51 protein-coding genes (1 of these 51 only partly in view) are annotated in these 57,671 nt (G+C 44.6%); 27 read left to right on the forward strand and 24 right to left on the reverse strand.

The window, feature by feature from the left end; translation table 11 throughout:
* Window positions 1–289 precede the first annotated feature (289 nt).
* Entirely contained in the window at window positions 290–2,146 is a 1,857-nt protein-coding gene (gene argS / locus J7I42_RS15755) for an arginine--tRNA ligase (RefSeq protein ID WP_209139789.1), read from the reverse strand.
* 730 nt (window positions 2,147–2,876) lie between these two features.
* On the opposite strand from argS, the gene J7I42_RS15760 reads away from it, so the two are divergent.
* Window positions 2,877–3,437 carry a GtrA family protein gene (locus tag J7I42_RS15760; RefSeq protein WP_209139790.1) on the forward strand — a complete coding sequence of 187 codons (561 nt, stop codon included), beginning with the start codon at window positions 2,877–2,879 and terminating at the stop codon, window positions 3,435–3,437.
* Window positions 3,438–3,588: 151 nt separating this feature from the next.
* On the opposite strand, the gene J7I42_RS15765 is transcribed toward J7I42_RS15760, so the two are convergent.
* Window positions 3,589–4,002 carry a VOC family protein gene (locus tag J7I42_RS15765; RefSeq protein WP_209139791.1) on the reverse strand — a complete coding sequence of 138 codons (414 nt, stop codon included), beginning with the start codon at window positions 4,000–4,002 and terminating at the stop codon, window positions 3,589–3,591.
* Window positions 4,003–4,008: 6 nt separating this feature from the next.
* Entirely contained in the window at window positions 4,009–4,176 is a 168-nt protein-coding gene (locus tag J7I42_RS15770; protein WP_209139792.1) for a hypothetical protein, read from the reverse strand.
* Window positions 4,177–4,282: 106 nt separating this feature from the next.
* Between J7I42_RS15770 and J7I42_RS15775 the strand changes: the two genes are divergently transcribed.
* The 3 genes from J7I42_RS15775 to J7I42_RS15785 are packed head-to-tail and all read left to right on the forward strand — an operon-like array spanning window position 4,283 to window position 5,657.
* Window positions 4,283–4,627 carry a hypothetical protein gene (locus J7I42_RS15775; RefSeq protein WP_209139793.1) on the forward strand — a complete coding sequence of 115 codons (345 nt, stop codon included), beginning with the start codon at window positions 4,283–4,285 and terminating at the stop codon, window positions 4,625–4,627.
* 20 nt (window positions 4,628–4,647) lie between these two features.
* Entirely contained in the window at window positions 4,648–5,121 is a 474-nt protein-coding gene (locus tag J7I42_RS15780) for a redoxin domain-containing protein (protein WP_209139794.1), read from the forward strand.
* Complete coding sequence (locus J7I42_RS15785; RefSeq protein ID WP_209139795.1) at window positions 5,121–5,657, forward strand: DsbA family protein; 537 nt, start codon at window positions 5,121–5,123, stop codon at window positions 5,655–5,657. The genes J7I42_RS15780 and J7I42_RS15785 overlap by 1 nt, the downstream gene beginning before the upstream one ends.
* Window positions 5,658–5,661: 4 nt before the next feature.
* On the opposite strand, the gene J7I42_RS15790 is transcribed toward J7I42_RS15785, so the two are convergent.
* The 4 genes from J7I42_RS15790 to J7I42_RS15805 form a co-directional block, all read right to left on the reverse strand.
* A complete protein-coding gene (locus J7I42_RS15790; RefSeq protein WP_209139796.1) occupies window positions 5,662–6,078 on the reverse strand; it encodes a helix-turn-helix domain-containing protein in 417 nt (138 codons plus the stop codon).
* 435 nt (window positions 6,079–6,513) lie between these two features.
* The gene (locus J7I42_RS15795; RefSeq protein ID WP_209139797.1) at window positions 6,514–7,575 is read right to left on the reverse strand and encodes a DUF2235 domain-containing protein; all 1,062 of its coding nucleotides are present in this window, start codon (window positions 7,573–7,575) and stop codon (window positions 6,514–6,516) included.
* Window positions 7,576–8,042: 467 nt separating this feature from the next.
* Window positions 8,043–8,780 (reverse strand): N-acetylmuramoyl-L-alanine amidase, encoded by a 738-nt coding sequence (locus J7I42_RS15800; RefSeq protein ID WP_209139798.1) that lies wholly within the window; start codon window positions 8,778–8,780, stop codon window positions 8,043–8,045.
* 9 nt (window positions 8,781–8,789) lie between these two features.
* Complete coding sequence (locus J7I42_RS15805) at window positions 8,790–9,467, reverse strand: hypothetical protein (RefSeq protein ID WP_209139799.1); 678 nt, start codon at window positions 9,465–9,467, stop codon at window positions 8,790–8,792.
* Between the two features lie 753 nt (window positions 9,468–10,220).
* Here J7I42_RS15805 and dnaK point away from each other — a divergent pair.
* The 4 genes from dnaK to J7I42_RS15825 all read left to right on the forward strand — a co-directional run bounded on the left by dnaK (window position 10,221) and on the right by J7I42_RS15825 (window position 14,850).
* The gene (gene dnaK, locus J7I42_RS15810; protein WP_209139800.1) at window positions 10,221–12,134 is read left to right on the forward strand and encodes a molecular chaperone DnaK; all 1,914 of its coding nucleotides are present in this window, start codon (window positions 10,221–10,223) and stop codon (window positions 12,132–12,134) included.
* Between the two features lie 285 nt (window positions 12,135–12,419).
* Complete coding sequence (locus J7I42_RS15815) at window positions 12,420–13,232, forward strand: hypothetical protein (RefSeq protein WP_209139801.1); 813 nt, start codon at window positions 12,420–12,422, stop codon at window positions 13,230–13,232.
* Window positions 13,233–13,417: 185 nt separating this feature from the next.
* Complete coding sequence (locus tag J7I42_RS15820) at window positions 13,418–13,909, forward strand: DinB family protein (RefSeq protein WP_209139802.1); 492 nt, start codon at window positions 13,418–13,420, stop codon at window positions 13,907–13,909.
* 35 nt (window positions 13,910–13,944) lie between these two features.
* Complete coding sequence (locus J7I42_RS15825; protein WP_209139803.1) at window positions 13,945–14,850, forward strand: hypothetical protein; 906 nt, start codon at window positions 13,945–13,947, stop codon at window positions 14,848–14,850.
* A gap of 184 nt (window positions 14,851–15,034) precedes the next feature.
* Here the strand turns inward: J7I42_RS15825 and J7I42_RS15830 are convergent, their stop codons facing one another.
* Entirely contained in the window at window positions 15,035–16,816 is a 1,782-nt protein-coding gene (locus J7I42_RS15830) for a MutS-related protein (RefSeq protein ID WP_209139804.1), read from the reverse strand.
* Between the two features lie 279 nt (window positions 16,817–17,095).
* Between J7I42_RS15830 and J7I42_RS15835 the strand changes: the two genes are divergently transcribed.
* Window positions 17,096–18,511: an MBL fold metallo-hydrolase gene (locus tag J7I42_RS15835; protein WP_209139805.1), complete on the forward strand. Its 1,416-nt coding sequence runs from the start codon at window positions 17,096–17,098 to the stop codon at window positions 18,509–18,511.
* Window positions 18,512–18,610: 99 nt separating this feature from the next.
* Here the strand turns inward: J7I42_RS15835 and J7I42_RS15840 are convergent, their stop codons facing one another.
* Window positions 18,611–19,879 carry an aspartate kinase gene (locus J7I42_RS15840; RefSeq protein WP_209139806.1) on the reverse strand — a complete coding sequence of 423 codons (1,269 nt, stop codon included), beginning with the start codon at window positions 19,877–19,879 and terminating at the stop codon, window positions 18,611–18,613.
* A gap of 292 nt (window positions 19,880–20,171) precedes the next feature.
* Between J7I42_RS15840 and fbp the strand changes: the two genes are divergently transcribed.
* From fbp to J7I42_RS15870, 6 genes are all read left to right on the forward strand, one after another.
* Window positions 20,172–21,197, forward strand: coding sequence for a class 1 fructose-bisphosphatase (gene fbp / locus J7I42_RS15845; protein WP_209139807.1), 1,026 nt, complete (start codon window positions 20,172–20,174; stop codon window positions 21,195–21,197).
* Window positions 21,198–21,272: 75 nt separating this feature from the next.
* Complete coding sequence (locus J7I42_RS15850) at window positions 21,273–21,479, forward strand: hypothetical protein (RefSeq protein ID WP_209139808.1); 207 nt, start codon at window positions 21,273–21,275, stop codon at window positions 21,477–21,479.
* 474 nt (window positions 21,480–21,953) lie between these two features.
* The gene (locus J7I42_RS15855) at window positions 21,954–22,568 is read left to right on the forward strand and encodes a CAP domain-containing protein (protein ID WP_209139809.1); all 615 of its coding nucleotides are present in this window, start codon (window positions 21,954–21,956) and stop codon (window positions 22,566–22,568) included.
* 226 nt (window positions 22,569–22,794) lie between these two features.
* Entirely contained in the window at window positions 22,795–23,559 is a 765-nt protein-coding gene (locus J7I42_RS15860) for an ABC transporter ATP-binding protein (RefSeq protein WP_209139810.1), read from the forward strand.
* An 88-nt stretch (window positions 23,560–23,647) separates the two neighbouring features.
* A complete protein-coding gene (locus J7I42_RS15865; RefSeq protein WP_209139811.1) occupies window positions 23,648–24,169 on the forward strand; it encodes a YfiT family bacillithiol transferase in 522 nt (173 codons plus the stop codon).
* A 217-nt stretch (window positions 24,170–24,386) separates the two neighbouring features.
* A complete protein-coding gene (locus J7I42_RS15870; protein ID WP_209139812.1) occupies window positions 24,387–24,944 on the forward strand; it encodes an NUDIX hydrolase in 558 nt (185 codons plus the stop codon).
* 150 nt (window positions 24,945–25,094) lie between these two features.
* Here J7I42_RS15870 and J7I42_RS15875 read toward each other — a convergent pair whose 3' ends face one another.
* The 4 genes from J7I42_RS15875 to J7I42_RS15890 form a co-directional block, all read right to left on the reverse strand.
* The gene (locus J7I42_RS15875; RefSeq protein WP_209139813.1) at window positions 25,095–26,384 is read right to left on the reverse strand and encodes a bifunctional folylpolyglutamate synthase/dihydrofolate synthase; all 1,290 of its coding nucleotides are present in this window, start codon (window positions 26,382–26,384) and stop codon (window positions 25,095–25,097) included.
* Window positions 26,385–26,522: 138 nt separating this feature from the next.
* Window positions 26,523–27,419, reverse strand: coding sequence for a hypothetical protein (locus tag J7I42_RS15880; RefSeq protein ID WP_209139814.1), 897 nt, complete (start codon window positions 27,417–27,419; stop codon window positions 26,523–26,525).
* Window positions 27,420–27,605: 186 nt separating this feature from the next.
* Entirely contained in the window at window positions 27,606–28,370 is a 765-nt protein-coding gene (locus J7I42_RS15885) for a sulfite exporter TauE/SafE family protein (protein ID WP_209139815.1), read from the reverse strand.
* A 106-nt stretch (window positions 28,371–28,476) separates the two neighbouring features.
* On the reverse strand, window positions 28,477–29,004 hold the full coding sequence (locus J7I42_RS15890; RefSeq protein ID WP_209139816.1) for a DinB family protein: 528 nt from the start codon (window positions 29,002–29,004) through the stop codon (window positions 28,477–28,479).
* A 281-nt stretch (window positions 29,005–29,285) separates the two neighbouring features.
* On the opposite strand from J7I42_RS15890, the gene J7I42_RS15895 reads away from it, so the two are divergent.
* Window positions 29,286–29,696, forward strand: a complete 411-nt coding sequence (locus tag J7I42_RS15895) for a hypothetical protein (protein ID WP_209139817.1) — start codon at window positions 29,286–29,288, stop codon at window positions 29,694–29,696.
* Between the two features lie 102 nt (window positions 29,697–29,798).
* Here J7I42_RS15895 and J7I42_RS15900 read toward each other — a convergent pair whose 3' ends face one another.
* The 3 genes from J7I42_RS15900 to J7I42_RS15910 form a co-directional block, all read right to left on the reverse strand.
* Window positions 29,799–31,103 (reverse strand): radical SAM protein, encoded by a 1,305-nt coding sequence (locus tag J7I42_RS15900; RefSeq protein WP_209139818.1) that lies wholly within the window; start codon window positions 31,101–31,103, stop codon window positions 29,799–29,801.
* A 59-nt stretch (window positions 31,104–31,162) separates the two neighbouring features.
* The gene (locus tag J7I42_RS15905) at window positions 31,163–31,786 is read right to left on the reverse strand and encodes a hypothetical protein (RefSeq protein ID WP_209139819.1); all 624 of its coding nucleotides are present in this window, start codon (window positions 31,784–31,786) and stop codon (window positions 31,163–31,165) included.
* Window positions 31,787–31,885: 99 nt separating this feature from the next.
* Window positions 31,886–32,758: a hypothetical protein gene (locus J7I42_RS15910; protein WP_209139820.1), complete on the reverse strand. Its 873-nt coding sequence runs from the start codon at window positions 32,756–32,758 to the stop codon at window positions 31,886–31,888.
* Between the two features lie 228 nt (window positions 32,759–32,986).
* Here J7I42_RS15910 and J7I42_RS15915 point away from each other — a divergent pair, with 228 nt between their 5' ends.
* The 3 genes from J7I42_RS15915 (at window position 32,987) to J7I42_RS15925 (ending at window position 35,713) form a co-directional block, all read left to right on the forward strand.
* The gene (locus tag J7I42_RS15915) at window positions 32,987–33,679 is read left to right on the forward strand and encodes a sulfite oxidase-like oxidoreductase (RefSeq protein ID WP_209139821.1); all 693 of its coding nucleotides are present in this window, start codon (window positions 32,987–32,989) and stop codon (window positions 33,677–33,679) included.
* Between the two features lie 93 nt (window positions 33,680–33,772).
* A complete protein-coding gene (locus J7I42_RS15920) occupies window positions 33,773–35,161 on the forward strand; it encodes a Gfo/Idh/MocA family protein (RefSeq protein ID WP_209139822.1) in 1,389 nt (462 codons plus the stop codon).
* Window positions 35,162–35,305: 144 nt separating this feature from the next.
* Window positions 35,306–35,713: a hypothetical protein gene (locus J7I42_RS15925; protein WP_209139823.1), complete on the forward strand. Its 408-nt coding sequence runs from the start codon at window positions 35,306–35,308 to the stop codon at window positions 35,711–35,713.
* Between the two features lie 5 nt (window positions 35,714–35,718).
* Here the strand turns inward: J7I42_RS15925 and J7I42_RS15930 are convergent, their stop codons facing one another.
* Window positions 35,719–38,664: a glycoside hydrolase family 2 protein gene (locus J7I42_RS15930; RefSeq protein WP_209139824.1), complete on the reverse strand. Its 2,946-nt coding sequence runs from the start codon at window positions 38,662–38,664 to the stop codon at window positions 35,719–35,721.
* A 154-nt stretch (window positions 38,665–38,818) separates the two neighbouring features.
* Between J7I42_RS15930 and J7I42_RS15935 the strand changes: the two genes are divergently transcribed.
* Window positions 38,819–39,217 carry a VOC family protein gene (locus J7I42_RS15935; RefSeq protein ID WP_209139825.1) on the forward strand — a complete coding sequence of 133 codons (399 nt, stop codon included), beginning with the start codon at window positions 38,819–38,821 and terminating at the stop codon, window positions 39,215–39,217.
* Window positions 39,218–39,524: 307 nt separating this feature from the next.
* The gene (locus J7I42_RS15940) at window positions 39,525–40,241 is read left to right on the forward strand and encodes a YqjF family protein (RefSeq protein WP_209139826.1); all 717 of its coding nucleotides are present in this window, start codon (window positions 39,525–39,527) and stop codon (window positions 40,239–40,241) included.
* A 246-nt stretch (window positions 40,242–40,487) separates the two neighbouring features.
* On the opposite strand, the gene J7I42_RS15945 is transcribed toward J7I42_RS15940, so the two are convergent.
* Complete coding sequence (locus J7I42_RS15945) at window positions 40,488–40,997, reverse strand: hypothetical protein (protein ID WP_209139827.1); 510 nt, start codon at window positions 40,995–40,997, stop codon at window positions 40,488–40,490.
* 34 nt (window positions 40,998–41,031) lie between these two features.
* On the opposite strand from J7I42_RS15945, the gene J7I42_RS15950 reads away from it, so the two are divergent.
* Window positions 41,032–41,937 carry an SAM hydrolase/SAM-dependent halogenase family protein gene (locus J7I42_RS15950; protein ID WP_209139828.1) on the forward strand — a complete coding sequence of 302 codons (906 nt, stop codon included), beginning with the start codon at window positions 41,032–41,034 and terminating at the stop codon, window positions 41,935–41,937.
* A gap of 702 nt (window positions 41,938–42,639) precedes the next feature.
* On the opposite strand, the gene J7I42_RS15955 is transcribed toward J7I42_RS15950, so the two are convergent.
* Window positions 42,640–43,872, reverse strand: coding sequence for a serine hydrolase domain-containing protein (locus tag J7I42_RS15955; RefSeq protein ID WP_209139829.1), 1,233 nt, complete (start codon window positions 43,870–43,872; stop codon window positions 42,640–42,642).
* 113 nt (window positions 43,873–43,985) lie between these two features.
* On the opposite strand from J7I42_RS15955, the gene glk reads away from it, so the two are divergent.
* On the forward strand, window positions 43,986–45,026 hold the full coding sequence (gene glk, locus J7I42_RS15960) for a glucokinase (protein ID WP_209139830.1): 1,041 nt from the start codon (window positions 43,986–43,988) through the stop codon (window positions 45,024–45,026).
* 53 nt (window positions 45,027–45,079) lie between these two features.
* Here glk and J7I42_RS15965 read toward each other — a convergent pair whose 3' ends face one another.
* Window positions 45,080–45,286, reverse strand: a complete 207-nt coding sequence (locus tag J7I42_RS15965; protein WP_209139831.1) for a hypothetical protein — start codon at window positions 45,284–45,286, stop codon at window positions 45,080–45,082.
* Between the two features lie 398 nt (window positions 45,287–45,684).
* Between J7I42_RS15965 and J7I42_RS15970 the strand changes: the two genes are divergently transcribed.
* Together J7I42_RS15970 and J7I42_RS15975 are read left to right on the forward strand one after the other, a co-directional pair.
* Entirely contained in the window at window positions 45,685–47,514 is a 1,830-nt protein-coding gene (locus J7I42_RS15970; protein ID WP_209139832.1) for an ABC transporter ATP-binding protein, read from the forward strand.
* Window positions 47,515–48,021: 507 nt separating this feature from the next.
* On the forward strand, window positions 48,022–50,553 hold the full coding sequence (locus J7I42_RS15975; protein WP_209139833.1) for an outer membrane beta-barrel protein: 2,532 nt from the start codon (window positions 48,022–48,024) through the stop codon (window positions 50,551–50,553).
* 65 nt (window positions 50,554–50,618) lie between these two features.
* Here the strand turns inward: J7I42_RS15975 and J7I42_RS15980 are convergent, their stop codons facing one another.
* Window positions 50,619–51,938 (reverse strand): pepsin/retropepsin-like aspartic protease family protein, encoded by a 1,320-nt coding sequence (locus tag J7I42_RS15980; protein ID WP_209139834.1) that lies wholly within the window; start codon window positions 51,936–51,938, stop codon window positions 50,619–50,621.
* 36 nt (window positions 51,939–51,974) lie between these two features.
* Here J7I42_RS15980 and J7I42_RS15985 point away from each other — a divergent pair, with 36 nt between their 5' ends.
* On the forward strand, window positions 51,975–52,556 hold the full coding sequence (locus J7I42_RS15985; RefSeq protein WP_209139835.1) for a nitroreductase family protein: 582 nt from the start codon (window positions 51,975–51,977) through the stop codon (window positions 52,554–52,556).
* Between the two features lie 635 nt (window positions 52,557–53,191).
* Here the strand turns inward: J7I42_RS15985 and J7I42_RS15990 are convergent.
* A complete protein-coding gene (locus J7I42_RS15990) occupies window positions 53,192–53,512 on the reverse strand; it encodes a hypothetical protein (RefSeq protein WP_209139836.1) in 321 nt (106 codons plus the stop codon).
* A gap of 229 nt (window positions 53,513–53,741) precedes the next feature.
* Here J7I42_RS15990 and J7I42_RS15995 point away from each other — a divergent pair, with 229 nt between their 5' ends.
* Window positions 53,742–54,239 (forward strand): DUF6496 domain-containing protein, encoded by a 498-nt coding sequence (locus J7I42_RS15995; protein WP_209139837.1) that lies wholly within the window; start codon window positions 53,742–53,744, stop codon window positions 54,237–54,239.
* Between the two features lie 258 nt (window positions 54,240–54,497).
* Here J7I42_RS15995 and J7I42_RS16000 read toward each other — a convergent pair whose 3' ends face one another.
* Together J7I42_RS16000 and gyrA are read right to left on the reverse strand one after the other, a co-directional pair.
* A complete protein-coding gene (locus J7I42_RS16000; RefSeq protein WP_209139838.1) occupies window positions 54,498–55,877 on the reverse strand; it encodes a hypothetical protein in 1,380 nt (459 codons plus the stop codon).
* Between the two features lie 37 nt (window positions 55,878–55,914).
* Window positions 55,915–57,671: the 3' portion of a DNA gyrase subunit A gene (gyrA, locus tag J7I42_RS16005; RefSeq protein WP_209139839.1), read on the reverse strand. 880 nt of this gene lie beyond the right edge of the window; the window shows 1,757 of its 2,637 coding nt (coding positions 881–2,637); its start codon lies beyond the right edge, outside the window; its stop codon occupies window positions 55,915–55,917.

The raw sequence follows: 57,671 nt of genomic DNA on the forward strand, positions 1-57,671 counted from the left end.
TCTGCCTTCTTCCTACATCCTATCCGGTACTCGAATCCCCGGAATCTAAAAGGTAGAAGGCAGAGATTTGAATGCAAGTAATTTTACAATAAAAAATCCCCGGTCACGTGTACCGGGGATTTTTTTATTATATCATTTGCTTTTTCAAACATTCTTTGTCTTTCTCTCTGCCGTCTGCCGATACAGACGGGGTTCCGCAATAAGGACTTTCATCTCTGCCTTCTGCCCTCTGCCTTCTGCCGTCTGCCGTCTGCCTTCTGCCGTCTGCCGTCTGCCGTCTGCCTTCTTCCTACATCCTATCCGGTACTCGAATCCCCAACAGTGCCAGACCCGATTTAAGCACATGGGCTACCAGTTGGTTGATCTGTAAACGCAACTCTTTTTTAGCAGGTGTTTCAGCTGTTATGATCTTATGCTTCGCAAAAAAGCTGTTGTACAACTGCGCCACGTTGAACACATAGCTGGCAATAGCACTTGGGTTCATTTCTTCACCAGCCTGTTTAATAACCTCGGGATATCTTTCCAGCGACAGGATCAATTCTTTTTCAAGAGGTAACAGGTCTGTACCAATATCAGAACCCGTATATAACTCTTTTCTAAAGACCGATTGCGTACGCGCGTAAGCGTATTGAATGAAAGTAGCCGTAAAACCATGCAGGTCTATCGACTCTTCGGGATTAAAGATCATCCGCTTTTGGGGATCAACCCGCACCAGGAAGAATTTTAAACCACCGGCGCCCACTATTTCATCCAACTCATTTAGTGCTGAAGCGCTCAGTTCCTCCGTTTTATGCTGGCCTTTTTCTTTTTGCTCTTCTTCTCTTTCCGTTCTTTTGCGTGCTGCCTCCCGGATCATTTCATCCAGGATATCGTCGGCATCAACCACGGTACCTTCACGCGTTTTCATTCTACCGGTAGGCAATTCCACCATACCATAGCTTAAATGGAAAATACCATCGGCGCCGGAAATGCCCAGCTTTTGGCAAATAAGCTTTAATACCTTGAAGTGATAGTTCTGTTCATCACCCACCACATACACGCTCAGATCGCAATTGAATTCGTTTTGTTTTACTTCAGCCAGGCCAATGTCCTGCGTAATGTAAACAGCCGTGCCATCACGACGACGAACGATCTTTTCATCCAAACCGTCTTTGGTCAAATCAACCCAGGCGCTGCCATCATCTTTCAGGAAGAACACTTTTTTACGTAAGCCTTCTTCTACCAGGTCTTTCCCCAGCAGATAGGTCTCGCTTTCGTAATATATTTTATTGAAATCGCTGCCAATGCGTTTATAGGTCTCATCAAAGCCTTTGTACACCCAGCTGTTCATGGTGCGCCACAGTTCAACCACATCGGGTTTACCCGCTTCCCAGTCAACCAGCATTTGCTGAGCGGCTTGCATAATGGGCGCATCTTTTTCCAGCTCCTGTTTGGTGTCCTCCATTATTTTCTCCGCCTGCTCTTGCGTTTTTCCGGCAGCCAGTAATTCCGCCAGTTTCTTTTCCTTGATGGGCACCATTTGTTTCTTTAGTTCGGTCCCAAACAGTACATAATAATCGCCCACCAGGTGGTCGCCTTTTATACCGGTACTATCAGGAGTGGCGCCATTGCCAAATTGTTGCCAGGCGATCATGCTTTTGCAAATGTGAATACCGCGGTCGTTGGCAATACAGGTTTTTATCACCTCATAGCCATTGGCCTTATAAATTTCAGCTACGCTCCAGCCGAGGAAATTATTTCTTAAATGCCCCAGGTGCAGGGGTTTATTGGTGTTGGGTGAAGAATATTCGATCATTACCCGTTTGCCGTTGTGTGGCTGACGGCCATAGGCGGGTTCGTTGTAATTTTCTTTTAGGAAGTTCAGCCAGAAACTGTCGCTGATGGCGAGGTTTAAAAACCCTTTGATCACATTAAAAGCGCCGAAAAGGGTGGCATTGTCCGTCAGCAGGGCCTGCCCCAGCTCATTGCCCAATTCTTCCGGCTTCTTTTTCAGGGTTTTTAACAGGGCAAACAACACCACGGTATAATCCCCTTCAAATTCGGGTTTGGTCTCACTGACCGTAATGGAAGAGGGGGCTATGTCTACCTGGTACAACTTATTGAGCTGTTCGCTTACTGCCTGCTGAATAACGGGAACTATTGCCATGCGTTGATTTTGTTGAAACAGCAAATTTAAGATAATGTGATGAGTTAATGGCGAATAGGTGGGAAGAAGGGGAGGGCAATCATTGTCATTTAGTAAATGCTTGTATTAAGAAGTCCCCTCCTGGGAGAGCCTGTCCCGCTTTGCGGGAGGCAGGGTGTTAAGAAATCCCCTCCTGGGAGGGGTAGGGGTGGGTTCTCTGTGTTTCATTCCGGGTTAATCAAATCAATGCCCACCCCTATCATCAGTGTTTATGTGTGCACACTGCAGCCCTTCCGGTAGCAGTGATTTAGCTCTCCTTTTCGCTTGACTAAACGACATTGAATAGGGCAATGGGCAGTGGGCAATGGGGAATACACCTCAGCGCGGAAAAGGCAGATGGCAGACGGCAAACGGTAATACACCTGAGCGCGGCGGAATATATTATTCCCTGGCGAGGGCCATTTCCCATTTCCCAAAAAAAGAGCCATCCGCGGGGGCGAACAGCTCTAAAAGGTGCTTAGGGGTTAAACAAGCTTCAAATATGCTCGTTTTTAGCATATTAATAACAAATGTTAAATTTTATTGATCCAGGTCAATTATACAATTAAAAATAGGCGGGCGGGAACCGCTATTTAAAAAATGATTTGCCGTCTAAACAGGCAATCCGGTGCGGGAAAATATGCACCATTTGCAGATCGTGACCCGTAATTATTGATATTCAATTAACTTTGTACCGTACAAAACACCAGTCGTGAAGAACCTGATTAATGCCGTCATAAACTTTTTTTATCCTTTGTTTCGCCCTTTCATGCCTTTACAAACCTTTAGGTATGCAGCCTGCGGTGGGGGAAATACATTGCTCGATATTTCACTTTTCTATATCAGCTTTCATTTTTTATTTAAGGAACAAATGGTCCATACACCTATTGTAACCCTTAGGCCATATGTGGCCGCCTTCCTCGTTTCGTTCTCCATAACTTTTCCCTTGGGTTTTTATATGAGCCGCACCATTGTTTTTCCGGGTTCCACGTTGCGTGGACGCATTCAGCTGTTGCGCTATTTTATGATGGTATTGATTTGTCTGGGGCTGAACTATATTTTTATAAAGCTGTTTGTTGAACAATGCCATTTATATCCTACCGTAGCTAAGATATTGACCACATTTATTGTAGTGGCATTTAGTTTTATTACCCAGAAAAATTTCACCTTCAAGGTAGAAACGCCTGAAGAAGAAGCGTTGCTGGAAGCAGAAACAATAGTAGAAGCGGAAGCATTGGAAGAAGAAAGAAGTACAGTGGGCAATAGGCAATAGGCAATGGGCAATGGATAGAATTCAAACAATCTTTTGTTTCAATAGAAGATCCCCGGTCATTACTGACTGGGGATTTTTGTGAATGGTGAGTTGTCAGTTGTGAGTGGGCAATTGCCTTCCTCTATCAACTGGTCAACTGGTCAACTCGCCCTTACTTAGGCTGCGTCATACTAAACCAATTCCCACACCCATCGGTAATAATGGCCTCAATACCATAAAACTGTTCCTTAGGTTCCCCCTTGAATTGAACGCCCTTGGCTTTTAACTCTTCATAGGTAGCGCGGCAATCGGGCGTATAAAATGCACCAGCACCCATTACTCCTTTATCGAGCAACAATTTCAGGGCATTGCGTACTTCCTCATCATATCCGTTCATCGTACTGGTGGCCGGAAATAAAATAACTTCCAATTCGGGTTGCTCGGGTGGGGTAACGGTCAACCACCTGAAACCATTATCCATGGTAGCATCTGTATGAACTTTGAACCCCAGTTTATTTACATAAAAATCATAGGCTTTCTCCTGATCGCTAACAAAAAAACTGGCATGTGATAATTTCGTGATCATATGTTATTAGTTTTGAACAAAGCTATTGATCAGGTCAACAAGTGTCTTATTGATTATTGCTTTTTCCTTCGCCCGCCGAAGCGCAGTGGCGGAGAAGGCCGCCCGTTTGCCGTCTGCCGTTTGCCGTTTGCCGTCTGCCCTCCTTTTATTTAGTGATCCAATTCGTGTTTTCACGAAATACAGTGAAAAAAGAGTCGCAACATTTTTATTAGTCCATTGGCTGCCAGGTTGTTAACCAATTGGCATTTCGTTGGTTATTATTATAGCAAACCTATATGATATGAAAAGTTATGGTTCGCTCACCGATGCGCTGTCTGACCTCAGAACAAGAGGTTACCATGCTGATTTTGCTACGGAAACAGTATGCCTTTATTGTGGTGACCTTGACCTTCGACTGGATCCCGAAGATTTTCACGTAGATGAAATACACCGGTTTGAAGGCAATTGCAAACCGGAAGACAATACCGTACTGTATGCCATTACCTCTTCAACAGGCGTAAAAGGAACCCTGGTAGATCCGTATGGCGCGCGTGGTGGCGATTCGGGTTGTGAATTAGGCAACACCAACCTGCTTACCATGTTAGAAGGCGCCCGAAACTGGAATCAAACAGCCAAACAATTATAGTCACTACAAAAACAAACGCTATGTTACCAACAGGCACACCTGCACCCGATTTTGAATTACATTCTACCCCCGACCAGCTTTTAAAATTAAGCGAGCTGAGAAACAAAAAGGTGATCCTTGCATTTTATCCCGCAGACTGGAGCCCAGTTTGCGACGACCAAATGACATTGTACAATGAAATGGGTAAATATTTTGCCAAACACAATGCGCAGTTAATAGGGATTTCGGTTGATAGCAAATGGTGTCACCTGGCGTTTAGCGAAGACCACAAATTTCATTTCCCCCTGCTGGCCGATTTTGAACCAAAAGGTGAGGTAGCAAAATTGTATGGGGTATTTAATGAAAAAACAGGTGAGTGCCAACGTGCCTTGTATGTGATAGATGAAGAAGGGATCATTCGCTGGAGTTATTTGTCGCCCGTTGGGATAAACCCCGGCGCCGATGGCATTTTGAATGCACTGGAAGAATTAGATAACGTAAAATCAACAAACTAATGACACAGCTAAGAACACCCGTAAACAGCAACGATCATATTTTTGGAAATGAGAACGCCCCGCTTGAATTGGTAAAATATGGCGATTATGAGTGCCCGTATTGCGGCCGTGCATATCCCATTGTAAAAGATATTATTCAGCAATTGGGCGACAATTTAAAATTCGTGTTCCGGAATTTTCCGCTTTCAAACGTACACCCACATGCCGTATCGGCTGCCGTAGCCACAGAAGCAGCCGCTTTACAGGGCAAGTTTTGGGAAATGCACGATATTATTTTTGAGAACCAAAAGACATTGGAAGTGGAGCACCTGTTTCTTTTTGCCCATAAGATAGGGCTTGACCTGGAACGCTTCAAAAACGATATTCAGGACCAGGCGTTGACCGATAAAGTAGAAAAAGATTTTTATGGTGGACTTAGAAGCGGTGTAAACAAAACCCCCACATTTTTTATTAACGGCGAGAAATATGAAGGCGACTGGAGCGGCACGCATTTACTGGAGTATTTGCAAAACGTATTGACCAAAGTATCAGCGTAAACAACTACTTCTCCAACTGGTACCCTTCAATAAAACAATGGGGAATAAACTTTTTAGGTTGTTCCTTTAGCTGTTGTTGTTTTAGCCAGGCCATGTTGCGGTAATAAGTGGGTGCAAATCCAATTTCTTTTTTAAAAAGCATACTAAACGAACTGATGCTTTCAAACCCAACCTCATTGCACACTTCGGTAATGGTGAGGTTTTCTCCGTTTAACAGGTCCCTGGCTTTGTCGATCCTTTTTTGTGTGAGGTATTGATGCGGGGTGATCTTATACACCTTAGTGAACAGGCGGTGAAAATGAAACATTGACAAACATGCTTTCCCGGCAATTTTGTCAAGGTCAATCGCCTCCCGAAAATTATCATCAATATAAACTTTGGCAGTAACAATGCGCTGGTATAAGTCGGAGGCGATGGGCATAATTAGTTTATTGAAACCTAATTTACGTCTTTTCGAAGCAACATGCGCTGCCTTCTGCCGTCTGCCGCGCTGAGGTGGGATTCTCCCGATGCATCGGGAGGCCGCGACAGGTAGCATATAAACACTGACTGACAGGGGTGTTTTTTTTGATTGACGTCGAATGAAACACATCCCCCCAACCTCCCACAAAGCGGGACTGGCTCTCCCACAAGAGGGGATTTTAATAAACAAGCTTAAATCAAACGACATTGTCTGCCGTTTGCCGTCTGCCTTCTGCCGTTTGCCGTTTGCCGTCTGCCTTCTGCTCTCGGCTGAGCCGAGACCGTCTGCCTTCTGCCGTTTGCTCTCGGCTGAGCCGAGACCGTCTGCCGTCTGCCGTCTGCCTTCTGCCGCGCTGAGGTGTATTACCCATTGCCCATTGCCCATTCCCCATCACTACCCATTGCCTTCTTCCTTAACATGCTTCCTTAAATTCTTCGGCCGGTACTGATACATTTCACGAAAGCGGTGCAACACACTTTCATCAATGGCCTGACGGCTGTCGTCGTGCAAGGTGATAGAACGCCATCTGGGTAACCAAAACCAAAAAGCCGGAGCATAAGAATTACGCAGTTCTCCCCAGGGATTGCCTTTTATGGTTTGGAATTCTTTATCGTCGTAACACAGTCCAATGTTGTTGGCCTGCATCCCCAGCCATTTCAACGCCAGATCACTTAACCCGGTATCGGCATAACCGCCACCGATGTTTTTATGTACACCGGCAAACCAGCGCTGCTCAACCTGCTGCGGATGGTGCGGATTGTTTTTAACCGTATCGCTCAGCTCCCACAAAGCAGGAGAAAACATTTTTCTTCTTTCATCGATGGCCAATGCCTGAAAGGCGTTTTCGACAGAACTACTCAGGGTAACATCGTGAAACTGGTATTTTTTCATATTCCAGACACGGTACCAGGGCAGGGGAATACCCAGACTGCCCACTGTATCCCATACGCCAATAAATTTTATAGGCGTTACATCTTCACGGGCATATTGTTTTCTGAAACCTGTCATCATATCAGATTCGGGTGAGGTATACTCATCACGCATGCGGTACAGGTCGTAGGCTTTATCAACCAGACCAAGGTAATCCGGTTTCAGAATACCACAATTACGGATCAGTCCGCCAATACTGCGAGCCGTATAGGCGCCGCGACTAAAACCAAACAGATAAATTTCATCACCTGGTTCGTAGTTGGTGATCAGGAAAGTGTAAATGTCTTTTATGTTCTTATCAATACCAGCGCCTGTAATGCCACCCAATAAATTGGCTTTCCAGGAGTAACCGGTACCGATACCTTTATCATAAAATTTGAGTTGTGGAGTGGGCACTTTTGTTGAATTGTCATACGGGCATATGCATTGATACATTTTTTCAACGTTGGTTTCCACCCGTTGACCACGATCAATATTGCCCGGTTTATTCCAGGTCCCATCGCTGCAGGTTATAAGACGCTTCATGGCAAATACAATTAGAACTCCTTCCTTCCTGAAGGAAGTCTGATTTCAGGTAAAATGTAAAAGATGGTTATTATAAAATTAGGTAGGGTAGGAGTAAACAGGCAACCGGGAATTACTGATCTTTTCAGGGTAGTTGTACGGAATTATAAACCAGTAATAGCATGCGTTCAATGGCAGGCGTTAACAAAGAGGTTCCAAGTTATAAACTATTTTTTATTCATTGTATATTTCTGTAATTGATAATGATCAAGAAGAAGGGCAATGGGGAATGGGCAATGGATTCTTGAACTTCGAGACTCATATCGTGAATCGGCAGACGGTCTCGGCTCAGCCGAGAGCAAACGGCAGACGGCAGACGGCAAACGGTCTCGGCTCAGCCGAGAGCAAACGGCAGACGGCAAACGGCAAACCTCTATCGTTTATATCATCTTGTAAACCTGATCAGCTGTACTGATCAACTCCCCAAACTACTTAACACCCCCGCTCCAAAACCAATTCCCTTCTTCGGTAAAAAACCATTTGCCATTGCCATTCACTGTTTCGCCCTGCATGGTAAAACCATCATAGGCCAGTTGAATGCCGGCATTCACCATATTGGTTATTTTGTATACTTTACCCGGACCAGCCCGCAGGTTCAACCGGGTAAGGGTAGTAACTTTGCCAAACTTTTCGGTTTTGCTGATCTGTCCGTTCACCACCTGAGCACTGCCATTCACCAATGCGATCAGTTTATCCATATCCACCTTAAGACCCGGACAGTTCTTTAAAGAATAAATTTCATGATGTCCTATAATATGCAGGCGATCAGCGGGAATGCTCCAACGCTGACATATGCCTCGTATTAGTTCAGCACTGGTGGCATACATAGCATCAGTCCATTCACTGCTTTCATTGCCTTCATGTTCCACCCCAATAGTATAGTAGTTGGGATTGATGAACATCCCATCCGTTGTCTTTTTGATCAGGGGCCAGGTAGGGTCATGAATGCGGCCGGCATGCCAGGCAGTTTCGGTTTCATCGACATATTGATGTACCTCGCCATTCTTACCAATACCATAATGGCTCGATACCTGCGACAACGGGCTCATGAACCAGCTATCGGTACCTTTCAGTGTGCCATCCATAATATGAATAACAATGGCTTCGGGACGGTAAGTCCTTCTTCCCTGTGTAAAGTTGGGACTTGCTACTGATGTGATGTTCATATATTCGTTTTAACCCTGTGCAGGCGTGTTCAAGGCTTCATCCACCACTTTCTCCGTCAGGGCTTCAGAAGCAGTTCCTTTGTTTTCTGTGATCTTTAATGCAGCATACGTAGCCGAACTTAATCCAAGCAGGATCAAATTATTGTCGCCGATAATTGGAATTATAAAATCGGTTGAATGCAGCAGACAGTTGGCCAGGTTAGGATCGCCTTTGGCAAAATCATTGATACAAAAGCCGGGATCTCCCAGGTTACCCAGCACCGATGCAATAAACCAGATGCCAAAAATGGCGTTAAATAAAACTGCCTGGAACCGTTGGATGCTGACCCCGTTTTGATCGGATAGAATATCCAGGATAAAATTGGTGGTCTTTATGTCCTGATGCCGGAAGATCAACGCATTCTGCTGATCACCCAGATCAATGACACGGGCCACGGCCGTAGTACCGGCGCTGATACCCAGTAACACCAGGGTTGAATAATGCAGGTTAGGCGCATGACCGGTTTGAATGATAACGGTGGTAAATACCGTAAGAATGATCAGCGACCACCAGGCCAGTTGAACCCGCGACCAGCTGTAAGGACGGGGATTGACTTTGCTCAGGTCGCGCAACATGTTGAATTTTCGATCGCACACGACTACACAGGCAGTTAGAATGGCAAATAGGGCCCAGAACTGAAAAAGCATAAGGAGTTATTTTTAAGGGACATTGATTTGACAATCCCTTTACTTCCAAAGGGAATGCCGGATTTCAAAAACCAAGAGTTTCTACTTACGGTTTAATCGTTCAAATTGAAGAATACCGGTATAAAGGGCTTTATCAGCGCTTAACCGGCGGGTATAGAGGGAATGAGGGCGTGAAGATATATAGACATTCATTAATAAAAAAAGGAAGTAATACGTGATGTTTTGGTAAAAATACTGGGTGGCCAGTTGACCGGTTGATCAGTTGACGAGAGGAAAGAGCGTTAACGGGTTGATAAGGATTCCGTTCCAGCGGTTTGCTGAAATGGTAGTCTTATTCTGTTCTTATTCCAGTCAGATTCACTCCAGATATACTAAAACAGGCCATTTACCTATTCAGAATGCCACTGAAATGCCACTGGAATGCCACTGAAACCCCATATTCAGTGGCATTCTTATGCAATATTAGTGCGATTCCGATGCAATTTTGGACGGGTATGTGGCTATATCTGATATATGACACTAGAATTAATCGTGCATCTGGCATGAGTATAACCAGGACTATGACAGGCCTCTACAAGCGCTTGTTAGGTTCAATTGGGTTAAAAAGCGGCATCCAGATAGCCAAAATTGCCTTATTTGTGCTATCAATCAACAAATTAATGACAGCTTCTGACACTAACCTGACATTTTTTCACCTCGCCAGCCCGCGGCATAATCATTGATAACCATAAGAGAACATTAAATTCAGCATATATGGGAAAGATAATAGGAATTGACCTCGGTACCACAAACAGCTGCGTGGCAGTAATGGAAGGTAATGAACCCGTGGTAATTGCCAATGACGAGGGTCGCCGTACAACCCCGTCAGTAGTGGCTTTTTTAAAGAACGGCGAAAGAAAAGTAGGCGATCCGGCAAAACGCCAGGCAATCACCAACCCACACAACACCATCATGAGCGTTAAGCGTTTCATGGGTCGCAGGTTTGACGAGGTGACAGAAGAGATCAGCCATTGGAGCTATAAAGTTACAAAAGGTGACAATAATACGGTACGTATTGACATAGACGGCCGCTTATATACACCCCAGGAAATTTCAGCCATGATCCTTCAAAAAATGAAGAAGACCGCTGAAGACTACCTGGGTCAGGAAGTAAATGAAGCCGTAATTACAGTTCCGGCTTATTTTAACGACGCACAACGTCAGGCTACCAAAGAAGCCGGTGAAATTGCCGGTTTAAATGTACGCCGTATCGTGAACGAGCCTACGGCTGCTGCCCTGGCTTACGGTCTCGATAAAGGAAGACACGATCAAAAGATCGCCGTATTTGACCTTGGTGGTGGTACATTCGATATTTCTGTACTGGAACTGGGCGATGGTGTTTTCGAAGTAAAATCAACCAATGGTGATACCCACCTGGGTGGTGACGACTTCGATAAAGTGATCATGGACTGGTTAGCCGGAGAATTCAAAAATGACGAAAATGTTGATCTGCGCAAAGACCCTATGGCCTTACAGCGTTTGAAAGAAGCGGCTGAAAAAGCCAAAGTGGAATTGTCTTCTTCAACTGAAACAGAGATCAACCTCCCATACATTACAGCTATTGACGGCGTGCCCAAACACCTGGTTAAAAAATTGACCCGTGCCAAATTTGAGCAGTTAGCCGATAAATTATTCGAACGCTGTTTGAAACCTTGCGAACAGGCACTGAAAGATGCCGGTTTATCTACTTCAGCAATCGATGAAGTGATCCTCGTAGGTGGTAGTACCCGTATTCCTAAAGTACAGGAAATTGTAGAAAAATTCTTTGGCAAGAAACCCAACAAGAGCGTGAACCCCGATGAGGTGGTAGCCGTTGGTGCTGCTATTCAGGGTGCGGTATTGACCGGTGAAGTAAAAGACGTACTGTTGCTCGACGTTACACCGCTGAGCCTCGGTATTGAAACACTGGGTAATGCAATGACCCCGCTGATCACTGCCAATACAACCATTCCGACCAAAAAGTCTGAAATATTCTCAACAGCCAGCGATAACCAGCCCGGTGTTGAAATTCATGTACTGCAAGGCGAACGTCCTTTGGCCAATCAGAACAAAAGCCTCGGTCGCTTCCAGTTAACAGATATTCCACCTGCGCCACGTGGTGTACCTAAGATCGAAGTTATTTTCGACATCGATGCCAATGGTATCCTGCATGTAACCGCAAAAGACCAGGGCACTGGTAAAGAACAAAAGATCCGGATTGAAGCCGGTAGCGGTTTAAGCAAAGAGGAAATTGAAAAAATGAAAGCCGAAGCAAAGGCCAATGAGACCAGCGACAAGGCTGCCCGCGAAAAGATCGATAAAATTAACCAGGCCGACAGTTTGATTTTCCAAACAGAAAAACAACTGAAAGAATATGGTGATAAGATCCCGGCCGATAAAAAAGCGCCTATTGAAACTGCGCTGAACAAATTGAAAGAAGCGCACAAATCACAGGATATTGAGGCCATTGATGCCGCTTCAACTGAAATGAACAACGCCTGGACAGCAGCCAGCGAAGAGTTGTACAAAGCCACACAAGGCCAACAAGCTGGTGGCGAGCAACCCGGAGCCGGTGGTAACCAACAACAAGGCGGCAACCAGGGTGGCGGCGAAAACGTGACCGACGCCGAGTTTGAAGAAGTGAAATAAGGGACGAGGATTATATAAAAGACGACAATCCCCCGATCCGCCAGCTGGCGGACGGGGGATTTTAATTTACCCTTTAGCACAAGCATCCGCTTACACCAGGGAGGGGTGACCTGTAAGGCCCGCCATCGGATCTTAAACTTTCAGCAGGCTTATGCGGTCTGACAGGTCATCCTTTTAGTTCTACAATAGTAGCGCAAGCGTCCGCTTGTGCCTGATTATTGTAAGGGAAATTTTCTTTCATTTTTAAAGGGCTGTTTATATCTTGTGGCTCAACAAAAACCATCCATGAAAACTACTTCTTTCCTGGTTCTGGCATTAAGTGCCTTAACTATTTCATCCTGCAAAAAAGACAAACCAGCTCTCAACGAATTCAAATTATCCAAAATTTCTAAGTATACGCACAGCAATCCACCATACAGGTCATATAATGAGATCTATGAGTTTAACTATGATGGCCTTAATCGGGTAACCGAGATAACCTATTCAGAGGAAGATTCCATAAACCAACAATGGATAACACAAAACTCTGGAATTCAGAAGTTCTTTTATAATGGAGCAGCGCAACAGCCCTATAAATCTACTTACGAACGGAAAAATTCTAACAGCAGGGAGACTTATTATTTTTATGATAACAGCAACAGGCTGATAGCTGATTCTACCTATAGTAGCAATAACTATTCCCTACGTAAATACAACTGGGTAGACGATAAATTGTTGACTTATGGCGGCCCGGCCAATAAGCTTACAGACTCATGCATCCTGTTAAACAACAATATATCCATGCAATTCTATCATGACTATCTTCTGGGACATGTTCAAATTTCTTTTTGGTATGACGCCTACATTAATCCATTATATACCTTAAATATCCGCTCCGCGATGCCAATATCTGTACTTGAAGGATTCCTTTCACCTGGCTACAGTAAAAACAATGTTATCGGGGCATCATACACTAATACTATAGACAACAGCTCGGCTTCTAAATTCGAGATCAATATTACCAATATATATCAATACAATAGCGTGGGCCTGCCGGTTGAATGTCAAACGGGCTCAGGCAACAATTACGCCCTTATAAAATATTATTATACCAACTGACAAAAAAAAAAAGTTCCCCGCGCAATAATGCCGGGGGGGGTGTATTTTCAGGCAGGGTTAAGCGAATTAACTTTCATTTGTTAAACCAGATTTATATCTTGTGGCCAGTCAAAAACGCTAATCCCTGTTATATTACCTATATTAGGACCTGGCTTATGCTATAAAACGAGGTCAACCTTAATAATATGAATAAAAATTACCGCCCTGGTGCTATTGGCGCCCTACTGGATGAATACGAGCGCGCCATTGATGACTTAAAAGCGGTGATCGCCAACATCAACGATACTTTGTTGACCAAAATCATTGATCCTGATACAGCTGATGAGAATTGCCGGTCCATTCAAACCATTTTATCGCATGTAGTGCATTCCGGATATGGGTATGCTACCAGTATTCATAATTTAAAAGATCATAACTTAACCCGTCGCGCAAAAAGCTTTCATCCCACAGTACAGGAATACCTCATTGACCTGACCAAAGTTTTTTCATTCACTGAAAAAGTGCTCAGTGAATTCAAAGATGATGAGTTGGAACAATTCGACACCGCATTAAAAATAAAGGCTGGCTGGGGCCAGGTATATGATATAGAACAAATGATGGAACATGCCATTGTGCATATACTCAGACACAGACGCCAGCTTGAAAAATTTATATACAAGGCAACGAACCCTCTTTAAAATTGATCAACCAAACCAAAAACTGAATCCCCTTTATGAAATCGAGCTTGACCATGCGTTACCTGGCATTTATGCTATGCATTTCCCTTGTATTTTCATGCACCCCACAAAAAGACGATCCTGGCACAGACCCTGGGCCAGGTACTGGTACTGATACGGTGGTACTTGACCCAAACGGTACAAAACTGGCAAAGGTGATTGTATTTACTTATACCCAACCCAAACAGTATATTGAGGTTTTTGAATATCACTACGACAACCTCAACCGCATTACTGAGATCACGTATGCTAAAGGAGATTCTGTAAACGGAAAAATTGAAGCCCCTAATTCAATAGCTAAGAAGTTCCTTTATAATGGCAATGAACAGCTGCCCTACAGGAGCACAGGCTCCGTTCCAACAGATGTCACTGAAGACATATATCATTTCTACGATAATAACGGCAGGTCAGTAACCGATTCTATGCCGGCTAGCCATTGCAACTGTTACACTACCAAAAAACGCCAATGGCTCAGCGATAAAACTATTGCCCAAACTGTCACTTATGATAGCAGACTTGGTTTTCTTATTTCTGTCAATGACACCAGCCTGATCAGCAACAATAATATAAGCACGCAGACAAAATGGGACAATACAAATGGCCAGACCGCTTTTTACAGAACGTACGACAATAAAACAAACCCATTAAACAAGCTGAATGTTCAGGCGGCCATCAGCTTTATGATAACGGGCGGTGTACCTACACCAGCCATCAATAAAAACAATATCACCGACTATACCTATGGCATTATTCAAACAACAGGCTTAAACGCCGGCACCTTCCTTAAAAGGGGCGCCATCACGTATACCTACAGTTACAACAATGCAGGCATGCCAATTGAATGTGAGTTTAGCGAAACAGGTTCAACCCCGGGTAAAATAAAATTCTACTACACCAAATAAAAGATAAATAAAAAGCCCCCGACGAGTTATGTTGTCGGGGGACTTTTCGCAACGATTATGAGAACAGCTAAAACCGCAATTGCCAGGTAATCCTATTTTTGATTTGCATTTTTACCTCACGCGTACTGTTTGCTTAGCTGACATTTCCTATTCCTGCCGCGCAGCGGTATATGCCATTAAAACATCAAATGATCTCCATCTTCTCCATCAGGAACGACGCATTCTTATTCTTGGCCACACCGCGTTGCAAGGTGTAATCAAATAATAACTCCCCATTGCGAATTGTGCTTTCAAAACAATAATTACTCACCTGTCCTGGCAGTTCATCTTCCAAACGGCTCAACGCAAGGTCGTGCGTGGCAAAAAGCGTTAAACACCGGTACCGCACCAGCTTTTTTATGAACTGTTCGGAACCATGGGTCTTGTCCTCCGAATTGGTGCCGCGTAAAATCTCATCGATCAGGATCAATACCGGAACGGTTTGTTGTTGCAGAAAATGAATGATCTGTTGCAACCGTTTTAATTCAGCCATAAAGTAGGACGTATGTTCCTGTAAACTATCACTCACCCTGATGGAACCACGAATGACCATAGGTGTAAAAGCAAAAGAAGCCGCACATACGGGCGCACCACATTGTGCCAGGATGAGATTAATGCCCAGCGTACGTAAAAAGGTGGTCTTGCCCGACATATTTGACCCCGTTACCAGCACCAGTTTTTCCTGAACGCCGAAAGAACAATCATTGGCAACACGCCCTTCGGCAGGGATGAGGGGATGCGCCAGTTGAGTGGCGCTTAGCGCAAGCGTCTCAGTATTTATTGTTGCATACTTATAATCAGGATTATTAAAAGCAAAAGTGGCCAGGGAGTTGAGGCATTCGATCATTCCCACAGAATGGATCCATTCGTTAAACCCGTCTTTATGCTGGTGTTTCCAATCTTCCAGGGCCCACAAACACTGGATATCGTACATAAAAAAGCTGTTCAGCACTATATTTACAAACAGGTTCAACCGCTGATCGAACATGGCCGATAACCGCGACAGCTTTTTTACCGACTGGTGCGCTTCTACAGCCTGTGTCTTTTCTTTTTTTAACAGCACCGAACTACCGGTTTCCACTTTAGCGAAATGGGACAGGATGGTGGCATACTGATTCAGGATGGCTTCCTTTTTTCCCAGCAGGGTATGTTGTTGCTGTATACGTTTTGCGTAAGTGCCTATGATGCTCCAGTTGATAAAAACAATCGGGATAAGAAATGCATAGTTCCCGGTATACAACCAACCAATGAGAAATACAGTACTGTACAAAGGCGTGAGGAATCGCAGCACCTTGATGAAACGATTGCCGTATATAATATGCGGCTGTTGTAACCAGCTGCCAATATCATTCAGGTTGCCTTCTTTCTCCTCATTCAATAATCCATGGGCCGTTAATAACTGCCCTAATTCCCGTTGTGTACTTAATGTTTGAACAGCCTGCTGTTGCGAAGTGATAGCGGCTGCATCCAGCAGGGGATCTGCCAGCTGCCTGGCCAGCAGCTGGGTGCCATGCCAGGTGGTAGTACGGTTCAATAAAAGATATAAAGAACCGGGACCAAAAACATCCAGGTCACCAGCAATACTGCCGTATGAAAGAAAGGAATTGCCATCGCCAAACTGGTTGGGTTTATTTTGCAACACATTCAACTCATTGGTATTAATGAACACCAACTTTTCAAGTAAGGCCTTGCGATCGTTCAAACGCCAGGCAATCCGCACGAGAACTGCAAAACCAATAGCCAGTAACACCGTGGCGATCATCCAGGCGGAATTATGAACACTGATCCATTTATAAACGCCCCAGGCAAAACCGGCAAAACAAGCCATACGCAACGCCGCTACCGCCGTTACAGACGGTTTTAACCGCTCCAATGCATTTGTATAGTGCTGCACTTTCTCTTCGTAAAAAGCAAGAGTTGACGCCATAATCGCTATATATTATTAAATTTTCAAAATGCAAGATAGCTTAAATCGGCAATTCGCCTACGCCCCTCCTTCGCCAAGCCCCACCTATCATTCAACATACCGGACCCAAAAGCCCTGTAATTGGTAACCTGAAACCAGCAACCGATAACTTGATGAATATTCACAATACATGACGCACAGGTGTAAGGGTAGTGCCCTGAATACCACTAAAATACCCACCTGCTTCACTTGTATTTAACTGTTATAATTGTAACTTTAGTAGCGTTAAACGGCTCAGCAATGGAATTCAAAATCTTATCCCATGCCGGTTTATTAGTAAAAAATAAATCGGGCAAATCATTGATATGCGACCCCTGGTTAGTTGGCAGCAGTTACTGGCGTTCGTGGTGGAATTATCCGCCGGTTAGTAAAGAGCTGATCAACTCCCTGCAACCCGATTTCATTTACCTCACCCATATTCACTGGGACCACTTTCACGGCGATTCATTAAAAAAGTTCAGACCCAATATTCCCATCATAGTTCCCAAGGGTAATTACACCCGGATGAAAGACGATCTGTTTTATCTGGGCTACAATAATATCATTGAATTAAAACATGGCGAACGGCTTCAGATCGACGACCACTTCAGTATTACCTCATACCAGTTTTGGATGTTCCTCGACAGCGCCCTGCTGATTGAATGTGATGGAGTAAAATTGCTCAATCTGAACGATAGCAAACATATGGGTCTTACCCTGAAACAAATAGTTCGCAAACACCAACCTATAGATTTTGTTTTTAGAAGTCATAGCTCGGCCAATGAGCGCCTGTCGTACGAAATAGTTGATGAACCCGGCGCCCCCGTTGATGACCTGGAACGGTATATAAAGGAATTTGCACAAACGGCCAGGGCCACCCGGGCCAAATATGCCATCCCATTTGCCAGCAACCATTGTCATTTACATAAAGATTCCTTTCATTTTAACCAATACATACAACATCCTTTGCTGGTGGAAGATTATTTTAAACAACATCAGATCCAATCGCCCCAGGTAAAAGTAATGGTATCGGGCGATAGCTGGTCTTCTGCTTCCGGTTTTACCATCAGCGATAAAGACTGGTTTACCAACCGTACTACCTTACTGGCCGATTATTTACAGCAACAATCTGAAAGCCTGGAAAAATTCTATCTACAGGAAAACCGGGCTGAGATAGATAAACAGGTGGTAGTAGAATATTTTGAAAAGTTTAGTGCTACGCTGCCATTCTTTGTAAGGCGGTACTTCAAAAATGTGCATTTTACTTATGTGCTTTCAGCGGGCAATACCACCAAATACATTTATCATATAAATATAAATCAGGGCAGGGTAGTGGAGTTACCGCCTGATACGCCATTAGACCACACCAATTACCCGATACAAATACACACTACTGCATTTATTTTTTTGCGGGGGATAGAATTTAAAATATTCTCACACATGTGTATCGGTAAGCGGGTGTTTTACAAGGTAACTGCCAAACAAAAAAAATATATGGAGGCGCTGAACCTGGTCTTCAACGCCTATGAATATGACCTGTTGCCCATCCGCCGATTGTTTACCTGGCGATCAGTAGAATCGTGGTCAATGAGATGGCGGGAGGTTATATTATATATGCAGCTGGCTAAAGACAAGCTTGTTTATGGGAAACTGGATATTGATAAATACTTGAAATAGTTATTAGGTTATTAGGTTCTTTAAATTTATACTTCAAAACAAATTTCATTATCCTGATAAATTTTAACTCAAAAACCTAATAACCTAATAACTTATAAACTATGCCTTCTTTAAAACAACCTGCACCGTTTGTGGTGTCTGTTGCAATAATTCTACTGTATTACCAGAAATCATTTTTTGTAAGATGGCTTCATTGTAATGGCGGATGGTAAGCAGGGTAAGTCCTTTTTCAACCTGCACATCAAAAAAGTCAGAAGCGGCAAGGGCCAGCTTTTCTATCTTTTCTGTATGATTATCCAAACAAACCTGAATGGTGACCGCCCCGGTTTGCATGAGGTTGGGTTTTATTTTGGTATCGGCCAGTAACTGGTACAGATCAGCTACCGGTTTTTCCCCTACAAAGGAAAAATCTTTTGAATGTAAGTGTATCAGTGCCTGGTTTTGTTTCAGCACAACAATGGGAGGTAGCCCTTTTAGTGTTTTATTATGAATAACGGTCCCGGCAAGGTCTTTATCGAGAAAACATTTTACATACAGGGGAATGCCTTTATTCTGCAGGGGCTTGATGGTCTTGGGGTGAATCACCTGCGCACCATAATAAGCCATTTCAATCACTTCATCATAATTCAGTTCACGCAGCAACTGTGCATCGCTAAACGCTTTGGGGTCGGCACTCATAACGCCTTCCACATCTTTCCAGATGTATTGACCGGCGGCATTCAGCAAATTCGCAAAAACAGCAGCGGTATAATCACTGCCCTCACGTCCCAGGGTAGTACTTTCATTTTCATCGGTTGACCCAATAAAACCCTGGGTAACGATCACTTTGTATTCTTTCAGCAAAGGCACAATCACATTCTCCACTTTCTCGCGGGTATAATTCCAGTCAATATTGGCATCGCGGAAATTATCGTCGGTACGAATGATGTCCCGAACGTCGGTCCAGTGATTTGCAAAACCGATTTCGTTAAGGTAGGCGCTTACTATTACGGTCGACAATAACTCTCCAATGCAAACGACCTGGTCGTAATAATAATCGAATCCCTGCACCGGTTTATCGTGCAACAGCCATTCTACTTCCGTAAAAAAATTAATAAGTTGATCCAACGCCTCATTGTAGGTTTTCACCAGCAGGTATTTGGCCGTGGTAAGGTGGCTTTGCTTGATGGCATCGAACAACTGTAATGCTTCCTCCTTTTTACCTGCATAAAATGATTCTACTACTTTTTCCAGGGCATTGGTGGTTTTACCCATGGCCGAAATAACGATCAGCAATTCCTCACCCTGGTATGATTTTAATATATGTCCTACCTGCTGAATTCTTTCCGTACTGTTAACACTGGCGCCGCCGAATTTAAATACCTGCATGCTTGTATAATTAGGTAACTGATTGATAAGATTGCAAATGTAGTGAAAGTAAGAGATAGAAGCAGGAGGTAGGAGGTAGGAAATAGGAAGTACGAAGTAGGGGATAGGAAGTATGAAATAGGAGGTAAGAAGTACGAAGTAAGTAGTAACAAATAAGAAGTAGGACATATTAAGCGGAAAAGGGGCGGAAACTAAAAAATTCAGGTTCTTCCTACTTCCTACCTCTTACTTCTTACTTCTGTTTTCCCTACCTTCGCCAGCTAACAACTGTTAACCAAACAACAGAGCCAATATGACCACTATTAACAGAAATGTATTAACCCTTGATGAGTTTACGATTCAGCAATTACGAGATTTTCCCCATGCCACCGGTGAGCTGAGCGGACTGTTACGCGATATTGGCCTGGCAGCCAAGCGGGTAAATGTAGAAGTGAACAAAGCCGGTCTGGTAGATATTCTGGGTGATGAGGGCTCTATAAATGTACAGGGCGAAGATGTAAAAAAACTGGATGTATTTGCCAATAACCAGTTTACCGGAGTATTGCAACATGGTATCAGCTGCGCCGGTATTGCCAGTGAAGAACTGGATGATTATGTAGCCTTTAATGATGCAATAAGCAAGAATTCAAAATACGTTTGTCTGTTCGATCCTTTGGATGGGAGTGGTAATATCGACGTGAATGTGTCTATTGGCACCATTTTTACCGTTTATCGCCGCGTTAGTGAAAAAGGTACTATTGCTACCGCAGCAGATTTTCTGCAACCTGGCAGAAATCAGGTGGCCGCCGGGTATATAATATATGGCAGCTCTACCATGCTGGTGTATGCTACCCGTCGGGGGGTAAATGGTTTTACGCTTGATCCCTCTATTGGTGAATTCTGTTTAAGCCATCCCAATATCAAATGTCCTGAGTTCGGAAAGATCTACTCTGTGAACCATGGTAATTTCTTCCAGTACGATCAGGCAGTTCAGAAATACATTAACATTTGCCAGAAAAAGAATAAGGATACCGGTGGCCCGTATACGCAACGATATATTGGCAGCATGGTAGCTGATGTACACCGCAACCTGATCAAAGGCGGTATATTCATGTATCCGGGCACTATTGATAAACCCAAGGGCAAACTGCGTTTGCTGTATGAGTGCAATCCGTTTGCATTTATTGCAGAAGTGGCCGGAGGCCGGGCTACCAATGGAAAGGACAGGATACTGGATGTACAACCAACCGAACTGCACCAGCGCAGTCCGATGTTTATTGGCAGCCGTGGGATGATGGATGAACTGGATGAATGTCTTGGTTTAAAGGCCAAAGCCTAAAACTTTATAAACTATATAATTAAATGCCTAAAGCAGTAACCCTGTTTTAGGCTTTTTGCTTTGGGCTGTTCTTGAGTGAAACGGCAGACGGCAGACGGCAGACGGCAAACGGCAGACGGCAAACGGCAAACGGCAAACGGCAAACGGCAAACGGCAAACGGCAAACGGCAGACGGCAAACGGCAAACGGCAAACGGCAAACGGCAAACGGCAAACAGCAAACGGCAAACGGCAAACGGCAAACGGCAAACAGCAAACAGCAAACGGCAAACGGCAAACGTGACTCGCGACTATTTAGACTAATAACTATCTTGCGCCGCCAAAATTCACTGCCCACTGCCTTATTAACGGGAGGCACTCCGACGCGTCGGAGCGCCATTTTAGCCTGCGGCTGTATTCCGCCGCGCTGAAGTGTATTCCTCTCTGCCTTCTGCCGTCTGCCTTTTGCCTTTTCCGCGCTGAGGTGCATTCTTCTCTGCCCTTCTGCCTTTTCCGCGCTGAAGTGTATTCCTCTCTGCCTTCTGCCGTCTGCCTTTTGCCTTTTCTGCGCTGAGGTGTATTCTTCTCTGCCTTCTGCCTTTTCCGCGCTGAGGTGTATTCCTCTCTGCCTTCTGCCGTCTGCCTTTTGCCTTTTCCGCGCTGAGGTGTATTCCCTATTGCCCATTGCCTATTGCCCATTGCCTATTGCCTATTGCCCTTTTAACTTTCCCCACGAAATTCTGGTATAGAATTCGCATTTCTGCTTCAAAGTAACTTCATGAAAAGGGATATGGTCAGACTCATCGGTTCTAATATAATTTTCATTAGTATTTTCTTAACAATAGCTGGCTGTAAATCATCAAGATCAACAACAACCAGCAACACCGCCTACAGCAGTGGAATGAATACCATTCCCAAAACCGCTCCCAAGGCCGGCAGTACAAAGCCAGCTGACGTTGCCCCGGAAAAGAAAGTGGTGGTAACGCCTACTACGCCGGTTGTGGAAGCCAACCCGGCGCCGGGAATGGAACGGGATATTCTCGGTCTGGTGAACGATTACCGCAAATCAAAAAAACTGCCCCCGCTGGAAAACAATGCCGCCATGGAATACCAGGCCCGCCGGCATAGTATGGATATGGGCACCCATCGCATCCCTTTTGGCCACCAGGGCTTTTCTTTTCGCATGAAATATGTGATGGAAAAAGTACCCGGCTCAAGCCAGGTAGGCGAAAATGTAGCTTATGGTAACCTGTCGGCCAGTGCCGTAGTGAACGGCTGGATCAAAAGTCCTGAACACCGTAAGAATATGGAAGGCAATTTCAAGTATACCGGAATAGGGGTTACGCGTAATATGCAGAACCAGTTATACTTTACACAACTCTTTGCTAAGTAACCTGTTTTTTAGTTTGTTAGTTATTGAGTTCTTTAGTTCAGATTATAAGATCCTAAACGAAAGCGAAGGATTGAAAATGATGAATGAAGAAAGGTCCGAATTTCGCGAACCAATTGCCGATTGCGGATTGCCGATTCACGACAAGTGGCTCCCCTGATATTATAAATCCGGTCTATCTGGAATCAAACTTTCGGGCTATCTTGTGGTCCAAATTCAGGAATAGTACATGAGCAAGGTGATCATTTCCGTAAAAGACCTCAAAAAAAATTATGGCAGTTTCGAGGCAGTAAAAGGCATCAGTTTCGAGGTGAATGAAGGGGAGATATTCGGTTTGCTCGGTCCCAATGGCGCCGGTAAATCAACCACCCTCGAGATCATTGAAACACTGCGCGAAAAAACCTCAGGTGAAGTATTGGTAAATGGATTCAACCTCGATAAAGAGCCCAATTCTATTAAACAGATCATTGGCGTTCAATTGCAAACCTCCGGTTTCTATCCCGGGTTGAACCTGGTTGAACTGATCGACCTGTTTGCCGGTTTGTACAACCGGAATGTAGATGCCCACGAGCTCTTGAAAATGGTGAACCTGGAAGACAAGGCCAAAAACAAATTCAAAGACATGAGCGGTGGTCAGAAACAACGTTTTTCCATTGCCACCACGCTCATCAACGACCCCAAGATCATTTTCCTGGATGAACCCACCACCGGGCTCGATCCGCAGGCCCGCCGCAATCTGTGGGACCTCATACAGTCGATCCGGGCAAAAGGCACTACTGTTATCATTACCACGCACTATATGGACGAAGCCGAGGTGCTATGCGATCGCATTGCCATCATCGATTCGGGAAAGATCATTGCCCTGGCTACCCCCGATAAACTGATCGACGACCTGGTAGCTACCGGTTTTGAACGGCCCAAAGAAGTGAAGAAAGCAAACCTGGAAGATGTATTTATTCATTTAACAGGACACGCCCTTAGGGAAGAAAAATAATTGCTGTTAACCGTGGCACGGTTACAGAAGCTCAAGCGAAGTAACTAGCGTTGTATTTATTTTCACATATTCAATTTTGCACATTCATATGGACTTACGTTATCCCATCGGTAAATATGAACCGCAACCATTTTCCGACAAACAAAAACGCGAATGGCTGCAGGATATTCAGTTCTTACCTGGTATGCTTGAAGCAGCCATTGAAAACCTGGATGAAAAACAACTGAACACCCCTTACCGGGAGGGTGGCTGGAATGCAAAACAGGTGGTGCACCATGTGGCCGATAGTCATATGAACGCCTATATCCGGTTCAAACTGGGGTTAACAGAAACCAATCCCGCCATAAAGCCTTACGAAGAAGCATTATGGGCCGAATTGAATGATGTAAAAGCAGTGCCCATCAATATTTCCATCACCTTGTTGTATGCCCTGCATACGCGCTGGCATTCCGCTTTATTGAACCTGCCGGCAGAAGCCTGGAACCGCACCGTATTCCATCCAGAGCATAAAAAGGAAATGACGCTGTATTACCTCCTGGGTATGTACTCCTGGCATGGCCGTCACCATGTGGCGCATATTACGTCGTTAAGAGAAAGAATGAAATGGTAAGTTATTAGTTCGTTAGTTTTTTAGTTTGTTAGTTCAGCGTTCTGAATCCGCGACACGCGCACCGTGGAGCATTGGGTTGTATTCCATTGCCAATCCATCCCGGCTCAGCCGGGACCGTTTGCCGACTCACGGCCCTGAGCGTAGCGAAGGACCGGGGTTGCCGTTTCACGTTTGACGTTTCACGTCTCACGATTGCAGGCCGATTAAAACAAGTATAATGAGAGACCTTAAGTGGAAGACTTTAAAATCAGAGTATTTATTTAAAGATATGTGGTTCACTGTGCGGAAGGATACCTGTGAGCGGCCCGATGGCAAACTGGTCACCCCGTACTATGTATATGAATTTCCTACCTGGGTAACTGCGGTAGCACTTACAGAAGATGGAAAGATCATTTTGGAAAGACAATACCGGCACGGGCTGGGAGAGACCCATCTTGAAATTCCCGGTGGTTGTGTAGATGATACCGATAAAAATTATGAAGATGCCATTGCCCGTGAGCTGTTGGAAGAAACCGGTTATGCCTTTACCCATTATGAATACCTGGGTAAAACAAGCGCCAACCCTTCTACCAACAACAACTGGATGCACATGTACCTGGTAACAGGTGGCAAAAAAGTAAAAGATCAGGAATTCGATGATAATGAAGATATCGAGATCCACCTGGTATCGATGGAGGAATTAAAACAACTTTTACGCGATAATCAGATCATTCAGAGCATGCATGTGACGGCATTGATGTATGCTTTGGCGAAGTTAGGAGAATTGAAATTTTAAGGTGCCGAAGCAGGAGGTAAGAAATAGGAAGTATGAAATTTTGATATAAGTGAAGGGCCAAAGCTGCTTACAACAACTTTGGCCCTTTATTATTTTGTATTCCTTATTAACGTGTCAACTCCGTCAACTCTATCAACTATACTTACTACCTCATATTTCAACTTCTCCCACTACAAACACACTTCCACACACAAGCACCATATCTTTCTTATCAGCTCTGTGCATAGCTTCCTTCACGGCAGTATTTACATCTACATAGGAATGACCCTTTAAACCAACAGCATGTGCCCGGGCAGCCAATTCGTTCTCCGGCAAGGCGCGGGGTATTTGTGCGCGGGTAAAATAATAAGTAGCCTCTTTGGGTAATAAAGTCAACACTTTTTCAATTTCCTTATCCTTTACCAATCCGATCACTATATGCAAATGCTGGTAATCGCTCAATTCTATCTGCGCGGTGATCTGTTTGATCCCATCTTCATTATGTCCTACATCGAGCACTACCACGGGATTGGCATGTATCACTTCCCACCGGCCATGCAAGCCGGTTAGTTTTTTCACCTGTCGTAAGGCTTGCTGCACCTGTTCTTCCGTTATTTTATACCCGGCCTTTTGTAAATGATAAATTACTTCCAGAACGGTAATACAGTTCTTGGTTTGATAATAGCCGGGCAGGTCCAGTTGATACGAATTGCGTACATCAGTACCGGAGGTAGCCACCTGCAGCATCAATTGATGATGGTCATATTTCCATTCGGCCACATACCGTTGTGTATCGGCAAAAACCAGCGGCGCATTCTTTTCAGCGGCCACCTGTTCAAAGACCTGTTTCGTTTCTTCGGCGGTTTCACCAATTATAACGGGAACTTCCGCTTTAATGATGCCCGCTTTTTCATAGGCAATAGCGCTCAGGGTATCGCCCAGCAGGTTCATATGGTCCCAGCCAATATTGGTAATTACTGACACTTCGGGAACAATGACATTGGTAGAATCGAGCCGGCCACCCAGTCCGGTCTCTATTACAGCTATATCAACTCCTTCACGAACAAAGTATTCAAAAGCCATGGCCACGGTGATCTCGAAGAACGAAGGTTCAATTTCATCAATAGCGGGTTGAATGCGTTCAACAAAATCTACTACAAAATCCTTGTCGATCATTTCACCATTGACCCGGAACCGCTCCCTGAAATCACGCAGGTGCGGCGAGGTATACAAGCCAGTTTTAAAACCTGCTGTTTGCAATACGGCCGCCAGCATATGGCTGGTTGACCCTTTACCATTGGTACCGGCAATATGGATGGATTTAAATTTTGTTTGCGGATTGCCTAAATATTCACAAAGCCGAAGGGTATTGGTAAGATCCTTTTTATAGGCAGCTGCGCCTATGCGGCTGAACATTGGCAGCCGCGTAAACAGATAGTTCGTCGCTTGCTCGTATGTCATCGGTATAATTAGGGCGACAAAGCTAAAAGAAAAGTCCGAAAGAAATTAATTGTACATTTCTTTCGGACTGTATATAGGTGGATCAGTAAGTCAATTCTAAGAATTCTGAGCAAATGTGCCCTTTCTAAGTATCGAAGATCACCCTCTCACTTTAAATTTAACCAGCACCGTGCCGGTTTGTTCTTCGGGGCCATTGGGATTGGCATTCAACTTAGAGCGGCGGACTATTTCAATGGCTTTCTCTTTAAAAAAGCTTTCTGAAGTAGTGGACCCTCTCGGCTGATAGCTGGCACCGATAACATCGCCACTCTGGTTTACCCGGATGTCAACGGCAACGGTCGCATTCTCATTAAACTCATCGGTATAAGTATATACTCTGGTAAAAGTGCGGCCCGATAAACCACTTTTAATAGCGATCCCTGAATTTCCCTTGCCACCACCGCTATAATTCTTTGAATCGGGATTGCCACCAGGTTGTCCCTGGTCGCCACGGCCGCCGGCTATTCCTTCGCTACCGCCTTTTTTGTAGGTATTGGCTTCATTACCACCGGTACCATTGCCATTTACCCCTTTAAAAACCGCTTTCGGACGGGGGACGGGTGGCGTTGGGGTTTCAACAGGCTTCGGATTTTTTACCGGTTTGCTTTTCACCACTTCCTTTTCAGGCACTTTAGTGGCTTCAGGTTTTACAATAGGCGGCTTTTTAATTTCCGGAGCGTCTGCATCCTTATCGTCGGTCTCGATATCTTTCACGTCTTCTTTAGCGGGTTCGGCCGCCTTTGGCGGTACATAAGTTTCCTGCTGACTGGCAGGAGCTGGTTCACCCGGTTCAAAAGGCTGATCATTACCCATGCCTATATCGCTGTTTCCCAGGTTCACTTCCAGCCCTTCTTCAATTGGAGGTTCAGGCAAGGGCGGCATGCCCCACTTTACAAAAAAGAAAATACAAAGCATAAGCCCAACCACCAGCGCAGTATAGCTGCCAGCCTGTATATTTTTCTTTGATTCAGATTCCTGTATTTGGTTTGGCGTCATGTTCTTGAATTAGCACTAAGATAACCAATGTTTACTTCTTATTGCAACTATAATGCTAAATGAACAGGAAATGCATATTGATGTTGTGTAATACTCCAACTTTAACAGTATTTTTTGCCGCACTGAGCTGTATTGTTACAACGCTTGATCTGCTTTTGCCTCGTCAACTGGTCAACTGATCAACGTTCACTTAAACCACACGTCGTAGGCAAACCGAATAATGGTAGCGCATACAACGACCAGAAAGAAGATCCTGATAAAAGCATTACCGCGTAGAATAGCCAGACGGGCACCTATCCAGCCACCAAGGGCATTACAGGCCGCCATCGGCAGGGCAATGGCAAAAATGATCTTGCCACTCAGCATAAAAAAGGTGATGGACCCCAGGTTGGTGGCCAGGTTTACAAACTTGGCATGCGCACTTGCTTTTAAAAAATCAAACCCCATCAGTCCGATAAATGCAAGGATCAAAAAACTGCCGGCACCGGGGCCAATAAACCCATCATAAAAGCCGATGATCAAGCTGATAAGCAGAGAATAGATCACCTGTTGTTTATTAGAATGGTCCTTTTCAAGATGATCGCCAAACTTTTTATTGGTAAAGGTATAAATGGCTACAATGATCAACATGCACAACAGCAATGGCTTCATAAAACTGTTGTTAACGTGTGTAAGCAACGTTGACCCGGCAAAAGCGGCGCAAAATGCAGTAATGGCCATTAGTCCGATCAATAACCAGTTTACCGGTACCCGGCGTACGTATTGCGCAGTGGCAATGCTGGTGCCGCTAAATGAAGGGATCTTTAGGGTACCTAATACAGTAGCCAGGGGATACTGTGGTAACAACACTAATGCGGCTGGCGTTTGAATCAATCCACCACCACCGGCAATGGCATCGGTGAAACCAGCTAAAAAAGCAAAAACACAAAGGAGGATCAATTCTATATGCATGTTTATTTAGTGAATCGTGAATGGGCAATAGGCAATGGGAATAAAGCAAAGCTTTACGCTCCACGCGGTGCGTGTCGCGAGGAACGCTGAACTAAAGAACTAAAAACTATCTCTTCCCACCCAAAACTCCCATAAACCTGGTCCAGGGCCCAACAGCTTCTTCATATTGTTTAGCCATAACCCGGCTTAGCTGATGGATGTGCGTAAGATCGTGCACCACCCAGGCCGACAGCAAATGCCGTAAGGTTACGGTGCCCAATATGGGATGTATACCAGTTCGGTCAAGTGTTTCATTATTGATTTCAATGGTTTTTAGCACCGCCAGGTTCTCTTTTCGTAATACTTTAAACTCATCGAGCAACTGGCCCAATGTTTTCCCTTTCTTCACGGCATGATGTCCCTCCATATCAAATGGAACAAATTCCTTGCTTCCTTCGCCCATTATAACCTGCGTGCGAGGGATCCAATCCGTTTTTTCGCCATGTATTAAATGCGCTACAATATCAAAAGGCGTCCAGGTATCACCACCTTCATTGCTATATATCCATTCATCTGCCAGTCCGTACAACATAGCTTCTATCACTTGTGGTGTTCTTTCCAAAACAGGAAGTGCTTTTTCAATGTCAAACTGCATACTGGTTAAGTTTAGACTGCAAATGTAAGATAACCTGCCGAGTGGGTAATAACTAACGGTTGTTTTTAAAGCATCGGCAATAAAGGTCAAAAAAACATTTATACCTGTTTTGAGCCTTGGGCATCATGGTGTATTTTTCTTAAAAGCCTTACCCATAGCGGGTTTTAACATCTTATACGGGGCTTAACCATCCTATAAATGGCCTTTAGTTGGTTTTAGGCGGGCAAAAACGCGTTGTATGTTTGCATCATCAAACAAAACAAACCTTAAAACATACAAATATGAAAACGGAATTGAGGAATATTAGCAAATTAGCCATCGTAGTTCTTGCTTTAACTGTAGCATTTACCACAACAGCCCTGGCTAATGGTGGAGAAAAAGAAAAACCAGCTGCTACTCAATTGAAGTTTATCGGAAATGTTCAGAATCAACCTGTATTCGAGTTGAACCTGATCAACATTGATGACGAGTATACCGTAACATTCCGCGACGAGACCGGTAATGTACTGTTTAAAGATATTTTTAAAGGCGCTGCTGGTTCAACAAAGAAATTCCTGTTGAAATCTGATGGATTCAGCGATGTAAACCTGAACGTGGTGATCACCTCTAAAAAGACCAATACTTCAGAAATTTACACCATCAACTCAAACCAAATAGCAGTTGAAGAAACTGTGATCAGCAAGATCAAGTAATATTATCTGGTTCGCAGTTCAGTCAATCATCATAGAGTGTTTTATAATGAAAGCCCTCCCGATACATCGGGAGGGCTTTATTATTTTCGTATAATGTTACGTTTAATGCGCAAAATCGACCTCGTAATTTCCCTTGATCCGCTCCATTGACGGGTTGAAATACCCGAATTTTACGTGTGGGAATTCCTCATGGATCAACTCCTGCAATTGTTTTACACCCAGTAGATCGCCGGTTTCATAAGCGCTGATCCTGCCCATGTACCAATCGGGGTCGATATTGAAATTACGCCACTGGATCATGTTCAAACCGGTATCGATGATCAGTTTGCGCAAGGCTTCATATTCCTCTTCACAGTCTGTCATGCCCGGGAAAACAAAATAATTGATGCTGGCCCAGCCATTGTAGCTGCGCATCACTTTCAAACTTTCAACTATATCTTCAAACTGGTAATTATTAGGACGGTAATACGCTTCGTAAATATGTTTACGCGCCGAGTTCAGGCTTACCCGAATAGAATTCAGGCCTGCTTCACACAATGCCTTTACCGCTTCGGGTTTACTCCCATTTGTATTGATGTTGATACTGCCCTTGCTGGTATGCTTGCGCATTTCGATAATGCTCTCCCTGATGGTTTCCCACATCAGCAGGGGTTCTCCCTCGCAACCCTGGCCAAAACTAACAATGGGGTAGGGCGCCGACTCCAGGTGCGGCACTGTAAACTCCACAATTTCTTCAGCAGTGGGTTTAAAGGTGAGGCGGTCCTGGGTAGATACGATCTCCTCTTCCTGGGGTTGAAAGGAAATACAACCAATACAATTGGCATTACAAGCCGGAGAAGAGGGGATAGGGCACTCCCAGCGGCCCATAAAATAGTTACGGGCGGCCGGACAATGATACGTCAGGCAACAATTATCGGCAAGGTGTTTAACAAGCCGGTTATGGGGGTAAGCTTTCAGGAATTTTTCCACCCCTGCCTGGATGGTATCGGGTTCAAAACCAGCACATTCCTGCCTGATATCCTGTTCAATACGCACTGCCGGCACAAAAAACTGTTCATTATACCAACCTACGGCAGTATAACAAAACAGGGGCAGGGTAGGCGCATCGGGCGCTGTTTCATAAGCTGCCAGGAATAAACCGGTGTGAGCAGGTGGAATAAAAGCCGCCACGGCCCAACCTTTATCACACAGGCGCATTTCGCCGGTTATTACATCGATACCAATACCCCGGCGACCAGGCAATTCATACAGGGAACCGCCATCAGGCAAGGCAATCCAGTCTTCTACTGGCACCTCATACGCATCCCAGCCAGCCCTTCCGGTAGTATACAAACTGGTATCTTCAAAAATGTTTCCTTTTCCGTCAGAATACAATAAATACGGAGATTGTTTCAATACAGACATCATTCCCTTTTTTCGCTAAACACTTAACAATCAACAGAAAACAAAAATACTTATACAAGCATTCAGCTATTACCGTTCAGTGTTAAGCCTTGTTTTAAATAATGCCTGCAAAATTCGTGAATTTGATCGAGTTCTTCGAATTGAAGATTTCTCCGGAGGTCAAAATGAAAAGATTTATCGCCAGAAGCCGCAATTGTGATAGAATCGTATTGAGCCTCAATATGGTTGATGTTCGACCAAATAAAAAACCGGCTTTCGGGCAATGCCGGAATGGTAATGCCGGAGTGGTGAAGGGCCACATATTCATTGGTGAGCATCCGTTTTTCGCACCAGAAAAGGTATCCATAGGCCCCGCACATTAAAGCATGACCGGCCCCTACGATCCATTCGCCATGGATACAGGAGGTAATGCCAATTCCCAGGAAAAAAATGATCTCTATGATGCGGAAGAATAAATTTACCAGCGGCAGTTCGGCGGCAATGTTCTTCCCGGCCATGGCCAGAATAAAAATGTCAACCGCCATAAACACCAAACAGCCCAGGTAAAGCGGACTGCTATGCGGCTGATTCAAATGTGACAGCGCATGTACAAGAATTAAACCACCGGCAGCAAGATGCAAAAATCGACCAGCACGTTTCAATTTTTGAAATGCTGGATGAACAACGGGTAAGGCTAGGGAGTTCATACGCAGTTATTTTTTACTTAGATGCGTGAACGAAAAGATTCCATAAAAAAACTGCCCCCGACGGGAGACAGTTTCATATTTATATCAAAAATTCTATTATTATTTACCTTTCTTCAGTTCTTTCAATTCCATTTCGCAGGCCTCTAACCGTTTATTTTGGTTAATAATATATAATGTCAGCTCTTCGATCTTTTTCAATAATAAAACCTGGTTTTCGCCTACTTCCAACCCGGTTTTCTCAACCTGTTTGGCCGAGGGCACCTCAGGCAGGTGACCATTTTGCTGAATGTACTGCTCCAGGTCATGTAAAGAACGCAGTGGGTAATTTTCTTCGAAAACATAGTCGGCCCAATTGGGGTATTGTTTGACAACGACCCTGTTGAAGATGGCATCACCATTTACGCCCAGTTTGTAACCTTTTGTATCGGAATTGGGAACGCCAATGGCTACATTGCCCGATAAGTTAGTGGTTATAACATTTTGGGTAAGAATATTTACATAATCAACATACAGATCAGTTTGCAACTGGTTATTAAAATCCATTCCTCTAATTTCCATATCCGAAACATCCTGTGGAACATGCATCGTCAGCGTGAATACCTGCCATACATTAGGCTTGCTGAACATGGCGGGGGTAACCAAAAAGGAAGCAAAAACGCCGCCGCCGGTATTGCTATTTGCATCTATGTTAACTATGGGATTAGTATTCGTGTTAGCAGACACTTTCATTCTGAACTGGAGGATATAATCGCCCGCCTTAAAAGGGATGTAAGGGCCATACCACATGGTGGTATTGGGAATATTGGGTGTTCCTTGCAAACGCTGGATCGCAGTTCCCCCATAGGCAGTAGGGTCCTGTATGGCCTGGGAGCCCTGGTTGATCGAGAGCTGTGGTTCCTGTAAAAAAATACCGGTTTGTGAAAATGACTGAACGCTGCCAAACAAGCAAAATAATAAATAGATCTTCTTCATGAGCTAAGACAAAGCAGTTGCTTTCATTTTAGGGTGATGGTATAGTTTAGTTAAAGCGAAACTACACAAACATCATAGCATTTACCTATTTTTTAATTCACGTGACTTTTTGCGAGATAACCGTGCAGATTTTGCCTATAAGTGTGCAGGCGGGCGCCTGCAATCGTTTGCATCCGGAACGGAGTTTGTTTTTTGTTACACCCAATCATATTTGGTAATTTCATCAACATGGAACACTCAGATAAACTCAACCGCATTGTAGAAGCCCGGATGAAATTGAAGAACCGGTTCGAGGAAAAAATAAAACAAACGCCTTCCGTTGCCGATGCCCGGCCGATGGGCACCGGTAAACAAAACCGGCATGGGATGCCTGAGATCCCGGTTGGACAAACAGAAACCCGCAAGTGGCCCGTACTTGACCTGGGCATTCAGCCTGATATTCCATTGGCGGAATGGCGGCTGGTTGTGGATGGAGAAGTGGAGCACCCGGTTACCTTGACCTGGGATGATTTTATGGCCCTGCCACAAACCGATGATACCTCCGATTTTCATTGCGTTACCACCTGGAGCAAATTAAATATGAGTTGGAAAGGCGTTCGTTTGCTGGATCTTGCGGCCCTGGTTCAACCCAAAGAAACGGCTACCCATATTTTATGTTACGGGTACGATGAATACACCACCAATGTGGCACTGGAAGAAGCATTAAAACCAGACGTGCTTTTAGTACATACCTACGAAGGACAACCACTGCCCAAAGAACATGGCGGTCCCGTTCGTATGATCACCCCACAGTTATATGCCTGGAAGGGTTCCAAATGGATAAACCGCATTGAATTCCTGTCAGAAAACGTACTGGGCTTTTGGGAAGAACGCGGGTATTCTAATACAGCCTATCCCTGGCGGAATGATAGGTACAGCTAGTTGATCAGTTAACCAGTTGACCTGGAAGGGAAGGAAGTTGCCGGAGCCTTGGCATAGGCGGATTCACAATAGAACATACACATACTATACCATATGAACAGAAGAAGTGTCTTAAAACAGCTCAGTTTAAGTGTTGGCGCTACAGTATTAGGATCAAATACCATGGCGCGTCTTACCACAGATGCCATTGAATACGAAATTCCACGCAACCCATTGCACAAACCCCTTGATAAACCTGTTACCGCCATTACGCTGGGCGCTGGCAGCCGTGGTAATGTATATGGTGGATTTGCAGAAAAATACCCTAATCAATTAGACATTATAGGTGTGGCAGAACCCATTCCTATCCGCAACGAACGGTATGCAAAAAAACACCAGATCGAAGACAAGAACCGGTTCAATACCTGGGAACGGGTGTTTGAACGGCCCAAATTTGCAGATGCCGTCATTATTTCCATGCCCGATAACCTGCATTATGAACCCTGTATGAAAGCGTTGGAAATGGGCTACGACATCTTGTTGGAGAAACCCATTGCGCCCACAGAAAAAGAATGCCGGAATATTCTGGCGATGGCCAAAAAAACCGGCCGTATTGTGGCTGTTTGCCATGTGTTACGCTATGCGCCTTATTTTGTAAAAATGAAGGAATTGCTTCAGAATGGAACAATAGGCGAGATCATCAGCATTCAACACTTTGAACCTATTGAACACATTCACATGTCGCACTCTTATGTGCGCGGTAACTGGCATAATTCAAAACAAACAACCCCTATCATTCTGGCCAAAAGCTGCCATGACCTGGATATCTTAAAATGGATGCTCAATAAACCCGCAAAGCAGATCTCTGCCATGGGTGATTTGAAATGGTTTAGAAAAGAGAATGCCCCACAGGGCAGCACCGCCCGTTGTACCGATGGCTGCGCTATTGAACGCGAATGTCCGTATTCAGCTATCAAAATTTACCACGACAATCGTCAGCGGTTATACGTATTTGATCTGCCCGAAGATAAAACCAAACAACCCGAAGCCATCATGGAGTATTTAAAAACTACCAATTATGGCCGTTGTGTTTACAAAATGGACAATGACCAGCCCGATCATTATATTACCAACATCCGGTTTGGCGATAACATCACCGCCAGCTTTTCCATGGAAGCCTTTACCTCTTATGCAGGCCGCCGCACGCGGGTAATGGGCTCAATGGGCGATATGGTGGGTGATATGGAAGAACTGGTGATCACCGATTTTAAAACCGGCAAACAAACCAAACTGGTCCCCAAAGCAGAAGATGTTGCTGATTATAAAAACAGCGGCCATGGTGGTGGCGACTGGAACCTGGCGGCTGATTTTGTACAGGCCGTAGCACAACAAAATCCCAAACTACTCACGTCAACCATCGATGAATCTATAGAAAGTCACATTATGTGTTTTATGGCCGAAGAAAGCCGGAAGACCAATAAGGTGATGGATATCAAAATGTAGCTTGAACGAGGTAAGAGGCATGAAGTAAGAAGTATGAAAAACCCAAATGGCAGGACACCCGATAATTGTCGACACTCCCGCCATTAAGGATCTTCCTACTTCCTACTTCTTACTCCTTACTTCCTACTTATAACACCGATCTTCATGAAACAGATCTACCTGGTAGCGCTCGCTTCCCTGACCATGCTTGCTTCCTGCGATTATTTTATGTATACGCCCCGTTTCAAAAGCCAGAAAAGACGTGAGCAACCATCCATCTTTATATGTGAACGAATAGTTGACTTCCGGCTGGAAGAAGGCCGCTGGCCTAATTCAAAAGAAGAAATGATGGCCAAAGGAAAAAAATACCAAGACGTATTTAATGGATTCAAATATACCTGGACCGACTTTAAAATAAAAGACTCCAACACCATGACCTTTTATTTTGAAGATCATATTACTGACAATACCAGTTATGAAGAAACAGGTAAAAGCGAATTAAACACCTATGGTGGCAGGGTCATTTTTTATAAGGTAAAAGACAAATTCGCCTATACCATCAAAATGCATTAGAACACTCAGGGCTTTTCATACACCTCGGCTTCTATAATGCTCAGCGTTCCTTTGGCTTTCGAATCGTCGCGGGCAACGCCATCATCCAACTTCTTACCATTCACTTCCACCATTATATTACCGCCTTCATCTTTTGAAAGCGTAGCCAGGTGGATCCTTACTTTTTTTCCTTTTTCGGGTTTGCAGGCAATGGTATAATAACCCAGGGTAGGTTTGGTAGCACCCTTAAACACTTCCTTGCCATCGACCGTGATTACTAATGGATACGCCCGGCTTCGGAAATTATTCAGCTTCAGGGTTACTTCGCTTACGGTGGCCGGCCGCTCCAGTTCATATTCAATCCAGGCGGTTTCCAGTTTGCCATCATTTACCCAGTCACTTAATTCATTATCATCATAACTGGCAAAAGCGCTGTCGGCATGGGCGCCGGCCGTAGCTTTTACAATGGCAATGGGTGTGCGTGTTACATAATAGGAAGGCGTTGCGGGCGTTGCGCCTCTATCCTGTCTGGGAAATACCCCCTGGTCTGGCAGCCGGCGCGACAATCCATCTTTTTCTTCAAAGGGCATTGTAGTGAATGTATCTATGGCAGATCTTAATCCGTCGGCAGTAGCTTTCAGGGTGATCAAACCGGGCGTAGTGGTAGAACGGACCAATATCCGGTTCACGCCATTTTCAACGGGTAAGCTTTTAGCCAGGATGTAATTATCGGGGCCTATGGCCATACCGCCCCGCCATTCAGCCGGTCCTTCCAAGGTAAAATTGACCATGTTTAATGCGGTGGGACAGCGCTGTCCGTACATATCAACCACTTCTATTTCTATAAGGGCCAGATCATGACCATCCGCCATCACCGGGCTGTGTCTCCATACATGGCGTAACCGAAGTGCTGCCGGTGGCCGTATGGTAGAATGGTTGGCCTGGCACACTTCTATACCTTTGCTATCATACCCAATGGCTGAAATGGTTCCCGGCTGCCACTCCACATCTTTAAATGTGAACAGGAAACCATCGCTTTTTTGTCCAAACCCCAACGATTTGCGATTTACTTTTAGCTCCACTTTATCAGCTGATGACACTACATAAATATCTTTTTTCACCCCCGGTTCATAATTCCAGTGGCCAATAATCCGCGCCCTGTATTTTTCGGGGTTTACCCATCCGTCCCACATTACCTGGTTGGCATAGAAGTTTTCTTTTTCAATACGCAAGGCATCCACCTCACCGCTGCGCCGGTAATTCTCTGCACCGCGGTGATGTGTGTTGGATTCTGAAAACACAATGTTCACGCCGCCTGCGCTCACGCGTTTGCCGGTGCCCGGACGTTCGTTCCAGAATTCAAACCACCGCTTTACATTTTCCACTGCATGCGATTCCATATTGCGGTTATATACGGCCGCATTTTGTCCATTATACAAAGGCCCGTCGCCATCTTTGTGATAGGGCGGGGTATAGTTATCCCAATATTTGCGCGATCCTTCATCGCGTGAAAATTCCATGGCCCACATGGGAATGTGCGCGCTTTTGTTGGTGTACAACATTTCACCACCGTATTCAGCCACTTTACTGTCGAGCATTTCTCGGGAACCGATGGCCCGGCCTCCTTGTGGGTCATACTGATCACGAATGGCTTTCATTTCCCGCATGTGTTCTTCACTGATAGACTCATTGCCCGATTCATAAAAAATGATACTGGGGCTGTTCCTGTTATAAATAATGGCATCGCGCATAACGGCTTTGCGTTGCTCCCATCTTACTCCGGTAACATCATGCTCGGCATCGCCCGCCGGCATGGCTTGCATCAACCCAACCCGGTCACAGCTTTCCACATCCTGTTTCCAGGGGGTAATGTGCATCCAACGCACCAGGTTGGCGTTGCCCTGCACCATTAACCCATTGCTGTAATCACTTAACCAGGCCGGAACACTTACTCCAATGGCCGGCCATTCATTACTGGTGCGCTGGGCATAGCCATGCACCATGATCACACGGTCGTTCAGGTAGATCATTCCATCTTTGAATTCCGTTTTACGAAAACCGGTGGTGGTGCGTACCGCATCTACCAGCTTGCCATTCACCTTTAATTTAGTATAGATCATATATAAAGAGCCATACCCCCAGCTCCAGAAGCCCAGGTCGTGCACTACCGAATCAGCCTTTATAATGGCCGTAGCACCGGGTGCCAGGGTGGTAGCAACACCTGAAAAAGTTATTGCCTTTTTGCTGGTGTTAAAGCTCACTTCATATTCGACGGTTTGCGGTTTATCGGTCTCATTCTTTATTTGTGATTCGGCATGAATGCTGGCCGATCCGTCTTTTATATTAAACTGATCGGCATAGATATAAACACCGGTTGTGCCCAGGGTTGAGTACAAGGGCAGGGTTTGATATACTTTACCGGTAATGTGCAGGTATACATTCTTGTTAATACCGCCATAGTTGGCGTTGAAATTCTTATCCTCCCATTGAAATTTAGTGTTGGTGGCTTTTTCTTTATAATCCCAGCTGTTATCGATGCGAACGGCCAGCACGTTTTCAGAATCACCCACATGTACCTGGTCTGAAATATCGAAACCAAAAGCAGTGATGCCATTCTCATGCAGGCCAATGTATTTTCCATTTAAATAAAACTCCCCCGCCTGTCTGATGCCTTCAAACTCCAGGAATACTTTTTGTCCTTTTGCAGTAGCAGGTACTTTAAAATGCTTGCGATACCAGGCAATGCCGGTACTGAGGTCTTTTATGTCCTTTTTAAAAGCCTCGTCTTCATTCCAGGCATAGGGCAGGGTGACCGGTTTCCAGCCGGCATCATTAAACGAAGTATGTTGAGCATCAGGGTTATCGCCTACAAAAACTTTCCAGCTGCTATTGAAGTTATATTTGGTACGTTGGGCTTGTGCGTACAGGCAGACGAATGTCAGCAGGAAAGCAATAACATTTTTTTTTATCATATGGCGCATTGTAATACGTGCCCAAATATAGAAGCCGAACTTATGGCAACTATCCTGTTGAGTCCTGCGCTGAAATAGCTTACTGTTGCGCCAAACAAGCTTAGTTTTTGGTAAATTACAAGAGAGTTAACCACGGAATAAAACCATTTAAACTATGTCAACAGAAAAACAACCCACCTACGGCAATGGCAAGATCTGTTATATTGAAATGGCCGCTGAAGATATTGAAAGCTCTTCCGCATTTTACCAGGCAGTATTTGGTTGGAACATCCGTAAACGCGGCGATGGCGCCACTTCATTTGATGATGGAGTAGGTGAAGTAAGCGGCGCCTGGGTAAAAGGTCGCGCTCCAGCCACTACACCCGGATTGCTGGTATATGTTATGGTTGACGACATAGAAGATACCATTGCCAAAGTGATTGCCAATGGCGGCACTATTGTACAACCGGTTGGCGAAGATGCCCCCGAGATCACCGCCCGTTTTCGCGACCCCGCCGGAAATGTTATTGGATTGTATCAAAATCCACCCCCAGAAAAAGGCAATGGGCAATAGTGTTAAGTTAATGCTTGTTAAAAGGAATCCCCTCCCGGGAGGGGAAGGGGTGGGTTTAAGTAGGCAATGGCAATAATGTTGGCGATCCACCTAGCGAGTCTTGATAACCAGAATAACGAATACAGTCGCGAGGTATGCGTAGCGAAGGTCCCGTCTGCCGTTTGCCGTTTGCCGTCTGCCTGAAGCGAGTCAGGCTATTAGTTGGAAATTACCTATTGCCCATTGCTATTCCCCATTGCCTGTTAGCAGACCTGAGCGTAGCGAAGGTCCCGTCTGCCGTCTGCCTTTCTCTTACCTTTGCATTACTATGAAACAAAGGAAATTCCTTAGCGCACAATGGCTCCGACTTATTATGGCCAATTATGTAGTTGATCCCCACATCCTGAAACCCTTCCTGCCCGCCAAAACCGAATTGGACACCTGGAACGGCCGCACCTATGTAAGTCTGGTTGGATTTCTTTTTCATGATACCCGGGTGATGCGCATCCCCGTACCCTTTCATACCAGTTTCCCCGAAGTGAACCTGCGCTTTTACGTTCGGTATAAAGAAAACGACCAATATAAACGAGGCGTGGTGTTTGTTAAAGAGATCGTTCCCAAACCCGCGATCACCTTTGTTGCCAACTCGCTGTTTAAGGAGCGGTATGTTACGCTGCCCATGAAAACCTTTATGGAATTGACTGCTGAGGAACAACACATAGGTTACCAATGGAAATTTAATAACCACTGGAATAAGTTAGAAGTAAAAACGGGGTTGAAAAAATTTCCGCTGCAGGCCGGCAGTGAAGAAGAATTTATTACCGAACATTTCTGGGGCTATTCCACGCTGAATGAACACATGACCGGTGAATACCAGGTATCCCATCCCAGCTGGGATGTTTTCCCGGTAAAACAATATAACATCGATTGCGATTTTGGTAAACTATACGGCCCCTCGTTTTCAGTATTGAAAGAACAGGCGCCCGTTTCTGTATTCCTGGCCGAGGGATCGGAGATCAATGTGTATAGTAAACGGGTGGTTTGAGGGGTAAAGTCAAGTTGATCAGTTGACCAGGAATTCGGGTTGATAGGGGTGATAGGGGTGACAGAGGAAATCAGAACAGGTGATTGTTTTCTAAATATAAATAGGTTAGAGTTTACCAGTTGATCTGCTCCATCTGGCGGCGTCCCCCTACTAAAAAACGAACAAACTAAATAACGAACGAACTCAATAATCTAATCCTGGAACAGAAAGATAATCACTTAAAACGTTGAGCACTAACCTTTCAACTTATAACTTTTTTAAGATCTTCTTCGCCCTGGAATGAAAAGCTGCCGTTTCATAGGGCCACCGTTCTTCGATGATCAACTTTAGTTCAGCTTTTATGTCGGGGTATTCGGCCGACAGGTTTTCCAGAATGGTCAGCGAAAATGCTTTGATGGCCGGGGCGGTATCGTTGTCGGCTACGAACTCGAAACAGTCGTTCATAACCTGACCATGAAAGCGCTTGGGGATGGTTACGTATTGAAGCAGCCGCACTACATTTCTGACCACCGCAATATGTGCGTCTGGCTTTTTCAGCAGCGGAAGGATCTGCTTAAAATAAGGAGTTATCAGTTCAGGGTGCTTCTCCACACAAATACTCAGTGGCCAGCCGGCCCGTTGAGTTACCCGGTATTCCCCTTTTAAAAATTGTTGCATCAGGTCTGCAAACCGATCTTTATCGCCCCCCACATATTTTACAATTCGTAAACATTGAGTTTTAGAATGCTCCTTTTCAATTGCTTTTAATAAATCCATATAAATTTGAAAATAGCCATTTTAAAATTATCAAATGAAAAAGACCCAGGTATTAATCGTTTTTACAATCTGTATAGTGACCGCCTGTAACCACCAAAAAGGTGTGGTGGTTTTTCAAACCGATTATGGACTGAAGGATGGAGCCGTGGCAGCCATGAAAGGAGTGGCCACCGGTGTTGATCCGGATCTGAAGTTATACGACCTTACCCATGAAATCCCGGCCTTCAATATTTGGGAAGGCGCCTACCGGTTGCAGCAAACGGCCCCTTACTGGCCAACCGGGACGGTTTTTGTTTCGGTGGTTGATCCGGGCGTTGGAACTGACCGTAAATCGGTAGTGCTGAAAACCAAGACCGGGCATTATTTCGTTACGCCGGATAATGGCACCCTCACATTAATAGCCCAATCCCTTGGCATTGAATCAGTGCGCGAAATCAATGAGGAATTAAATAGAAGGAAAAACTCCCAGGCGTCCTACACCTTTCATGGCCGGGATGTATATGCATACACCGGAGCGAGGTTGGCGGCCGGAGTGATCAAATTTGAACAGGTGGGTCGGGAGTTACCCCCGGCGGTGGTGACCATTCCTTACCAAAAAGCTGTGAATCAAGGCGATTCTATACTGGGTAACATACCCATCCTTGACGTGCAATATGGGAACATCTGGACTAACATTAACGACTCGATTTTCAAAGTGTTACACGTGGAACCTAAAGAAAAAGTAGAGGTAAATATCAATAGAAATGGCACCCCGGTCTTTAGTCAGGATGTTGAATTTGTACACACGTTCGGAGACGTGCCGGCGGGAAAAACGTTGGCCTATATGAACAGCCTAATGAACTTTTCTCTGGCCATTAATATGGGAAACATGGCCGATTCTTTCCATATAAACAGCGGAGCGGAGTGGAATATTGTAGTCAAAAGGAAAAAACCAAATTAATTTTTACACAATACGGCCTAATTGGTGGATAACCAGACAACTAGGGCAAGCAAGACAGAAGGGAATTTTATACAGGGAGAAAGGAACCAGAAAGCATCAAATCAATTCTGATTATTATAGCTTTATAAAATTCAACTCGCATTAAAATACAAGCCATTTATTCAAAGTAGCTTAAAAATGGCAGCGATCACGGCGGTCTTTTTGAATACAATGCCAAAAGCAGGTCAACCAAGTTCTAATTTAATTGAAGAAAATAGTCAAAATAAATTGATTACTAGTAATTTTTAATTCAAAAATACCGGCCGTCTCCCATGTAATACCATCATTGTAGTTGGGATCGCGACACCCGGGCCATAGCAACACTATAGATCAGCCAAACCAAAGTCACCTTATTCCCCTGATTACCCTATGGGCCAGTCATACAACAGCGACGATTCGGGCTTAGACACCATATGGCCCGGCCGTAGATCAGCCGGGCCATAGATACACCGATGTTGGCCGGGCAATGAGTTATGCAAATTCCAGGTGCCCGACCTCGTGGCGCTGATCTAAGATTTTCTTCGCGATTTGATCGGGATTATCAATGACCTGACAGGGACCTAACAAGGACCTCACAAGGTCCTAACAGGGACCTTATCCCTGTCAGGTCCAAGTAATGTCCCTGTTTGGCACTGGATATTTTGGACATCTGCGGTATAGGTGTCAGTATTCAGACAGTACCATCGCCTTCAGCACCCGTTCAATCATCCCATTCATGGCATTCCCTTCAATCCAGCGGGCAACAATGATGAGGTCATTTTCGGGGTCCACATACACGATGTTGGAACCGGCGCCGATATGGGCAAACGCAGCAGCCGGAGCACTGGGGTACAATTTCCGGTCTGTATTCAGGTAAAAATTCATGAAGCCGTAAGTGGGCTGAACCGAAGTTGGCGTGTGGGCCATTTTGAGCCAGCCTTCCGAAATAATTTGTTTATCCTTCCATTTACCGTTCCGTAAGGTGAGGTAACCAAACCGGGCCTGATCATAGGCATTGATGAACAAACCACCGCCCCAATGCGATCCACCACTTACCGATTGCATCAGCTGCCCGTCAATAATAACCCAGGAATTTTCATAGCCAGTCCAGCGCCAGGTACGGGAGGCGCCAATGGGGTCCATGATCTTATCCTTTAATACAACGGGAAGCGGCTGCCGCCAAAGATTCAACAATGCCAGAGCCAGCACATTTACCCGGGTATCGTTGTATTTGTAACTGGTGCCGGGTGCATTTCGCTTGCGGGTCAGCCATTCATCTGATTGCGGTGCAGGCCGGTCTGCCCAATCGGGCTTCCCCCATAAAGTACCTTCCCAGTCGCTGGTCTGTCGCAGCAAATGGTCCCAGGCAATGGTGCGATTATGCTCCGTATCAAAAAGCTCAATTACATCTTTGTGCGATAAGGCATCTGATCTATCGGCAGCCAGGCGATTCGGTTCATAAGGAATAATGGGCGCCATATAAGAGTAAACCTTATCCTCCACACTGGTGATCAACCCGGCGTCAAAAGCCAGTCCGGCCACGGACGACAGAAAACTTTTGGCCACGCTAAAAGTCTGATCAACCCGGCCCGGCTCGCCCCATTCGGCAACAATGTACCCGCCCTTTATTATTAATCCGGTGGCAGGTCCGCGTTCTTTCAGGGGGCCAACGGGATAACCAAATGGCTCGCGACCAAATGCACTTTGATAGTGCGCTTTTTTCAGATCACGCGATTCTTTGGATTCATGCGCCTGGGCATAGACAATGGCATCCTGCAATAAAGCAGAATCCAGTCCAACGGCAGCGGCGCTGCGATGTTCCCAGCTACCCGGTTGCGGATAATAAATAACCGGCCTTTTTTGCTGGGCAGCAGCCGGTAAAACTCCAATTGTAAAAATCAGTAACAGATATTTCATAGTTCTGGTTATAAGTGAGTTTTATGTTCTAAGTTAGTTGGTAAGTTCCTTAGTTTTACAACTTATTATTGCAAATAAGGAAGGAATTAACCAAGTTAAAACAGCACTATACTATGTCAATTAAAAATTTGCATATCCCGCAGCGTTCGGGTCTGGGCGAAAAAGGCGTTACCGTACTGGCTGGCGATATTGGCGGCACAAAAACCAACCTGGCGTATTACCAGGCCACCGATTCAGGATTGAAGGTATTGGAAACCGGTAGATACCCTTCCGCTGAATATGCATCGAGTGTTGCGATCATGCAGCAATTTTTATCAGAAAAGAAATGCCCCAAACCCGACAGGATCTGCCTGGGTGTTGCCGGGCCCGTATTAAATGGTAAAGTGGACCTCACCAACCTGAACTGGGACATAGATATAGAAGATATAAAAAAACAGATGGAAGTGGAAGCGGTATTCCTGCTGAACGACCTGGAGTCTATGGCTTATGGCCTGGCAGGTTTAACGGAAGAAGATTTCATTGTGCTGCATCCTGGCAATGGAAACAACACCGGCAATATGGCTGTTATTGCACCCGGAACGGGCTTGGGCCAGGCTGGTTTATTCTGGAATGGTAAAAACCATTTTCCATTTCCCACAGAAGGCGGTCATGCTGATTTCTCGCCGCGTACCGATATTGACATTGCTTTATTGAAATATCTGCAAAATGAATACGGCATCGTAAGTTGGGAGAAAGTGGTGGCCGGACCGGCAATTGTAGACATCTATCGCTTTTTGCGGGATGTAAAAAAGTTGGAAGAACCAGACTGGTTAAAAGAGGAGTTGGCAAAAGAATCACCCGATTCTGCCATTATAAGCGGGGCCGCAATAGAAAAGAAAGCAGCTATTTGCGTGGAAACAATGGAACTGTTCGTACGTTATCTGGCCCGTGAATCATCGAATCTGGTGTTGAAGATGAAAGCTACCGGCGGGTTGTTCCTGGGTGGCGGTATACCACCAAAAATTGCGCCGCTGTTAATGCAAAAACAATTCATGGAACATTACATGGATTGTGACCGGATGCAACATTTATTGGAGAATGTGCCAATAAGGATCATTAAGAATGACAAAGCCGGCTTAATTGGCGCAGCCTGGTATGGCGCTTACTGCATGTAACTATAAAACATAAGCGAACAGCCCCGCATATACGGGACTGTTCGCTTAACAGTTTACTTTTGTGATGTTGAGGTAGGAGACATGTTTACGTTCATCGTATCTCTTCTCTTAGTTGTATCTTTCTTTTTCTTTGGTGTAGTATCCTGCTCAATATAATTTCCATTATATTGTACTTCTGCCTTCACTGGTTGATTTGATACTACCATAGTAAACGCGAAAATGCAAAGACCAATGCCTGCCGCTAAAAAGCTTCTTTTCATAACTTTGAGTTTTTAGTATAATAAAAATGTAAATAACTACTTTATGGGGGCGGTGGTCTACAAAATCAGGTTAAGCAATCGGCTTGTAAGCTTCTAAATCGTTTGGATATCATTAGAGTAATAAGAATCATGCCAAAAAAATATACACCCTGTAAAAATCTGCCTGTTATTTATTAATAATTTATTAGAACTACTTCAATCAATCTGTATTAATTACTGATAATCGGCACGATATATTTTGGCATACAATATTCATCGAACTCATTCGTCTATCACTTGAAAATACCCTGATACCCGTAAAAAGGAATTACATAAAGAATAATACAGACAAATAAAAATAATCAGGTAGTATTATTTGCAACATTGATTTGTAAACATTAAAATGTTAACCGCTTTATATGGCTCGTGGAAACAGACAGGATAACGGTGTTCGTAAACCGGATATGCCTAAAGCAAAACTGACAAAAGAAAATCTGAAAGAAGCAATATTAATTTTCAGCTATCTTAAACCTTATCGCTGGACATTTGTATCCGGCTTGCTTTTTATTGCCCTTTCCAGTGGTACCACCATGGCCTTTCCTTTCTTCTTAAAGAAACTAATTGATAGTGCGCACTCCCTTAGCCTGGGGAAAGATGCCGTATCACCAGGCACCATTGCCTTTTGGATGTTAGGCATTCTAAGCTTACAGATGATCTTTTCATTTATGCGGGTTTACCTTTTTACATATGCAGGCGAGCATGCGCTGGCGGATATGCGAAAAGAAGTTTACCGAAAAATGATCATGATGCCAATGAATTTCTTTGCGCAACGAAGGGTAGGGGAGTTATCGAGCCGCATCAGCGCCGACCTGTCACAAATACAGGATGCGGTAACTGGAATGCTGGCAGAAATTTTGCGAGGGCTGTTAACCCTGATCATAGGAATGGTTTTAATATTTGTACTGTCGCCTAAACTGGCTGGACTTATGTTATCTGTATTACCGGTCATTGTAGTGGTGGGAGTACTATTTGGGAAAAGGATCCGCAAATTGTCGCGCAATACCCAGGACCAGTTGGCTGATAGCAATACTATTGTGCAGGAAACACTGCAAGGCATCAGCAACGTAAAATCGTTTACTAATGAATGGTATGAAATAGGCAGGTATACCCGCAGCTTACAGGATGCAGTAAAAATGGCCATCAATAATGGTCGTTTCAGGGGTTTGTTTGTATCATTTATATTAATGAGCATCTTTGGAACTATCATTTTGGTAGTATGGTATGGAACTACCCTGGTGCAACATGGCACCATTACCTTTGGTGGATTAACAGCCTTTGTTGTATACACTGCTTTTGTTGGCGGCAGTATGGCAGGCTTTGCCGACCTGTACAGTCAGTTACAAAAAACATTGGGCGCCACCCAACGCGTTCGGGAAATTTTGAAAGATGAAACAGAACCGGTAACTATTGTTGACGAACCAGTGGAGGAGAAGAACAAATTACAGGGTGCTGTTACTTTCCATCACGTTGCATTTAGCTATCCTTCACGAAAGGAAGTGCATATATTAAAAGATGTAAGCATTACCGCTGCACCGGGTGAGCAAATTGCCATCGTGGGGCCTAGTGGTGCCGGTAAATCAACCATTGCCGCCTTGCTGTTGCGTTTTTATCAACCCGATGAAGGCCAGCTGCTTTTTGATGGCAAACCGGCCGATTCGATACCGCTCTCCCAGCTTCGTAAGCAAATGGCATTGGTGCCACAGGATGTAATGTTATTTGGAGGCACTATAAAAGAAAATATTACTTATGGTAAACCGGGCGCCACGCAGGCTGAAATTGAAGACGCAGCCCGAAAAGCCAATGCGCATGATTTCATCACCAGCTTTCCCGAAGGATATGAAACAATAGTAGGGGAGCGGGGTATAAAATTATCGGGCGGACAACGGCAGCGTATTGCCATTGCACGAGCCATTTTAAAAGATCCGGTTATTCTGGTGCTCGATGAAGCAACCAGCTCGCTGGATTCAGCTTCCGAATCAATAGTACAGGAGGCATTGGATAATCTGATGAAAAACCGTACCTCCTTTGTAATTGCGCACCGGTTATCAACCATTCGAAATGCCGATAAGATCGTAGTGCTCGACCAGGGCCATGTAGTAGAAAGCGGCACTCACCAGCAATTACTGGCCCAGGAGGATGGGTTGTATAAGAGTTTGACCAAACTTCAACTGGAGTTTACTTCGGAATAGTTATTTAGTTCTTGAGTTTATTATTTTGTTAGTTCCTGGGTTATTTAGCTTTCCGAGCCAAAGGCGAATTTGTGAGCATTGCCCATTACCCGAGTACATAAACCCACCCCTTCCCCCTCCCGGGAGGGGATTCCTTACAATAAGCATTGGTTAAACGACTTGATTGCCCATTGCCTACTGCCCGAGTACATAAACCCACCCCTTCCCCCTCCCGGGAGGGGATTCCTTACAATAAGCATTGGTTAAACGACTTGATTGCCTATTGCCTATTGCCCGGGCACATAAACCCACCCCCTTCCCCTCCCGGGAGGGATTCCTTAAAATAAGCATTAGTTAAACGACATTGATTGCTATTACCCATTGCCTATTGCCCTCAATCTGAGTCATTAAATCAATATTAATATTTTCTATCCCTGCCCACCAGTTTATATTTTTTTACGTCTAATGCCCAGTCCCATAAATCGAATTAGCGATTCCGGTGTACAAAAAACAATTATAAACTGCGTAATGAAATCTGTATTAGCACTGTTTTTAGCAACAATTATCACCATATCCGTTTGTGCCCAAACTGAAAAAACCACCCGGAATAAGCCCGCAGCAATAAGCGGCGGTAAACTGTTCGGCAGAATTGTAGATGCCAAAAATAATAAAGGCATAGAGGCTGCTTCCGTACAACTTTTTCAAAAAAACAGCGACATACTGGCAGGAGGGATGCTCACCAAACCCAATGGGGACTTCGATATCAGCAATTTAGCCACTGCCGATACCTTCAGACTGGAGGCCACAGCTATAGGATATGCTAAACAGGAATTGATCATCACCTTCGATAAATCGGGCAAAGGAGCCATTGCTGAAAAAGATCTGGGCAACATCAAATTAACCGCCGAGTCGCAATACCTGGGGTCTGTAACTGTGGTAGCCCAGAAACCAGCCCTGCAAATGGGAATCGATCGCAAAACATTTGATGTTGAAAAGAACCTGTCATCCGCAGGAGGTACCGGCATCGATGTAATGCGCAATATTCCTTCAGTAACCGTTGATGTAGATGGAAACGTGTTACTGCGTAACAACTCGCCGCAGATCTTTGTAGATGGCCGCCCTACTATACTTACTTTAGACCAGATCCCGGCCGACAATATCGAGCGGGTTGAACTCATTACCAACCCATCTGCCAAATTTGATGCAGCCAGCACCGGCGGTATCATCAATGTGGTGCTGAAAAAAAATAAGAAGCTTGGTCTGAACGGACTGGTATCTGCCGGCGCCGGTTCACCCGATATTTATAATGGCAACCTGGCGCTTAATTTACGCCAGGGCAAATTCAATTTCTTTGTGAATGGAAACTTCAACCATTCCGGTGGAAAACCTAAATCTGAAACGTACCGCCAGAACAAGAACAACGGTGTTATAGAGAACTATTTCAATCAATTCGCCTATACCAACCGCACCCGCCAGTTCGCTTCTGTCCGGTTTGGCATGGATTATTTTATGGACAACCGCAATACGTTTACCTTAACGCAAAATTTTGGTGGCGGCCGGTTCTCCAATGTCGAAAATCAAAACCAGGAATACCTGGATGTGAATCAAACCCCCGATCATTTTGGATTGCGCACCTCAGATGGCTATTCCACCAATGAACGCAGCAGCACCCAGCTCATCTTCAAACACAATTTTGTTGAAGCCGGTAAATCAATAAGCGCAGATGTTAATTTCAACCACGGCAACAGTGTTGACAATACCAATATTCTAAATACCTATTCATTCGCCAACGGGTCTATGTATTCACCCGATAGTCGCGTTCACAACAATGGCTCAGGTAATAACAACCAGGTTACCTTCCAGCTTGATTATGTCGATCCGATGGGCGACGATAATAAACTGGAAACAGGGATCCGCTCTTATATAAATGATTACACCAGTACGTTCAATGCCTTTAGTGTAAATAATGCCATTGAGACCAAACTGCCACTTAGCAATAATTATAAGTACCGCGAAATGGTGAACGCCGCCTATATAACCTATACCGGCAAATTGCTGGGTATCGGTTATCAGGCTGGTTTGCGTGCCGAGCATTCAAAATTTGATGGCGAACTGGTTGACAGCGCCAAGAAATTTGGCTATCAGTATCCCAACCAGATAAAGAATTTATTCGATGCGCTGTTCCCAAGCCTGTACCTGAGCAAATCGATCGGGGAAGGGCAGGAACTACAGTTGAATTACAGCCGCCGTATTCGTCGGCCCGATTTCTGGCAGATGAACCCGTTTGTTGATATCAACGACCCCTTGAATATTCGCCAGGGTAATCCGGCACTGCGGCCTGAGTTCACCAACTCATTTGAGTTCAACTATAATAAAACATATCACTCAGGCAGTTTCCTGGGCGTAATTTATTTCCGCAATACCCAGGGAGACATCACCCGCTACAGCGACACCATCACGGCTGCTCAATACCAGCAATTGAATAATGCCGCCATTGATCCCAGCGCCATTTTAAATACGTTCGTAAATGCGCAATACCAGAACCGCTGGGGCTCTGAACTGACCCTGCAACAAAGGCTCGGCACACAACTGGATGTTACGCCTTCCGTTGACCTGCAATACAAAAAGGTAATATCGAATGTAAACAATGTTGACCTGAGCAATGAAGGGTTTAACTGGGAAGCCAAACTGATCATCAATTACCGGGTTGCATCTAAATCAGCGCTCTGGAATAAATGGAGCTTCCAGGGCACCGGTGGTTATGAATCACCAGAAGTAGTGCCACAAGGTAAACGCAAGGAAATGTATGGCGTTGATCTGGGTTTGCGCAAGGAGTTCCTGAAAAATAAAGCCACGTTCACGTTTAACATTAACGACGTATTCAACAGCAGGAAACGCGGAGCTATCAGCGATACGGAAAATTTTTATCAGGATTCATACCGCCGCTGGGATGTACGCAGCTTCCGTGCCACGATCACCTATAAATTTGGTAAAGCCGACTTCCAGTTATTTAAACGGGAAAAAGGTGGTAATCGGGACGACAATGAAGACCGGGATTAGTAAAAAAACGTTACAGGTTTCAAGTTCATGGTTGCAAGGCTATACATAATTTGTATCCCCTGAAACTAGAAACTTGTGCCCTGTAACGTGTTCCTCTCCGGGGGTATATTTGCTTTCTCTTTCACAAAATCCACATACATATACTTGAAGTTTATTACCATCTCCTTAAACTGGTTCATAATGTCCTGGCCTAAATTGCCATAGTATAACTTATCTTTTGGGGTAGAGCTGGTTGTTTTCACAGCCACGTCTTTCAACAAGGCGCTTTGTCCGGCAACGGTGATAGGCACTTGTGACAGGCGGTAGGCTTTTGATTTGGCAACGCCACCAGCGCCGCCGATCTGCATTTCAAAGGAGGTACCAGCTGTATCGATGAGGGTTTTATAGTCATGGTAAAATGGTTCATTCAAAAAGGTGAACTGGGCGCCGGTATCGAATGTAAATGCCAGCGTATCCGTATTATAGCCAACCGAGATCACCGGTAACAATTCATCCACTCCAAAATTGCGGATTTGGCGATCAACAGCCACCTTCGGTACAGTCAGGTTATATTTATCAATGCGTATCTCCTGCAATTGTTCAATTATAGGGAACCCGAGAATGCCTTTAATAGTATATAACCCACGGGCAAAAGAAAGAGCGCTGTCGGGAAAGATCATAAATACCACATTTTTTACAACTATGTCACCCAGCTTTAATTCATCGGCAATGCCCAGGCTGGCAGTAACATGCAAACCGGTAATGGCCCTTACTTTAAACCGAACGTTCAATTTACGCAGATAAGCTTTACGGGCATAGGATTCCGTTATTACAGAAAGATTGGCACCAGTATCGAAAACAAAATAAAAGGTACTGTCTATAAAGTTTACCGGAACAGTGATCAACCCCGCCAGATCGCGCCGGTACGCGATTTGGGTGTCGCGGGAAACGGTGGTTGTTTGCGGAGGCACATCCTGTAAACCCTTCCAGATAATATCAGAATTGCGAACATCATCGCGTTCGCCGGGCGACAGCGCACTCCGGTACTTGCGTAATAAAAGCTGGGTAGTAAGATGAGCGTCGCGGTATTGGTGAAGCTTTACATGATTGTCCACTTTTTTCATCAGCAAATTGCCGATCTCGTATATGGTAAGCTGCTTTTTGTAGCCCCCCAGTAACTGGGCGATCTCAATATTGGAGGTGGTAAGATCGTGAAAAAAGTTATGTAAAAAGGCCTGGTAATAAAGCCTTCTGTATACAGGCAACTGACGATAGGCATCACTTTGCAATTCGCGTTGCAACTCAAAAAAATGCCTGCGTACCAACAAACTATCCAGCCGATTGGTATCGGTAGCATGCAAGACAAATCCTGTGAAGAAACAAATAAAGAATAAAATTATCCGCATGGTGTCAAAATTAAGCTACCTTATCTTTGTTCCGTTATGAAAAAAAATGAACTGATCAATGAACTGATACGAGCACGCAGAAGTGTGTTTACACAACAATTTGAACCAGGAAAAGTTATTCCGGATGAGATCATTTGGCAAGCTCTTGAAAACGCTAACTGGGCGCCCAATCATAAGTTTACCGAACCCTGGCGGTTTACCGTTTTTACTGGTAGCGGATTACAAAAACTGGCCGAACAACAGGCAAGGGTCTATAAAGAATATGCCGGCCCAAAATTCAAGCAAAATAAATACGAGCAAATGCAGGTAATGCCACAGCAATGCTCGCATGTGATCGCCATTGGTTGTAAACGCCATACGGATCAGCTACCCGAAATGGAAGAAGTTGCCGCCGTAGCGTGTGCGGTACAGAACATTTACCTGACTATTTCAGCGTATGAAAATATTGGCGGTTACTGGAGCACCGGTGGGATCACTTTTATTGAAGAAGCAAAACCGTTGTTTAATTTGGGCCCGGATGATGTATTGATGGGTTTCTTTTACCTGGGCTATGTTAAAGTTCCATCTGTTTCGGGTAAACGAAAACCGGTGCAGGAAAAAGTTACCTGGGTAAGTTAAAAGCTAATATTTTGGCAGGAGAGGACTTTGAACGGCGGCAGAACCAGTCGCGGTTCGAAGTTTTTTCTTTTTGGGGGCTTTTTGGACAGGATTTTGCCCGTAATACGGTGGATGGCGGTCAGTGATCAATGAAAATCTTTGAAGGTTTTGCTGCTGCGATGACCCAACCAGATGAAAATGACAGGAATAAACAGAATTAAGATCAGGGAGATTAAACCAAGCATACAAATCAATTTTACAGAATGTATTGGATAGGTTATTGAAACGAATAAAGTATCTAGTTTAGTATAAGTATTTTCCCCAATATGGGCTAAAAGTGGTCTAAAAACGGTTTTCCATGATCAGGATCAGTCATTTAGTTCTGGGATCCAGGATTCAGAATTCCAGGTTAAAGATTCACTGTTCAAAGTTGACAGCCTTCAGTGCCAATGTTTTTAAGTTCTTAAATTGATTTCGGCCAATTGGACGCGAGTCATTTTCATGTATTCTGTTCATTTCAAGAATACCGACTGCTGGCTGGAGCAAGGAATGATTCTATAGTCTGTAAACCAGCAAAGCCCCCTCTTTAAAGCTTATATATATATCTAACCATAATTAACATTATGTTAAATAGGTTATTGAAGAAAACAGGCCTGCTATTCCTTTATGGATTGCGTTATATATATTCCGATCATCCCTAATAAGACCCCTAGCCCCAGCGACAGGCTTGTAATCGAGCATAATTTGCCAACAAGAAGAAATTGAAAATAAAAAGCAACAACGGAAGCAAATAGTAAAATCGGTATACCCTTCCAGGCGGCTGGCAGCAGAATACCCAGCCCTTTTACCAACAATTTGGTACCACGTTTTTCCTCATCAAGCGTTCCAGGTGTCCCCATGATGCTGATAAACAGGAATACATATCCCATAACATTAAAAGAAAGATAGAACAGAATGTTTCCCTTGAATAAATGCATACATTAAGTTGTTATTGGATTTCTAATTTCCAGCGACTGGCTTGTTTCGTAAGTATTTGATTATGGATCGAGTACGTGTAAAACTATCACATATAAACTGTTTTTGCAAGCGACGGGCTGAGGCAGTTATAAGGCTCCTATCGAGGTATGCGATTTGCGGCAATAAAATAAGGAAATGGTTAAGCTTTATAGGTCTGAGACATTCAAGAACCCAATAAATGGATGGTATATGCCAACAAAAAAAGCAATAAAACGTGCCCGGCGCGACAAACGGCAAGGTAAATCAGCCAGTACGCAGGCTGGTGAGTTTGTGAAAGAAGAAATAGATAACATTCGCAAAGGAAAACATGGCGCCCGAAACACAAAGCAAGCCATTGCAATTGGATTATCTGAGGCCCGCCGGGCCGGGGTTAAATTAAAACCACCCAAAGCGGGCACTACTTCAGAAAAAACAAGAAAGCAGGCTGAGCGGGAATTAAAACAGGGAGCCAGCCATAAACCCGTATCTGCCAGGCGTTCCCGGGCAAGGGTCAAGGCATTAAAACGGGAAAGCACTACTGCAGCCTCACATGAGGCCCTCTCCCGCCAGGCACATTCCGCAGCCCGGCGCCGTACAGCTACCGACCGTTCAGCTGCTGCAAAAAAAGCGGCACAAACAAAAGGACCACGTAAACGATCACAAGCTGCTAAAAAAGCGGCACGTACCCGCGCCCGTACCGGTCATTAAAGTAATGACCTTGAAGTCATCGAAATAAAAAAACGCAGCTTGGAAAAGCCGCGTTAAATTGATTGAAAAATTAAACCCTTAAACCCATGCGCACGATTGTTCAGCGCATTCGTAAAGGTAATAGCCAGCTATCAATTGATGAATAGTAGTCAATTAAAAGAAAATTAAAATACTTTTCCCCTAATACAGGATAAGCACTAAATAATAAATCCTCCCGATGTATCGGAAGGATTTATTATTAAACTTCGTTTATACCTATTAGTGCTTTCTATCAATATTGTTGTACTTGTCGGTATACTTTGTTACGCTCTCTTGTATTTTCTTGATGTCGCCATCGATCGTTTTAACACCAGCTACATCTTTCTTTGCTTCAGCCTGGCGTTTCTTTTGCTCCAGCTGATTTACTTTTTCTTCGTTGATGATGATGAGCAGGTCAAGAGCATTTTTCAGGTTGTCTTTGTCTTCCATTTTCAATTTACCCTGACCATCGAGCAACTCGTCAACTTTAGTTAAGTAAGGTACAGCCTGTTCAAACTTCTTGGCAGTTTCTGCACGCAGTTCGTCTTTCTTCTTTAATTGATCAGGCGTTAATTTAACACCACCAGCAGGACGAATATTCTTGTTCTCATTATTGATCTCAACACCCTGGTTGTAATAGATCTGACCTAACACCATGTTGGCATTGGCAAAATCAGGTTTTTTCTCCAGGGTTTTGCCCATTACATCGATGGCTCTGTTGATCAGTTCTTTTGAATTGGCCGGACGTTTGCTGGCATCAGGATCATACCCTGTTTGATATAACTCTACACCATAGTTAAACAGGAAGAGGTAGTTATCAGGGTTTTCTTTTATAACCTGCTCATATTTTTTAAACAGGTCTTCTTTGGTTCCTTTTTCACGAGCCAGGTCCAGTTCAAAACCAGTCCAGAAAGGATCATTTGGATATACTTCTTTACCCAGCTGAGCGAATTTAGAAGCGTTGGCGGCATCATCTTTTCTGCGATAATAGTCGGCCAGCCACTTGTAAATTTCTACGAAGCCCTCGCCTTTTGCTTTTGCTTCAGCGATCTTTCCGTAGTAAACAGCGGCATCATCGGGTTTCTGAGCCTTTTCAGCAGAAATACCAGCATATAAAGTGGTGGTAGTATCCAGCTTAATAGGTATAATACCTTTTGACGACAACAGGTCGAATACTTCCAGGGATTTTTTGAAGTTTATAAACGCATCATTGTAATTGTTAGCGTTATAAAAAGAGGCGGCATCTTTTGAGTAACCGGTATACAGGTCAATCAGCGGTGCATTGTTATCCAGGGTTAACTGGATATTTCTTTTTGCCGCATCCTTTTCCTTGCTTTCCAGTTCCAGATACTGCTTCATGGCTTCCAGAGAAGTACCGCGGGCATCAGGTACCGATGATTTCAGGGAAGAATCAGCGGCGATAGCACCATATATTTTGGCCTTTGTATACCACGCGTCTGCAACCGTTTTATTTTTCTCAACGGCCATTACATTATCGATCTCGGTTTTGGCGTCGTTGAGTTTTTTCTTGGTTAGCAGGTCTTTAGCCTTATCGAGTTTCTGGGCCTGTGACAAGAAACCAATTACAGCGAGCAATGCTGTCAGAAACAATTTTTTCATCTGTGTGTATGTTTTATATTAGAGCTTTTGCACCTAATTATTCATTAACCGGTTCATCAGTGCCGGGTTCTTCGCCTTCATTCGAAGCATCACTACTTTCATCAGATGCAATCTCACTGCCATCGGTTGCCTCAGCAACTGTAGTTCCCTCAGCTTGTGCTTCTATATCACCGTTTTCTTCATTTTCTTCTTCTTCATTATCATCCAGTTTGGTGATAGCGGCTATTTCATCGCCATCATCAAGGCGAATTAATTTAACACCTTGTGTATTCCGGCCCAGCTCGCTGATCCCTTCAGCCGGCATACGAATGGTCATACCACTTTTACAGGTGATCATCAGGTCTTCTTTTGCTGCTACGTCCAGCATACCTACCAGTGAACCGGTTTTTTCGGTCACGTTCAGGGTCTTAACCCCTTTACCGCCCCGGTTGGTGATGGGATAATCCTCTAATGGCGTTCTTTTTCCGTAACCTTTTTCGCTCACAACCAACACGCTACGAGAGTTATCTTCCTTGCTGACACATATCATGCCAATAACTGCATCATTTTCATCATCTACATCAATTCCGGATACGCCAATGGCGCCACGTCCGGTTGCACGTACTTTTTCTTCTGCAAACCTGATGGCGCGACCGCTTTTTACAGCCATCATGATCTCACTGTTGCCATTGGTTAACTTGGCAACCAGCAGTTCATCCCCTTCCACAATAGTAATGGCATTTACGCCGGTAGTACGGGGGCGGCTGAAATCTTCCAGGGCTGTTTTCTTAATGATCCCCTTCTTGGTAGCCAGTACAATGTTGTGAGATTTTACAAACTCCTCGTTTTCGAGGTCCTGGATATCAATGATCGCTCTGATCTTGTCATCAGGCGGTAATTGGATCAGGTTCTGGATGGCACGGCCCTTACTGGTCTTATCACCTTCTGGTATTTCATATACATTCAACCAGTAACAGCGTCCTTTTTCTGTAAAGAACAACATGGTATGGTGTGAAGATGCCACAAACAGGTGTTCAATGAAATCTTCTTCACGGGCTTTGCTACCCTTGGCCCCACGGCCACCACGGCGCTGGGCGCGGAATTCAGTAGCTGAAGTACGTTTAATATAACCCAGGTGAGAAATGGTGATCACCACATCTTCTTCCTTGATCAGGTCTTTTATTCTTACTTCATTATCGAGATAAGTGATCTCTGTTTTGCGGGCGTCGCCGAACTTTTCTTTTACTTCTGCAAGCTCTGTTTTAATAATATCGTACCGCATACCTTCATTGCTTAACAGTTCACGCAGATGTCCGATAAGGCGTTGCAGTTCTTCAAACTCTTCGCGGATCTTGTCGCGTTCCATGCCGGTTAACCGTTGTAAACGCAGCTCGAGGATGGCGCGGGCCTGCACTTCATCGAGCCCCCAGCCTGCATTGATCAGGCTTTCGCGGGCAATTTCCGGTGTAGCCGATGCACGGATCAAGGCGATCACTTCATCGAGATGGTCCAGTGCGATCAGGTAACCCTGTAAAATATGGGCTTTCTTCTCGGCTTCACGCAACTCAAATTGGGTACGGCGCACCACTACTTCATGACGGAATTCCACAAACTCACTGATCATATCTTTTACGTTCAGTGTTTTGGGACGGCCTTTTGACAGGGCCACGTTGTTGATACCGTATGAAGTTTGCAGCTCGGTGTACTTATACAGCTGATTGATCACAACGTTGGCAATAGCGTCACGTTTAAGATCAATTACGATACGAGTTCCTTCTTTTGCGTTTGATTCATTGTTCACATGCGCAATGCCTT

It is taken from the genome of Niastella soli, assembly GCF_017742245.1.
GTDB classification, from domain to species: domain Bacteria; phylum Bacteroidota; class Bacteroidia; order Chitinophagales; family Chitinophagaceae; genus Niastella; species Niastella soli.

Coding starts and splice junctions, on each gene's coding strand:
- J7I42_RS15945 (WP_209139827.1), bottom strand. CDS start 40,997: ATGGATTTATTAAAAGCAATTGAAAAGGAGCATTCTAAAACTCAATGT.
- J7I42_RS15950 (WP_209139828.1), top strand. CDS start 41,032: ATGAAAAAGACCCAGGTATTAATCGTTTTTACAATCTGTATAGTGACC.
- J7I42_RS15800 (WP_209139798.1), bottom strand. CDS start 8,780: ATGAACATCACATCAGTAGCAAGTCCCAACTTTACACAGGGAAGAAGG.
- J7I42_RS15865 (WP_209139811.1), top strand. CDS start 23,648: ATGGACTTACGTTATCCCATCGGTAAATATGAACCGCAACCATTTTCC.
- J7I42_RS15915 (WP_209139821.1), top strand. CDS start 32,987: ATGGAACACTCAGATAAACTCAACCGCATTGTAGAAGCCCGGATGAAA.
- J7I42_RS15875 (WP_209139813.1), bottom strand. CDS start 26,384: ATGACATACGAGCAAGCGACGAACTATCTGTTTACGCGGCTGCCAATG.
- J7I42_RS15780 (WP_209139794.1), top strand. CDS start 4,648: ATGTTACCAACAGGCACACCTGCACCCGATTTTGAATTACATTCTACC.
- J7I42_RS15840 (WP_209139806.1), bottom strand. CDS start 19,879: ATGCAGGTATTTAAATTCGGCGGCGCCAGTGTTAACAGTACGGAAAGA.
- glk (WP_209139830.1), top strand. CDS start 43,986: ATGTCAATTAAAAATTTGCATATCCCGCAGCGTTCGGGTCTGGGCGAA.
- J7I42_RS15855 (WP_209139809.1), top strand. CDS start 21,954: ATGAAAAGGGATATGGTCAGACTCATCGGTTCTAATATAATTTTCATT.
- J7I42_RS15790 (WP_209139796.1), bottom strand. CDS start 6,078: ATGCCCATCGCCTCCGACTTATACCAGCGCATTGTTACTGCCAAAGTT.
- J7I42_RS15765 (WP_209139791.1), bottom strand. CDS start 4,002: ATGATCACGAAATTATCACATGCCAGTTTTTTTGTTAGCGATCAGGAG.
- J7I42_RS15895 (WP_209139817.1), top strand. CDS start 29,286: ATGAAAACGGAATTGAGGAATATTAGCAAATTAGCCATCGTAGTTCTT.
- J7I42_RS15935 (WP_209139825.1), top strand. CDS start 38,819: ATGTCAACAGAAAAACAACCCACCTACGGCAATGGCAAGATCTGTTAT.
- J7I42_RS15860 (WP_209139810.1), top strand. CDS start 22,795: ATGAGCAAGGTGATCATTTCCGTAAAAGACCTCAAAAAAAATTATGGC.
- argS (WP_209139789.1), bottom strand. CDS start 2,146: ATGGCAATAGTTCCCGTTATTCAGCAGGCAGTAAGCGAACAGCTCAAT.
- J7I42_RS15970 (WP_209139832.1), top strand. CDS start 45,685: ATGGCTCGTGGAAACAGACAGGATAACGGTGTTCGTAAACCGGATATG.
- J7I42_RS15920 (WP_209139822.1), top strand. CDS start 33,773: ATGAACAGAAGAAGTGTCTTAAAACAGCTCAGTTTAAGTGTTGGCGCT.
- J7I42_RS15885 (WP_209139815.1), bottom strand. CDS start 28,370: ATGCATATAGAATTGATCCTCCTTTGTGTTTTTGCTTTTTTAGCTGGT.
- J7I42_RS15980 (WP_209139834.1), bottom strand. CDS start 51,938: ATGCGGATAATTTTATTCTTTATTTGTTTCTTCACAGGATTTGTCTTG.
- dnaK (WP_209139800.1), top strand. CDS start 10,221: ATGGGAAAGATAATAGGAATTGACCTCGGTACCACAAACAGCTGCGTG.
- J7I42_RS15775 (WP_209139793.1), top strand. CDS start 4,283: ATGAAAAGTTATGGTTCGCTCACCGATGCGCTGTCTGACCTCAGAACA.
- J7I42_RS15825 (WP_209139803.1), top strand. CDS start 13,945: ATGAAATCGAGCTTGACCATGCGTTACCTGGCATTTATGCTATGCATT.
- J7I42_RS15905 (WP_209139819.1), bottom strand. CDS start 31,786: ATGAACTCCCTAGCCTTACCCGTTGTTCATCCAGCATTTCAAAAATTG.
- J7I42_RS15925 (WP_209139823.1), top strand. CDS start 35,306: ATGAAACAGATCTACCTGGTAGCGCTCGCTTCCCTGACCATGCTTGCT.
- J7I42_RS15975 (WP_209139833.1), top strand. CDS start 48,022: ATGAAATCTGTATTAGCACTGTTTTTAGCAACAATTATCACCATATCC.
- J7I42_RS15940 (WP_209139826.1), top strand. CDS start 39,525: ATGAAACAAAGGAAATTCCTTAGCGCACAATGGCTCCGACTTATTATG.
- J7I42_RS15880 (WP_209139814.1), bottom strand. CDS start 27,419: ATGACGCCAAACCAAATACAGGAATCTGAATCAAAGAAAAATATACAG.
- J7I42_RS15955 (WP_209139829.1), bottom strand. CDS start 43,872: ATGAAATATCTGTTACTGATTTTTACAATTGGAGTTTTACCGGCTGCT.
- J7I42_RS15910 (WP_209139820.1), bottom strand. CDS start 32,758: ATGAAGAAGATCTATTTATTATTTTGCTTGTTTGGCAGCGTTCAGTCA.
- J7I42_RS15835 (WP_209139805.1), top strand. CDS start 17,096: ATGGAATTCAAAATCTTATCCCATGCCGGTTTATTAGTAAAAAATAAA.
- J7I42_RS15805 (WP_209139799.1), bottom strand. CDS start 9,467: ATGCTTTTTCAGTTCTGGGCCCTATTTGCCATTCTAACTGCCTGTGTA.
- J7I42_RS15995 (WP_209139837.1), top strand. CDS start 53,742: ATGCCAACAAAAAAAGCAATAAAACGTGCCCGGCGCGACAAACGGCAA.
- J7I42_RS15990 (WP_209139836.1), bottom strand. CDS start 53,512: ATGCATTTATTCAAGGGAAACATTCTGTTCTATCTTTCTTTTAATGTT.
- J7I42_RS15795 (WP_209139797.1), bottom strand. CDS start 7,575: ATGAAGCGTCTTATAACCTGCAGCGATGGGACCTGGAATAAACCGGGC.
- J7I42_RS15830 (WP_209139804.1), bottom strand. CDS start 16,816: ATGGCGTCAACTCTTGCTTTTTACGAAGAGAAAGTGCAGCACTATACA.
- J7I42_RS16000 (WP_209139838.1), bottom strand. CDS start 55,877: ATGAAAAAATTGTTTCTGACAGCATTGCTCGCTGTAATTGGTTTCTTG.
- J7I42_RS15815 (WP_209139801.1), top strand. CDS start 12,420: ATGAAAACTACTTCTTTCCTGGTTCTGGCATTAAGTGCCTTAACTATT.
- J7I42_RS15890 (WP_209139816.1), bottom strand. CDS start 29,004: ATGCAGTTTGACATTGAAAAAGCACTTCCTGTTTTGGAAAGAACACCA.
- J7I42_RS15965 (WP_209139831.1), bottom strand. CDS start 45,286: ATGAAAAGAAGCTTTTTAGCGGCAGGCATTGGTCTTTGCATTTTCGCG.
- J7I42_RS15785 (WP_209139795.1), top strand. CDS start 5,121: ATGACACAGCTAAGAACACCCGTAAACAGCAACGATCATATTTTTGGA.
- J7I42_RS15870 (WP_209139812.1), top strand. CDS start 24,387: ATGAGAGACCTTAAGTGGAAGACTTTAAAATCAGAGTATTTATTTAAA.
- fbp (WP_209139807.1), top strand. CDS start 20,172: ATGACCACTATTAACAGAAATGTATTAACCCTTGATGAGTTTACGATT.
- J7I42_RS15985 (WP_209139835.1), top strand. CDS start 51,975: ATGAAAAAAAATGAACTGATCAATGAACTGATACGAGCACGCAGAAGT.
- J7I42_RS15930 (WP_209139824.1), bottom strand. CDS start 38,664: ATGATAAAAAAAAATGTTATTGCTTTCCTGCTGACATTCGTCTGCCTG.
- J7I42_RS15900 (WP_209139818.1), bottom strand. CDS start 31,103: ATGATGTCTGTATTGAAACAATCTCCGTATTTATTGTATTCTGACGGA.
- J7I42_RS15820 (WP_209139802.1), top strand. CDS start 13,418: ATGAATAAAAATTACCGCCCTGGTGCTATTGGCGCCCTACTGGATGAA.